The sequence below is a fragment of the uncultured Lutibacter sp. genome, from assembly GCF_937891065.1.
GTDB lineage: Bacteria > Bacteroidota > Bacteroidia > Flavobacteriales > Flavobacteriaceae > Lutibacter.
In genome coordinates this window covers 1-57671 of sequence record NZ_CALAEQ010000049.1, presented here as the reverse complement: position 1 = coordinate 57671, position 57671 = coordinate 1, and the positions used below count along the sequence as shown (strand labels likewise).

47 protein-coding genes and 2 riboswitches (1 of these 49 running past the window's edge) are annotated in these 57671 nt (G+C 30.3%); of the genes, 16 read left to right on the top strand and 31 right to left on the bottom strand.

Annotated elements, in window-relative coordinates; genetic code table 11:
* The 17 genes from Q0352_RS03120 to Q0352_RS03040 form a co-directional block, all read right to left on the bottom strand.
* On the bottom strand, positions 1–447 hold the start of the coding sequence (locus tag Q0352_RS03120) for a DUF58 domain-containing protein (protein ID WP_299523470.1). The gene continues 477 nt to the left of window position 1, outside the view; 447 of the gene's 924 nt are visible here — the first part of the coding sequence; it begins with the start codon at positions 445–447; its stop codon lies beyond the left edge, outside the window.
* Between the two features lie 92 nt (positions 448–539).
* Positions 540–857 carry a thioredoxin gene (trxA, locus tag Q0352_RS03115; RefSeq protein ID WP_299523467.1) on the bottom strand — a complete coding sequence of 106 codons (318 nt, stop codon included), beginning with the start codon at positions 855–857 and terminating at the stop codon, positions 540–542.
* Between the two features lie 119 nt (positions 858–976).
* Entirely contained in the window at positions 977–2329 is a 1353-nt protein-coding gene (locus Q0352_RS03110; protein WP_299523463.1) for a Gfo/Idh/MocA family oxidoreductase, read from the bottom strand.
* 117 nt (positions 2330–2446) lie between these two features.
* Positions 2447–3403, bottom strand: a complete 957-nt coding sequence (gene metF / locus Q0352_RS03105; RefSeq protein WP_299523460.1) for a methylenetetrahydrofolate reductase [NAD(P)H] — start codon at positions 3401–3403, stop codon at positions 2447–2449.
* 204 nt (positions 3404–3607) lie between these two features.
* Complete coding sequence (metH, locus tag Q0352_RS03100; RefSeq protein WP_299523457.1) at positions 3608–6286, bottom strand: methionine synthase; 2679 nt, start codon at positions 6284–6286, stop codon at positions 3608–3610.
* Positions 6287–6351: 65 nt separating this feature from the next.
* A complete protein-coding gene (locus Q0352_RS03095) occupies positions 6352–7353 on the bottom strand; it encodes a homocysteine S-methyltransferase family protein (RefSeq protein WP_299523454.1) in 1002 nt (333 codons plus the stop codon).
* A 57-nt stretch (positions 7354–7410) separates the two neighbouring features.
* Positions 7411–7515, bottom strand: a riboswitch (SAM riboswitch).
* An 80-nt stretch (positions 7516–7595) separates the two neighbouring features.
* Complete coding sequence (locus Q0352_RS03090) at positions 7596–8165, bottom strand: bifunctional precorrin-2 dehydrogenase/sirohydrochlorin ferrochelatase (RefSeq protein WP_299523451.1); 570 nt, start codon at positions 8163–8165, stop codon at positions 7596–7598.
* A 129-nt stretch (positions 8166–8294) separates the two neighbouring features.
* Positions 8295–9068, bottom strand: a complete 774-nt coding sequence (gene cobA, locus Q0352_RS03085; RefSeq protein ID WP_299523448.1) for a uroporphyrinogen-III C-methyltransferase — start codon at positions 9066–9068, stop codon at positions 8295–8297.
* Positions 9058–11148: a HEPN domain-containing protein gene (locus Q0352_RS03080; protein WP_299523445.1), complete on the bottom strand. Its 2091-nt coding sequence runs from the start codon at positions 11146–11148 to the stop codon at positions 9058–9060. Before Q0352_RS03080 ends, cobA begins: the two co-directional genes overlap by 11 nt.
* A gap of 96 nt (positions 11149–11244) precedes the next feature.
* Positions 11245–12492: a GTP-binding protein gene (locus tag Q0352_RS03075; RefSeq protein ID WP_299523442.1), complete on the bottom strand. Its 1248-nt coding sequence runs from the start codon at positions 12490–12492 to the stop codon at positions 11245–11247.
* A gap of 95 nt (positions 12493–12587) precedes the next feature.
* Positions 12588–13487, bottom strand: a complete 900-nt coding sequence (gene cysD / locus Q0352_RS03070) for a sulfate adenylyltransferase subunit CysD (protein ID WP_299523439.1) — start codon at positions 13485–13487, stop codon at positions 12588–12590.
* Positions 13488–13498: 11 nt separating this feature from the next.
* Entirely contained in the window at positions 13499–14116 is a 618-nt protein-coding gene (locus Q0352_RS03065) for a phosphoadenosine phosphosulfate reductase family protein (RefSeq protein ID WP_299523435.1), read from the bottom strand.
* An 11-nt stretch (positions 14117–14127) separates the two neighbouring features.
* A complete protein-coding gene (locus Q0352_RS03060) occupies positions 14128–14397 on the bottom strand; it encodes a DUF2061 domain-containing protein (protein WP_299523432.1) in 270 nt (89 codons plus the stop codon).
* A 124-nt stretch (positions 14398–14521) separates the two neighbouring features.
* Complete coding sequence (locus Q0352_RS03055; RefSeq protein ID WP_299523429.1) at positions 14522–15691, bottom strand: aminotransferase class I/II-fold pyridoxal phosphate-dependent enzyme; 1170 nt, start codon at positions 15689–15691, stop codon at positions 14522–14524.
* A 90-nt stretch (positions 15692–15781) separates the two neighbouring features.
* On the bottom strand, positions 15782–19174 hold the full coding sequence (thrA, locus tag Q0352_RS03050) for a bifunctional aspartate kinase/homoserine dehydrogenase I (RefSeq protein ID WP_299523426.1): 3393 nt from the start codon (positions 19172–19174) through the stop codon (positions 15782–15784).
* 103 nt (positions 19175–19277) lie between these two features.
* Positions 19278–19377: riboswitch (SAM riboswitch) on the bottom strand.
* 131 nt (positions 19378–19508) lie between these two features.
* Entirely contained in the window at positions 19509–20798 is a 1290-nt protein-coding gene (locus Q0352_RS03045; protein WP_299523423.1) for an O-acetylhomoserine aminocarboxypropyltransferase/cysteine synthase family protein, read from the bottom strand.
* Positions 20799–21195: 397 nt separating this feature from the next.
* Complete coding sequence (locus Q0352_RS03040) at positions 21196–21627, bottom strand: DM13 domain-containing protein (protein WP_299523420.1); 432 nt, start codon at positions 21625–21627, stop codon at positions 21196–21198.
* A gap of 251 nt (positions 21628–21878) precedes the next feature.
* On the opposite strand from Q0352_RS03040, the gene metK reads away from it, so the two are divergent.
* Positions 21879–23135: a methionine adenosyltransferase gene (gene metK, locus Q0352_RS03035; protein ID WP_299523417.1), complete on the top strand. Its 1257-nt coding sequence runs from the start codon at positions 21879–21881 to the stop codon at positions 23133–23135.
* A 101-nt stretch (positions 23136–23236) separates the two neighbouring features.
* Here the strand turns inward: metK and gltA are convergent, their stop codons facing one another.
* The 5 genes from gltA to Q0352_RS03010 all read right to left on the bottom strand — a co-directional run bounded on the left by gltA (position 23237) and on the right by Q0352_RS03010 (position 30204).
* Positions 23237–24730, bottom strand: coding sequence for an NADPH-dependent glutamate synthase (gltA, locus tag Q0352_RS03030; protein WP_299523414.1), 1494 nt, complete (start codon positions 24728–24730; stop codon positions 23237–23239).
* A 30-nt stretch (positions 24731–24760) separates the two neighbouring features.
* Positions 24761–25600, bottom strand: a complete 840-nt coding sequence (locus Q0352_RS03025) for a sulfide/dihydroorotate dehydrogenase-like FAD/NAD-binding protein (RefSeq protein WP_299523411.1) — start codon at positions 25598–25600, stop codon at positions 24761–24763.
* Positions 25601–25905: 305 nt separating this feature from the next.
* The gene (locus tag Q0352_RS03020; protein ID WP_299523408.1) at positions 25906–26229 is read right to left on the bottom strand and encodes a TraR/DksA C4-type zinc finger protein; all 324 of its coding nucleotides are present in this window, start codon (positions 26227–26229) and stop codon (positions 25906–25908) included.
* Between the two features lie 247 nt (positions 26230–26476).
* Complete coding sequence (locus Q0352_RS03015) at positions 26477–29146, bottom strand: TonB-dependent receptor (protein ID WP_299523405.1); 2670 nt, start codon at positions 29144–29146, stop codon at positions 26477–26479.
* Between the two features lie 182 nt (positions 29147–29328).
* Positions 29329–30204 carry a GLPGLI family protein gene (locus tag Q0352_RS03010; RefSeq protein ID WP_299523402.1) on the bottom strand — a complete coding sequence of 292 codons (876 nt, stop codon included), beginning with the start codon at positions 30202–30204 and terminating at the stop codon, positions 29329–29331.
* Between the two features lie 124 nt (positions 30205–30328).
* Between Q0352_RS03010 and Q0352_RS03005 the strand changes: the two genes are divergently transcribed.
* The 3 genes from Q0352_RS03005 to Q0352_RS02995 all read left to right on the top strand — a co-directional run bounded on the left by Q0352_RS03005 (position 30329) and on the right by Q0352_RS02995 (position 33162).
* Positions 30329–31798, top strand: coding sequence for a sensor histidine kinase KdpD (locus tag Q0352_RS03005; protein WP_299523399.1), 1470 nt, complete (start codon positions 30329–30331; stop codon positions 31796–31798).
* The gene (locus tag Q0352_RS03000) at positions 31791–32471 is read left to right on the top strand and encodes a response regulator transcription factor (RefSeq protein ID WP_299523396.1); all 681 of its coding nucleotides are present in this window, start codon (positions 31791–31793) and stop codon (positions 32469–32471) included. The genes Q0352_RS03005 and Q0352_RS03000 overlap by 8 nt, the downstream gene beginning before the upstream one ends.
* A gap of 76 nt (positions 32472–32547) precedes the next feature.
* Complete coding sequence (locus Q0352_RS02995) at positions 32548–33162, top strand: deoxynucleoside kinase (RefSeq protein ID WP_299523393.1); 615 nt, start codon at positions 32548–32550, stop codon at positions 33160–33162.
* A gap of 80 nt (positions 33163–33242) precedes the next feature.
* Here the strand turns inward: Q0352_RS02995 and Q0352_RS02990 are convergent, their stop codons facing one another.
* The 5 genes from Q0352_RS02990 to Q0352_RS02970 form a co-directional block, all read right to left on the bottom strand.
* Complete coding sequence (locus Q0352_RS02990) at positions 33243–35684, bottom strand: sodium-translocating pyrophosphatase (protein WP_299523390.1); 2442 nt, start codon at positions 35682–35684, stop codon at positions 33243–33245.
* Positions 35685–35972: 288 nt separating this feature from the next.
* Entirely contained in the window at positions 35973–38396 is a 2424-nt protein-coding gene (locus tag Q0352_RS02985) for a sodium-translocating pyrophosphatase (RefSeq protein WP_299523387.1), read from the bottom strand.
* Positions 38397–38527: 131 nt separating this feature from the next.
* Positions 38528–39061, bottom strand: a complete 534-nt coding sequence (locus tag Q0352_RS02980; protein ID WP_299523384.1) for an inorganic diphosphatase — start codon at positions 39059–39061, stop codon at positions 38528–38530.
* A gap of 68 nt (positions 39062–39129) precedes the next feature.
* On the bottom strand, positions 39130–41625 hold the full coding sequence (locus tag Q0352_RS02975; protein ID WP_299523381.1) for a DUF5686 and carboxypeptidase-like regulatory domain-containing protein: 2496 nt from the start codon (positions 41623–41625) through the stop codon (positions 39130–39132).
* 59 nt (positions 41626–41684) lie between these two features.
* A complete protein-coding gene (locus tag Q0352_RS02970) occupies positions 41685–42665 on the bottom strand; it encodes a pyruvate dehydrogenase complex E1 component subunit beta (protein WP_299523378.1) in 981 nt (326 codons plus the stop codon).
* A gap of 178 nt (positions 42666–42843) precedes the next feature.
* On the opposite strand from Q0352_RS02970, the gene Q0352_RS02965 reads away from it, so the two are divergent.
* From Q0352_RS02965 to Q0352_RS02930, 8 genes are all read left to right on the top strand, one after another.
* Positions 42844–43584: an electron transfer flavoprotein subunit beta/FixA family protein gene (locus tag Q0352_RS02965; protein ID WP_299523375.1), complete on the top strand. Its 741-nt coding sequence runs from the start codon at positions 42844–42846 to the stop codon at positions 43582–43584.
* Positions 43585–43637: 53 nt separating this feature from the next.
* Entirely contained in the window at positions 43638–44600 is a 963-nt protein-coding gene (locus Q0352_RS02960; protein ID WP_299523371.1) for an electron transfer flavoprotein subunit alpha/FixB family protein, read from the top strand.
* 90 nt (positions 44601–44690) lie between these two features.
* Positions 44691–45299, top strand: a complete 609-nt coding sequence (locus Q0352_RS02955; protein ID WP_299523368.1) for a bifunctional nuclease family protein — start codon at positions 44691–44693, stop codon at positions 45297–45299.
* 8 nt (positions 45300–45307) lie between these two features.
* Positions 45308–46702 (top strand): nucleoside transporter C-terminal domain-containing protein, encoded by a 1395-nt coding sequence (locus tag Q0352_RS02950; protein WP_299523365.1) that lies wholly within the window; start codon positions 45308–45310, stop codon positions 46700–46702.
* Positions 46703–46773: 71 nt separating this feature from the next.
* Positions 46774–47598: a thymidylate synthase gene (locus Q0352_RS02945; RefSeq protein WP_299523362.1), complete on the top strand. Its 825-nt coding sequence runs from the start codon at positions 46774–46776 to the stop codon at positions 47596–47598.
* A 120-nt stretch (positions 47599–47718) separates the two neighbouring features.
* Entirely contained in the window at positions 47719–47931 is a 213-nt protein-coding gene (locus Q0352_RS02940; RefSeq protein ID WP_299523359.1) for a hypothetical protein, read from the top strand.
* A gap of 11 nt (positions 47932–47942) precedes the next feature.
* Positions 47943–48344, top strand: coding sequence for a 2TM domain-containing protein (locus Q0352_RS02935; protein WP_299523356.1), 402 nt, complete (start codon positions 47943–47945; stop codon positions 48342–48344).
* Complete coding sequence (locus Q0352_RS02930) at positions 48341–48823, top strand: dihydrofolate reductase (protein WP_299523353.1); 483 nt, start codon at positions 48341–48343, stop codon at positions 48821–48823. The genes Q0352_RS02935 and Q0352_RS02930 overlap by 4 nt, the downstream gene beginning before the upstream one ends.
* Before the next feature lie 54 nt (positions 48824–48877).
* Here Q0352_RS02930 and Q0352_RS02925 read toward each other — a convergent pair whose 3' ends face one another.
* Positions 48878–49480 carry a DUF3244 domain-containing protein gene (locus Q0352_RS02925; protein ID WP_299523350.1) on the bottom strand — a complete coding sequence of 201 codons (603 nt, stop codon included), beginning with the start codon at positions 49478–49480 and terminating at the stop codon, positions 48878–48880.
* A gap of 213 nt (positions 49481–49693) precedes the next feature.
* On the opposite strand from Q0352_RS02925, the gene Q0352_RS02920 reads away from it, so the two are divergent.
* The gene (locus tag Q0352_RS02920; protein ID WP_299523347.1) at positions 49694–50572 is read left to right on the top strand and encodes an AraC family transcriptional regulator; all 879 of its coding nucleotides are present in this window, start codon (positions 49694–49696) and stop codon (positions 50570–50572) included.
* 16 nt (positions 50573–50588) lie between these two features.
* Here Q0352_RS02920 and sppA read toward each other — a convergent pair whose 3' ends face one another.
* A complete protein-coding gene (gene sppA / locus Q0352_RS02915) occupies positions 50589–52355 on the bottom strand; it encodes a signal peptide peptidase SppA (RefSeq protein WP_299523344.1) in 1767 nt (588 codons plus the stop codon).
* A gap of 105 nt (positions 52356–52460) precedes the next feature.
* Here sppA and folK point away from each other — a divergent pair, with 105 nt between their 5' ends.
* On the top strand, positions 52461–53588 hold the full coding sequence (gene folK, locus Q0352_RS02910; protein ID WP_299523341.1) for a 2-amino-4-hydroxy-6-hydroxymethyldihydropteridine diphosphokinase: 1128 nt from the start codon (positions 52461–52463) through the stop codon (positions 53586–53588).
* Between the two features lie 97 nt (positions 53589–53685).
* On the opposite strand, the gene gldC is transcribed toward folK, so the two are convergent.
* Positions 53686–54024 carry a gliding motility protein GldC gene (gene gldC, locus Q0352_RS02905; RefSeq protein WP_299523338.1) on the bottom strand — a complete coding sequence of 113 codons (339 nt, stop codon included), beginning with the start codon at positions 54022–54024 and terminating at the stop codon, positions 53686–53688.
* On the bottom strand, positions 54024–54974 hold the full coding sequence (gene gldB, locus Q0352_RS02900; RefSeq protein ID WP_299523334.1) for a gliding motility lipoprotein GldB: 951 nt from the start codon (positions 54972–54974) through the stop codon (positions 54024–54026). Before gldB ends, gldC begins: the two co-directional genes overlap by 1 nt.
* 60 nt (positions 54975–55034) lie before the next feature.
* Here gldB and nadE point away from each other — a divergent pair, with 60 nt between their 5' ends.
* Both nadE and Q0352_RS02890 read left to right on the top strand, forming a co-directional pair.
* Positions 55035–55829: an NAD(+) synthase gene (nadE, locus tag Q0352_RS02895; protein ID WP_299523331.1), complete on the top strand. Its 795-nt coding sequence runs from the start codon at positions 55035–55037 to the stop codon at positions 55827–55829.
* Positions 55830–55874: 45 nt separating this feature from the next.
* Entirely contained in the window at positions 55875–57524 is a 1650-nt protein-coding gene (locus tag Q0352_RS02890; RefSeq protein WP_299523327.1) for a DNA mismatch repair protein MutS, read from the top strand.
* The last annotated feature ends 147 nt before the right edge of the window (positions 57525–57671 follow it).

Here is a 57671-nt window from a genome sequence, read left to right as displayed (position 1 = left end):
ATGCCTGTCACTTCCTTTTGTTGGCGCATAATAATCATCCTTATCACTGTAAATACTTAGGCCTACAGCGTCTCTCTGACGCTTTAATATTTCCATTAATGCTGCTGAAGCTATTGTTGAGAAAGCAATCTTTGTTAAATTATCTATGGAAGGGTTTTTAACTATTGGATAGTGCATAGATGCTGAATTATCAATAATTAAATGGCATCTTAAATTGGTTTCCTCTTCGTAACGTTTTACAAATAGCTTCTTAGTTTTGGCATATAATTTCCAATCTATATGTCTAGTGCTCTCTCCTTTATTATACAATCTGTGTTCCGCAAATTCAACTGAAAAACCGTGAAAAGGGCTTTTATGCATCCCCGTAATAAATCCTTCAACTACCTGATTTGCTAACAATTCCAGGTTGTTTAATTCAGAAATATTTTTAACTAATAACGGGCTCATTTTTGCTTTTTAACACTCGTAAATATACTATTAAAAAAAAGAAAAGGCTTAACAATATGTTAAGCCTTTAAAATTATCTTGAAAGATATATTTTATAAATGTGCATTTATTTTTTCTTCATAAACAGATTTTGGAGCTACACCTACTTGCTTTTCAACAACCTCACCATTTTTAAATACTAAAACTGTTGGAATATTTCTTACTCCGTATTTTGCCGCAAATTCTTGATTTGCATCAACGTCAACCTTAGTTATTACTGCTTTTCCTTCAAACTCTGTAGTTAATTGATCCATTATTGGAGCAACCATTCTACAAGGTCCACACCATGCTGCCCAAAAATCAACCATAACTGGTTTGTCTGATTTTAAAACTACTTCGTCAAAAGTTGCGTCTGTTACTTCTAATGCCATACTCTATTTTTTTAATTATTAATTTCTATATTTTATATTACAAAAGTAAACAAATAATTTGCCATATCTATTTAAGTACATTACTTTTATTTATGAGTCTATTGGTAAAAGTAATTTTATTAATAGGTGTCTTTCATCCAATTATATGGTTTTCGCTTAATCCAATTTCCTCTCGTAAAATCAGGGAAATTTTGTGGCTCTCCATTATTTTCAATCGATAATTCAGAAAGAGGTGTAACCGCACTCCAAGCAGCAGCATCATAAACATCTAATGGTGGTGCAATATTTAGTTTTGCAGATTCAACAAAAGCATTGATAACAAAATAATCCATTCCTCCATGACCAGCACCTGTTGCCAATTCTCCATATTTTTTCCAAAGAGGGTGGTCATACTTTTTTAACCACTCGTCAGCTTCATCCCATCTATGTGGATCAGATTGCCCTTCTATATATATTCTATTTCCGTCTACTTCCCATAAACCATTTGATCCCTGAACTCTAAACCCTAAAGAATAAGGCCTTGGTAAATTACAATCATGTGTTACAATTATAGTTTCTCCATTGGCTGTTTCAATAGTAGAAGTAATTACATCGCCTTGTTTAAATTTTAGCTTTGCATTCGGATGGTCTGCTCCTCCATTTTTAACGATATAATCATGCAATCCAATTCCCTTGCTTGCATTAGAAGTGATGGACAAAAAACGGTTTCCTCTATTTATATCACACATAGTGGCAATTGGACCTACACCGTGAGTTGGATATACATCTGCATTTCTTAACAATGAATGTTGTGTTCTCCAAACAGATTCTGAGATTCCTTTTTCTCCAAATTCAACTCCTTTTCCGTAAGCCGTTTTTCCATCATTCAATTTTACAAAACGAAGATCGTGTTGGTAACCACATCTAAAATGAACTAACTCTCCAAACACATCTTGTTTCACCATATTTAGTACGGCCAAAATATCTCTTCTGTAATTCACATTTTCTAAAATCATTAAATGTGTTCCGGTTTGTTCGTGCGTATTTACTAAATCCCAACATTCTTCCATAGTATTAGCTGCAGAAACTTCTAGTCCAGTGTATTTCCCAGCTAACATAGCATCTTTTGCCATACGTGTATGCCAAAGCCAAGGTGTAGAAATTATTACGGCATCAACATTTTTAAGCGCTAAAAGATTCCTGTAATCATAGTCATTATTTCCGAAAACTGCTGGTTTATGTTGTCCTGACTTTTCTAATAAATCTAAAGCAATTGAAATTCTTTTGGGATCAATATCACATATTGCAGTGACTAAAACATCGTTTCTATTTAGTACATTATTCAAATGATTTGTACCTCTTAAACCTACGCCAATCATTCCGACTCTTAATTTGTCAGAACTATTTTCCATAGCGAAAGTCATATTTGGCACAACTGCAATTCCTGCTCCAACTATTGCTGATTTCTTAATAAAATTTCTTCTTGAGTTCATACTGAATTTGCTTATTAAGCATTAATATTTATTAATTTAAAGTAAGAGTTAAATTTCGTATTATTTAACTCTATTCAAATATATTAATTTAATTTTTAAGCAAATAGAAAAGTAATTTTAAAAAACTGCTGAAGCTATAGATTTAATATTTTCTGATTTTCCCATAGAATAAAAATGAACTACAGGAGCTCCTTGCGCTATTAATTCTTTAGATTGTTCAATAGCCCATTCTACACCAACTTGTCTTACTTGTTCATTATCTTTACAACTTTCAACTTCCAAAATTAGCGTTTCTGGTAAATCTAATTTAAAAATCTGTGGAAGCACTTGAAGATGTCTCTTTATTGCAATAGGTTTTATTCCTGGAATAATTGGAACTGTAATCCCAATAGCTCTAGCTTTTGTCACAAAATCAAAATATTTATTATTATCAAAAAACATTTGAGTAACCACATAATCAGCACCTGCATCTACCTTTTCTTTTAATCTTCGCAAATCAGCATCCATACTTGGAGCTTCTAAATGTTTTTCAGGATAACCAGCAACTCCAATACAGAAATCAGAATTATAAGGTGTTTCAATTATTTCGTGCAGATATTTCCCGCTATTCAAATTTTTAATTTGAGTAACCAATTCTGATGCGAATTTATGACCATCTTTAGTCGCTGAAAAAAACTGCTCTTGTTTCATAGCATCACCGCGCAAAGCCATCAAATTATCCAAGCCTAAATAATGACAATCAAGCAACACATATTCTGTTTCCTCTTTGGTAAAACCACCACACAATACGTGAGGAATAGCATCTACGTTGTATTTATATTTCAAAGACGCACAAATACCAACAGTTCCCGGGCGCATTCGTGTCATTTTTTGTTCTAAAAGTCCGTTTTCTTTTGAAATATAAACATATTCTTCTCTAGATGTGGTTACATCAATAAAAGGAGGTTTAAACTCCATTAAAGGATCAATATTATTATACAATTCCTGTATATTTTGCCCCTTTTGTGGCGGTATAATTTCAAATGAAAATAATGTTTTTCCGTTGGCCTGTTTTATATGTTCTGTTACTTTCATTTTTTATTTATTGCTTAAAAGTTCATCTCTTAATTCTTGTAATTATTGTTAAAACAATGAACTCTTACTTTACATTTTTAGTTATTGGGCGTTCCCTTTCAGGTCGCGCTTTCCGTTAAATCTTTTTCTCCATTTCACTTCAAAAAAGGATATCACTTCAATCGCTAACGCTTATTCACAGTTAAAATTTCTAATTATTGATTCTTATTCTGCTAAGTTAGGATTTAACCATTTTTTTGCTTCCTCTAAACTCATGTTTTTTCGCTCTGCAAAATCTTTAACTTGTTCCTCTGTAATTTTTCCTAAACCAAAATATTTAGCCTTTTCATTTCCAAAATAATAACCTGAAACAGATGCTGCAGGCCACATAGCTAAGCTATCAGTTAATTCCACTCCAATAGTTTCTTTCACACTTAGTAACTCCCAAATTGTCCGTTTTTCTGTATGATCTGGGCAAGCTGGATAACCCGGTGCGGGTCTAATTCCTTTATAGCTTTCTTTTATTAACTCTTGATTTGAAAGACCTTCTTCAGAATCATATCCCCAATATTCTTTTCTGACTTTTTCATGCAAATATTCAGCAAAAGCTTCCGCCAATCTATCTGCCAATGCTTTAATCATAATAGAATTATAATCATCGTGGTCTTTTTCAAATTCCGCAGCCAATTCAGCTGTTCCAAATCCTGTAGATACACAAAACGAACCTAAATAATCATTAATCCCTGTTTCTTTTGGAGCAATAAAATCGGCTAATGCAATTGAAGGAATTCCTTCTTTCTTTTTTAATTGCTGACGTAAAGTTACAAACTTAACATTTACATCTTTTCTAGTTGAATCTGCGTACACTTCAATATCATCATTCACAGAGTTTGCAGGGAAAATTCCGAAAACAGCTTTTGCAGTTAATAATTTCTCATCAAGTATTCTGGCTAATAATAATTTAGCATCATTAAATAAATTTGTTGCTGCTGAACCTACAACTTCATCTGTTAAAATTGCTGGGTATTTCCCAGCCAATTCCCAAGTTCTAAAAAACGGGCTCCAATCTATATAATCTACTAATTTTGTTAAATCAAAATCTTCAAAAACTTGTGTTCCAATATAATTTGGTGTTGAGATTTTTGTAGCATCCCAATCAATTTTAAATTTATTGTTTCTTGCTTCTGCCAATGATAGGAATTCTTTTCGTTTAGAACGATTTAAAAATCCTTCCCTAACCTTCACATAATCTTCTTTTATAGCTCCTATATATTGCTGATTTGTTCCTTTATTTAATAAATTACTAACTACTGTAACAGCTCTTGAAGCGTCAAGTACATAAACCACTGCATTTTTATATTGTGGATCAATTTTTACCGCAGTATGCGCTTTTGAAGTTGTTGCACCTCCAATTATTAAAGGAACTTCAAAATTTAAACGCTCCATTTCTTTTGCTAAATACACCATTTCATCTAATGACGGTGTAATTAAACCACTTAATCCAATGACATCAACATTTTCAGCTTTGGCAGTCTCAATAATTCTTTGTGGAGAAACCATCACTCCTAAATCAATAATATCGTAATTATTACAAGCTAGAACTACGCTCACAATATTTTTACCAATATCGTGTACATCTCCTTTTACGGTTGCTAAAAGTATTTTACCATTCGCCTGACTTACACCATTTTTTTCAGCTTCAATAAATGGTAACAAATGAGCAACTGCTTTTTTCATTACACGTGCCGATTTTACCACTTGAGGCAAAAACATTTTTCCTGAACCAAATAAATCCCCAACCACATTCATTCCAGTCATTAAATTAATTTCAATAACTTCAATTGGTTGCGAAGCATTTATTCTAGCTTCTTCTATATCTTCCAAAATAAATTCATCTAAACCTTTAACTAACGCATGGGTAATTCTGTCTTGTACTGATTTTTCTCGCCAAGCCAAATCGACTTTATGTTCCTTTACTGAACTTATAACAGTTTCAGCAAAAGTCAATAATCGTTCGGTTGAATCTTCTCTTCTATCTAAAATTACATCTTCAACATGTACTAATAAATCTTTTGGAATTTCATCATAAACTTCTAACATTGATGGATTTACAATTCCAATATTCATCCCTGCTTTTATAGCGTGGTATAAAAAAACAGAATGCATTGCTTCACGCACTGTATTATTTCCTCTAAAAGAAAACGAAACATTACTAACACCACCACTTACACTTACATTTGGTAAGTTTGTTCTTACCCAACGTGTTGCTTCAATAAAATCGATGGCATTTCTTCTGTGCTCATCCATTCCTGTTGCTACTGGAAAAATATTTAAATCGAAAATAATATCTTCTGAAGGAAATTTTACTTTATTCACTAAAACGTCATACGAACGTTTTGCTATTTCTAATCTACGTTCATAATTATCAGCTTGCCCAACCTCATCAAAAGCCATCACTATAACTGCAGCGCCATACATTTTTATTTTTCTTGCGTGCTCAATAAATTGTGCTTCACCTTCTTTTAAAGAAATAGAATTCACAACGCATTTACCTTGTGCAACTTGCAAACCTGCTTCAATAATTTCCCATTTAGAACTATCAATCATAATTGGAACACGTGCAATATCAGGTTCGGCAGCAATTAAGTTCATAAAACGAACCATTGATTCCTTTCCGTCTAACAAACCATCATCCATATTTATATCGATAATTTGCGCACCTCCTTCAACCTGATGACGAGCAATAGCTAAAGCTTCATCAAATTTTTCTTCTTTAATTAATCGTAAAAACTTACGAGAACCTGCTACATTGGTTCGTTCACCAACATTGATAAAATTACTTTCCGGAGTAATTATTAATGGTTCTAAACCTGAAAGTTTTAAATATTTTTTTTCTTTATTCATTATATTCAAATGAGATTCTAAACACTTCAACAAGCTCAGTGTTACATTTTTGAAATTCTTAAAAATTAAATTTCTGACTCAACCAACCTTGGCTTATAATCTTTAACCAAATCAGCAATTGCATTTATATGTGCTGGTGTAGTTCCGCAACAGCCACCAATAATATTTATTAAACTTTTATCTAAATATTCTTTAATTTGATTGGCCATTATTTCTGGAGTTTCATCATATTCACCAAAAGCATTTGGTAATCCTGCATTTGGATGTGCCGAAATTCTTAAATCAGATTTTTGTGCCAATACTTCTAGATGAGGTGTTAACTGACTTGCTCCCAAAGCACAATTAAATCCAACTGTTAACAATGGAATGTGAGAAACTGATATTAAAAATGCTTCTGCCGTTTGACCAGATAAAGTTCTTCCGCTTGCATCAGTAATTGTACCGCTTAACATTATTGGAATATCAATATTTCTTTCAGCTTTAATTTCTTCAATAGCAAATAATGCTGCTTTTGCATTTAACGTGTCAAAAACAGTTTCAACCAATAAAACATCAACTCCACCATCAATTAAAGCTTCGGCTTGCTGCTTGTATGCAACTCTTAAATTATCAAAAGTAACCGCTCTAAAACCAGGATCATTCACATCAGGAGACATACTTGCAGTTCTATTTGTTGGTCCCATTGAACCAGCAACATAACGAGGTTGATCTGGATTTTTTAATGTGAATTCTAGTGCTACTTCTTTTGCTATTTTAGCAGATTCAAAATTCAACTCATATACAAACTCTTCCATTTCATAATCTGCCATTGCAATAGTTGTACTAGAGAAAGTGTTGGTTTCAATAATATCAGCTCCTGCTTCTAAATATTTTCCGTGAATAGTTTTAATAGCTTCAGGCTGAGTTATAGAAAGCATATCATTATTTCCTTTTACAGAAATATGAAAATCTTTAAATTTTTCACCTCTATAATCTTCTTCAGTAAATTTATACTGCTGAATCATAGTTCCCATAGCGCCATCAAGCACTAGGATTTTATTTTTTAATATATTTCTGATGTCTTCCATTTTTAAAATTTAGCATAAACATTTGGAAGTTATTAAGTAGAATTACTTTAAAAGCAGGTGTTATTTTCCCACAAAATTGCGGTAGAACGTAGCACCTTCTTTAGCTTTAAAGGGTTGCTAAGGCTTCAATAGGTCTATTCCCTCTGCCTTTCTTAATAACTAATTAACTATGTTTATGAACTTTGTGCAAAGAAACGGCATATTCTTTTGAATTACAAACAACCATTCATTTTTATAATACACTAAAGTAGTTTTTCGGTTAATTTATTTAACTGTGTTACCTTGTTTGAAAAATCTCCTTTAATTGTATTTCTGAATTTATTTAAATTTTCCGCCAGTTCATCAATGTTATCTGGAATTACTTCCTCAAAAAACTGACGCAATCTTTTTGCTAATGTTGGAGATTTACCATTTGTTGAAATTGCTATTTTTACATTTCCTTTAGTTACTATTCCACCCATATAAAAATCGCAGTAAGGTGGATTATCAGCTACATTTACCAAAATATGCCGATCTTTACAATCTTTATAAACTTGAATATTTACATCAATAATATTAGTAGTTGCAATTACCACATGTTTCCCTTCCAAATAAGAAACTTGATATGATTCTTCTATAATTTCAACAGCGTGTTTTTTAGCCAATTTTATTAACTCGTGATGAAAATCTGGAGCTACAATTGTTACCTTAGCATTTGGACTCGATTTTAACAAAAAAGTTAGTTTCTCGAGTCCTACATTTCCACCTCCAACTATTAACACATTTAACTGCGCAACTTTTAAAAATATTGGATATAATTCGTTTTGATTCATAAATAATTTTAATTTAATTAACCTTTTCGTGACTCTGAACTTGGTTCAGAGTCACACTTTCATAAGTAATCAGAAGGATGAGATGCTGAAACAAGTTCAGCATGACGTTCTTTTCAACTTATTAGTTTACTAAAATTGATTTTCTACCAAATTCAAACTCTCGTAAAATGAACGTAATTTTGAACTTTCTTTTACTACTTCGCCAATTACAATAATAGCAGGTGACGATAATTGTTTTTGAGCAACAACCTCTTCAATAGTACTGATAGTTCCTAAAGCTAATTTCTCGTTTTTAGTAGTTCCGTTTTGAATGATAGCCGTTGGCAATTCATTTTTATTAAACTTTTTGAATATTGAAACAATTTTAGAAAGTTTACTCATTCCCATCAAAATAACAACAGTTGCGGTTGATTGTGCCGCCAAATACACATCTGTAGAAAGTTTCCTTTCTGAAGTTGTCCCTGTAATTACCCAAAAACTTTCAGAAACTCCTCTTTTAGTTAAAGAAATACCTTGGCTTGCAGGCACTGCCATTGATGATGAAATTCCAGAAATAACTTCGGTTTCAATTCCAAAAGATTCAATATAATCTATTTCTTCTGAACCTCTTCCAAATATAAATGGATCACCACCTTTTAAGCGAACCGCATTTCTATATTCAAAAGAACTTTTTACAATCAACTCATTAATTTCATCCTGAGAATAGCTATGTAAACCCTTTTTTTTTCCAACAAAAATTAATTTTGCAGTTGGCGCATATGTTAATAATTCTCTATTAACTAAAGCATCGTACAAAACAACATCTGCATTTTTAAGTGCTTTTACTCCTTTCACAGTAATTAAATCTGGATCACCAGGACCTGCGCCAATTAGCGTTACTTTTGGTTTTATATTATTTTTCATCAGTAATACTATTAGCTCTGTAAGTAGCTACTTTTTTATAAAATAATTGAGCATCAGTCAAATATTTCTGAGCAAACTCTAGAGTAGGTTCATTATTTTTAATTTGATAAATAAAATCAGAAAAAGGAACATCTAATTCAATTTCAGAAGCAAAAACTTCATCAAACTGAGAAATTATTCCAACATGTGTATTTGTTTTCTTCCCTTCAAAAGTTAACAATGCCTTTGCCGTATTTACAATACTTGAATAGGCATAATAAATACTATCTGAAAACTGATTTAATTTTAAAGATTCTGAAGCATTTTCTAATTTTTCTTCACTTTCTAACAACAATGTTGCAATTAAATCGATAACCACACCTGCACATTCTCCAACACCAACTGCTTTTTCATAAGCTTCATCGCTTCCCCAATCAATAAAATCACTTTGCTCTAAATTAGTAGTATCTGACAATGGTTTCAATAAATCATAAAAATATTTCTCTCCTTTACGGTCATAATAATTTATGAATGTTTCACCAGAAACATCATTCGCTTCAAAATCATTTAAAATTGCACGCAATGCCTGAGGCCCTCTTTTACTTGGTATTTTCAATACTTTATCTGCAATTCTTCCAGCACCATTTCCTAAAATACTACCACCCAACAACACTTGTAATGCCGGAGCAACATAATTTCCTGATTTAATTGACATTCCCTGAAAACCAATATGAGCCATAGTATGTTGTCCACAAGAATTCATACAACCACTAATTTTAATAGTAATTTCTTTATTATTGGCATACTGAGGAAACTCACTTTTTAACACTCCCTCTAACTCAGCCGTAACCCCTGTACTACTTGCAATTCCTAAGTTACAAGTATCTGTTCCCGGACAAGAAGTAATATCCAAAGTACTTTCATAACCCACATCAACAAATCCTAATTTTTGTAATTCAACATAAAAAAATGGTAGTAATTCGTTTTTTACATGACGAATTAATATGTTTTGACGTAATGATAAACGAATTTCATTTCCTGCATATTTTTTTACCAAATCAGCTAAAATTCTTGCTTTATCAGTGTAAAAATCTCCCAAGTGTACTTTAATACCAATGGCACTTAAACCTGCTTGTTTTTGTTCAATTACATTGGTAGATTTCCACAGTTCAAATGCTTTAGCATCTTCAATAGTCACTGAAGGGATTTCAACATGAGACACCTCTATTTCTGCATCAAAGGCTGTTGTATCAATTGGAAATGAAGTTACTGACAGTGCTTTTTGTTCTTCTTCAACAAGTTTTACAAAAGCATTAAAACCAATATCTTTTATTAAAAATTTCAATCTGGCTTTTGCTCTTTTTGAACGTTCTCCAAATCTATCGAATACACGCAAAACAGCTTCGGTTATTGGAATAATTTTATCAGCTGCTACAAATTCAAATAACACATCTGCTAATCTTGCTTGTGAACCTAAACCTCCACCAATCATTATTTTAAAACCAACTTCTCCATTTTTAATTTTGGCTATAAAACCTAAATCGTGCATAAAACTAAGTGCTGTATCTTTATCTGAACCTGAAAATGAAATTTTGAATTTCCTTCCTAATTCCTGACAAATAGGGTTTCTTAAAAAGAATTCAAAAACAGCATGTGCATAAGGCGAAACATCAAAAGGTTCTTCTTTATCAATTCCTGCGGTTTCACTTGCAGTTACGTTTCTAACTGCGTTTCCACAAGCTTCACGTAACGTAATATCATCTTTTTCTAATTCAGCCCAAAGTTCAGGAGTTCTATCTAAACTTACATGGTGAATTTGAATATCTTGCCGTGTAGTTATGTGCAATCTTCCTCTAGAATATTCATCGGAAACATTGGCAATTCTATGCAGTTGTTCACTAGTTAATTTACCATAAGGTAATTTAATACGAATCATTTGAACTCCAAATTGACGTTGCCCATAAACTCCACGTGCTAAACGTAAACTTCTGAATCTTGCTTCATCAATTTTGCCTTCGTAAAATAAACTTATCTTTTTTTCTAGGTCAATAATATCCCTTTCGACGATCGGATTTTCGATCTCGCTTCTAAAGCTTTGCATGTTATTTTATTTTTTAGTTAGTAGTAATAGTTTCCCTAGCCCATAAGGAATTATGAGCTGTTTTAAATTATATGTTTTTGATTTTTAGTGTTTTAATTACTCAATAAAACCTACTCCAGCAGTATTATTGGATTGGACATCTATCAAAATAAACGCCCCATTTGTTCTGTTTTCTTTAAATGAATCGAAGAAAATTGGTTTATTTAATTGAAATGAAACGGAAGCTATGTCGTTCATATTTAATGCTGACACATTATTTTCGACACCAGAAAAATCGGTTTCAATTTTATGATTTATAGCAGTTACTTTTGCTAAAACTTTATGAACTCCATGCTGCAATACATATTTTGAACCTGCAACCAATTGCATTGCATCCATCCAAGAAACCGTTGCTGTAAATTGCTTTTCAACTTTAGGCAATTCATTAATTTTCACAATCATATCACCTCTACTTACATTTACATCGTTCTCTAAAATTACAGATATAGATGATCTTCGAGATGCGCTCTCGTATTTTTTATCATTAAAGTAAATCTCTTTAATTTTTGTTTTGGTTTGCGAAGGAAGTACTACAACTTCATCTCCAACTTTTATATCACCTCCATAAACTTTACCTGCATAACCTCTATAATCATGAAATTCTTCAGTTTTTGGACGAATCACAAATTGTACTGGAAAACGCATTTTTCCAGTATTGTAAATATCATTTGTATCTAATTTTTCTAAATGAGAAAGTAAAGTTTCTCCTTTATACCAAGACATACTATCAGATTTTTTCACAACATTATCACCTTTTAAGGCGCTTACTGGAATGAATGCAATATGCTGATCTTCATATTCGCTTTTTTCAACTAATTTCTGAAAATCAGCTTTAATTTCATTGTATCTTTCCTCAGAAAAATCAACTAAATCCATTTTATTTACTGCTACAATTACATTTTTAATCCTCAACAAATTATTGATAAAAAAGTGACGATAGGTCTGCTCAATTACACCATGACGTGCATCAATTAAAATAATTGCCGCTTGCGATGTTGAAGCGCCTGTAACCATGTTTCTGGTATACTCTACATGCCCAGGAGTATCTGCAATAATATAACTTCTTGTAGCTGTTGAAAAATAAATATGAGCTACATCAATAGTAATTCCTTGCTCACGCTCTGCTACTAAACCATCTGTTGCTAAAGAAAAATCTAAATAGTCATACCCTTTTTGTTTGCTACTGCGCTCAATAGCTTTCAATTTATCATCTGTTAATGATTTTGTATCGTATAATAGCCTTCCTATTAAAGTACTTTTACCATCATCTACACTTCCTGCTGTTGCTATTTTTAAAACTTCCATTTCGGTTGTTTGTTTTTTTATTATTAATTTTATGACAAACACTTCGACAAGCTCAGTGTGACATTATTCATTGTTAATTTTTAATCATCAATTTTCTAAAAGTACCCTTGCTGTTTACGTTTTTCCATAGCAGCTTCAGATCGTTTATCATCAATTCTTGCTCCACGTTCTGAAATACTTGAATCTCTAATTTCTGCCACTACTTCACTTATGCTTAAGGCATAAGAATCTACTGCAGCAGTACAACTCATATCTCCAACTGTTCTAAAGCGAACCATTCTTTCTTCAACTAATTCTTCATCATCTTTATATACGTGTTCTGATGCCGACCAAATAAGTCCATCACGAACAAATATGTCTCGTTTATGAGCAAAATAAATGGAAGGAATCTCCAAATCTTCATTTTCAATATATGTCCAAACATCTAATTCTGTCCAATTTGAAATTGGAAAAACTCGTACATTTTGACCTAAATCAATATTTCCATTTAGCATATCAAATAATTCTGGACGTTGGTTTTTTTCATCCCACTGTCCAAAATCATCACGTACAGAAAAAATACGTTCTTTTGCTCTTGCTTTTTCTTCATCTCTACGAGCACCACCAATACAAGCATCAAATTTAAATTCTTCAATAGCATCTAAAAGTGTTGTTGTTTGCAACATATTTCTACTTGAATATCTTCCAGACTCTTCTTTCACTTTTCCTTGATCTATACTATCTTGTACATTTCTAACAATCAATTCAACACCTAATTCTTCAACCAATCGATCACGAAATTCAATTGTTTCAGGGAAATTATGTCCGGTATCAATGTGCATTAATGGAAACGGGATTTTCGCTGGATAAAATGCTTTTTGGGCCAATCTAACCAATGTTATAGAATCCTTTCCTCCAGAAAATAATAGTACTGGTTTTTCGAATTGAGCAGCAACTTCTCTAAAAATATAAATTGCTTCATTCTCCAATGCATTTATGTGTAATTTCTCTGTCATTTTTTATAGTTTTAGGAATGTAAACCACATTCTCTGTTCTCTAATACTTTTGTTGGGTCAAAATAAGTAAACTCATTTGGTAAATTATTTTGGACTAAATATTCATCTAACTGTTCATCAGACCAGTGGTAAAAAGGACTTACTTTTAACAATCCATCTTTACTCATTGAAACAATATCTATGCTACTTCTAAAAGCTGTTTGCCCTTTTCTTAAATTAGTGAACCAAACATCTGGTTTTTGTTCTTGCATTGCTCTATTGAAAGGTTCTAATTTTACCTGATCCGTAAAAATAGCGTGCTTTGGATCTTCAATTTGAGGAATTCCAATAGTAGCATCTCTATGAGCCGCAGTTTGTTTTGGCACATATAAATGAACATTTAGCCCTAAGCGATCTATTAATTCATTTGCATGAGCATATGTTTGTGGTGTATTATAACCCGTATCGCACCAAATTACTTTTAAATTTTCATCAACGTGTGTACAGGCATGTAAAATTGCAACTTCATAAGGTCTGAAATTTGTTGTAACCAATGGATTTTTAGCAATACTAAGAGCCCACTCAATAATTTGCTGAGGTGTTTTATCTTTTAATTCTTTATTTAAATCTTCTATATTTAGATTTTTCATACTCTTTAGGTTTAGTGTTTTCCCCACTTTACTAAATTCCAAATTCTTTCATGGAAAAAGTAAAGTATCATTTTAGTTATAACTTCAATCAAACCAATTGATAATGCCACTGTAATTTCACCCGTTACGAACCAAGAAATTACAATAGTATCAATTGTGCCTAATATTCTCCAGCTTATTGCTTTAACAATACTTCGTGTTGCTTTATCTGAGTTTTTAATTTCTTGAAAACTTTTTTCAGATTTGTTTTTATTTGAAGTAAAAATTTGATCTAATATCATATACTATTAACTCTTTTTTATGATGCCAAAAATACCAATTTTTTATTACCCTACCTATTCAGTAGGCTTTAAAAATTAAAGAAATTTAATTTTTAAATTTAATTTTTAATGAATTTTAAATTAATTAATTAATTAAAGCTTGTTTGATATCTTCAATTATATCAGAAATATGTTCTAAGCCTACAGAAATTCTTACCAAGCCAGGTGTTATTCCTGCTGCTAATTGTTCTTTCATTGACAATTTACTATGCGTTGTAGATGCTGGGTGCGTTACTATTGTTCTTGTATCACCCAAATTAGCTGATAATGAACACATTTTAATTGCATCTAAAAAGTTTTTACCAGCTTCCAATCCTCCTTTTACTTCAATTGCAATAATATTTCCACCTAGCTTCATTTGCTTTTTAGCTATTTCAAACTGTGGATGAGATTTTAAAAATGGATATTTTACTTTTGAGACTTTCGCATGATTTTCTAAAAATTTAGCTAATTTTAGAGCATTTTCACAATGTTTTTCAACTCTAACAGCTAAAGTTTCTAAACTTTTTGACAAAACCCAAGCGTTAAAAGGTGACAATGCCGGACCCGTATTTCGAGAAAACAAATAAATTTCACGTACTAAATCAGATTTACCAACTACTACTCCTCCTAAAACACGCCCTTGTCCATCCATTAATTTTGTAGCAGAATGTATCACCAAATCCGCACCAAACTTAATTGGTTGTTGAATGTAAGGTGTTGCAAAACAATTGTCTATTATTAATAATAAATTGTGCTTCTTAGCAATCTCACCTAACAATTCTAAATCAATAATATCTACACCTGGATTGGTAGGAGATTCTGCATATAAAATTTTTGTTGAAGGTTGAATTAAACTTTCTATTTCTTCAGGTTTATTGATATCAAAATATGAAGTTTCAATATTCCATTTTGGAAAATATTTAGTAAATAGGGTATGCGTTGAACCAAAGACAGAACGTGCTGAAACTATATGATCTCCACTATTTAACAAAGCTGCAAATGTTGAAAAAACTGCAGCCATTCCTGTTGCAAATGCGTACCCATCTTCAGCTCCTTCCATTTGAACCACTTTTTCAATAAATTCAGTGGTGTTCGGATTACTAAAACGAGAATAAATATTTCGCTGATTTTCTTCAGTAAATGCCGCTCTCATTTCTTCAGCATCATCAAATACAAAACTTGAAGTAAGGTATAATGGCGTTGAATGTTCTTGAAACTGTGAGCGTTCTAATTGATTTCTAATTGCGTCTGTTTCAAAATGTTTACTACTCATAATCTTGTTTTTATCTTTATTTTTTATAATTAAACCCTGAATCAATACTTCGACAGGCTCAGTATGACAACTTCAACATAAAGCTCATTCTTAATTTTTATCTGCCAATCTTAAAATATCTCCAAAAACTCCACGAGCAGTTACCGCTGCACCTGCTCCAGCTCCCTGAATTACTAATGGTTTTTCTCCATAAGACTCTGTGTATATTTCAAAAATAGCATCAGCACCTTGTATTTGACCTAATGCACTGTTTTTTGGTACAGAAACTAAATTCACATCTAAATTCCCTTTATCTTCTTGTAAATTTCCAGATAGATCACCAATATACCTTAACACATGATTTTCTTCTTGTTTGTCTTTTATATCTTGAAAATAAGCATCCATTACATCTAATTTATTTAAAAAATCAGTGGTTGAACCTTCTCTCAAATTTTCTGGAATTAAATTTTCAATGTTAACATCTTCAAATTCGTTTTGTAAATCTAATTCACGAGCTAGAATTAATAATTTACGACCTACATCATTTCCACATAAATCTTCACGTGGATCAGGTTCTGTATATCCGTTTTCAATAGCTTCTTGTAAAACTTCTGAAAATGGTCTGTTTTGAACAGAAAAATTATTAAATAAATAGCTTAATGACCCCGAAAAAACACCTCTTATTCTTGTAATATTTTCACCTGAATCATGTAGTAACTTAATGGTATCAACCAATGGTAATCCAGCGCCAACATTGGTTTCGTATAAATATGATTTATTGTTTTCTTTTATTTTTTCACGTAATTCTTTATAAGCATCATAGCGAACCGTATTTGCAATTTTATTAGATGAAATTAAATCGAAACCGTTCTCTATCAACTGAAGATAATTTTCAATAAATTTACTGCTTGCCGTATTATCAATAGCTATTAAATTTTCTAAATGATGTTTTTCTGCAAATTCAATAACGTCATTAATTGTGTAGTTCTTCAATGAATTATCTTCTAAGTCATTTTTCCAATTGGTTGTAATTCCGTTTTTATCTAACAATACATTGGTTGAGTTTGCAACTGCGAAAATGTTTAAATGAATATTTTTTCGTTTTAAAATGTTTTGCTGACTTTTAAAAATTTGCTCTATTAAAGTACCTCCAACCAAACCTTTACCAAAAATGGCAATGTTAATATTTTTTGAAACACCAAATATTTCACCATGTATTACATTTGCCGCTTTCCGTAAATCGGATTTTTTAACCACCAAACAAACATTCTCACCAGTTACCGTATTATTAATTAAAATTGGTGTAATCCTATTTTTTATTAACGCACTATAAGGTTGATTAAATGACTGTAAACTTTGTCCAATAACGGATATCACAGAAACATCTTCCGTAATATAAATTTGACTTACATCTTTACTTTGAAACTCATTTTTAAACTCGTTTTCCAACACAATTTTAGCCTTGTACCCATCTTTTGCATCAACAATAAAACCAATACCACGTTCTGAGGATCCTTGAGAAATTATACTAACACTTATATTTTCTTTACCTAATGAGCCAAAAATTCGTCCGTCAACACCAACTTTACCTAATAAACCTCGACCAATAAAATTCACCAAACATACATTTTCTTGAACCGACAAAGATTTAATTCCCCCTCTTTCAGTTTCAGAACCTATTAAAGTTCCTTCATTTTCTGGATCAAAAGTATTTAGGATTCTTAATGGAATATTTTTTTCAATTAATGGGATAATGGTTTTTGCATGTAAAATATCTGTTCCAAAATTTGCCATTTCGTTGGCTTCTTGATATGAAAGCTTTTCAATCTTTTTTGAGGTGGAAACCAAATCAGGGTTTGCTGTATATATTCCGTTTAAATGTGTGTAATTTTGAAACTCTTCAGCATTTAAAAAGTTTGCAATTAAAGCAGCTGTATAATTACTTCCGTTTCTACCCAAAGTTGTTGTTTCTCCATTTAAATTAGAGCCAATAAAACCTGTGATTATTTGAGTAGTATCTCCATTATGTTGCTTAAAATGTGCTATTACATTATCTTCTGAAATACCTTCAAATGGTTGAGCTTCTCCAAATTGTTCATTTGTTTTTATTAAGGTTCTAGCATCAACAAAATTAGCCTTAACACCTTGTTTATTCAGTAAATATGCAATTGATTTTCCCGACAATATTTCCCCTTGTGAAAGTACCTGATCTTTCACTTTTTCACTATAATCACCCAACAAATTAACACCTCTAAAAATTTCATCTAACAATTTAAACTCTTCATTAAAATTGATAGTTTCATCAATTGCTGTTTGATAATTTTTAAGCATTTCAAACTCTTCTAGATAAGGTAAGTTATTTTTAGATTTCATTAAAATTGACTCTAAATGATCAGTCGTTTTACCTCTTGCTGAAACAACAACTGCAATCTTTTCACCTTGGTTTATTTTATTTTTAATAATAGCTAGCGTGCTCTCTAAGCCTTTACCATTTGCTAATGATTTTCCTCCAAACTTTACTACCTTCATGTTGTTATTCTTAAAATTTTTATTAAATATTGGCGCTATTATTTTTTTCAATTGCTCATATTCTATTAAAAAAGCATCGTGTCCGTGAACAGAATTAATTTCGTTATAAGTAACATTTGGGTTTAATAACGCTAATTGCTTTTGTGTTTCTTTGTTCTCTTCAGCAGAAAAAAACAAATCTGAGTTTACTCCTATAATATGAATATTTGCTTTAATTGCATCCAATACATTTTCTGCTCTTCCTATAGTAACATCAATAGTTTTTAACAATTGATTCATTAATTTATAAGCTGATAATTGAAAACGCTCCTGCAATTTATTTCCATGATGCAACAACCAACTCTCAACATTAAAAATTTCTAAATCTTCATTTTTCGAACGTTGAAAACGCTCTTTAAACGATTCTGGAGTTCTATAACACAACATAGCGTGCATACGAGCATCGTGTACTGGATTACATGAATTTGATAAAAACTGTTCTTGAATCTGACAATTTGCTATCAACCAATCAGTCGATTTCCAATCTGTTGCAACAACAATTAAATGTTTTGCAATCACAGGGTTTAAAACTGCCATTTCCCAAGCAATACCACCCCCCAAAGAACCTCCTACAATTGCAAATAATTCGTTAACTTTTAGTTGTTTTAAACCAATTAAAAACAGATTTGCAATATCTCGAGCAACAAAATCTTTATAATTTTCGATTACAAATCCATCATAACCATTTCCCGGTATATTAAATGCTAAAATGGTATATTTTCCGGTGTCTATTACTTTGTCCTCACCTACTACATCTTTCCACCAACCATTTTCACCAGCTACATCTGAGTTTCCCGTTAATGCATGATTTATTAAAACAATAGGTGCAGAAAATAATTCTTTACCAAATAGTTGGTACGACAAATTTATTTCTTGCCCTTCAGTTCTTTTCTCAGGAATGAAATTAGATATTCTTATGTTTTTTAATTGACTCATTAATTATATTATAAATTGATTCATACTCAATTAATTTGAGTTGATATTGCTTAAAAAATAATGTTATGAAAAATTGCAGAAAACTACACGAAGTAATTTTATTGAGTTATCTATCCAAATGGGTAGAATTTAGCACCTTCTTTATAAATAAAGGGTTGCTAAGGCTTCATAGGGTCTATTCCCTCTGCCTTTCTTGATAACAATAGTCAATAAGTATATGAACTAAGCAGCAAATTAACGCACTATTTTTTTTCTAAACAATTGTTTTCTATTTAAATAACTTTTTTTTGAATTTTGTTAATTATAGACTCCTGCCTTCACAGGAATGACAAATCTATATTGCCAATTCAGAAATTGCTGCAAAAGCCTCTTGTAAATCTTGCTTTAAATCATCAATATCTTCAATTCCTACTGACAATCTTATTAAATCTTGTGTTACTCCAGCTGCAGATTGTTGCTCAACCGTTAATTGTTGATGAGTGGTACTTGCTGGGTGAATTATTAATGATTTTGTATCTCCAATATTTGCCAATAACGAAAATATTTTAGTAGCATCTGTCACTATTTTAGCAGCTTCAAAACCTCCTTTAACACCAAAAGTAACTAGTCCGCTTTGACCCTTTGGTAAATATTTTTTAGCTAAAGTATTGTATTTACTACTTTCTAATCCTGGGTAATTTACCCAAGCCACTTCTTCTCTACTTTCTAACCATTGTGCTAATTCTAAGGCATTTGCACTGTGTTGTTTGATACGCACCGGTAATGTTTCTAATCCTTGAATAATTTGGAAAGCATTAAACGGACTTAAAGCACCTCCAAAATCACGCAATCCTTCTAAAATCAATTTAAATGTAAAAGCCGCCGCTCCTAAAGCTTCGCTATAAACCAACCCGTGATATCCAGCTGAAGGCTCTGTAAATTCTGGAAATTTTCCATTTCTCCAATCAAAAGTACCTGCATCAATAATTGCACCTCCTAAAGAGTTTCCTTGTCCGCCAATATATTTAGTTAATGAATGAATTACTAAATTTGCTCCGTGTTTTATAGGATTCAATAAAGCTGGACTTGCGACAGTATTATCAACAATAAATGGTACTCCAGCCGGTTTAGAATGTTCAGCAATTGCTTCTAAATCTAACACATCTAATTTTGGATTCCCTAAAGATTCCACAAAAAAGGCTCTTGTATTATCTTGAACAGCATTTTTAAAATTTTCAGGATTTGATGCATCTACAAACGTAGTTGTAATTCCTAATCTTGGTAAGGTAACATTTAACAGTGTAAACGTTCCGCCATACAAACTACTAGAAGCTACAATATGATCTCCTGCTTTTAATAAAGTTAATAATCCTGTAGAAATTGCTGAAGTTCCTGAAGCAAAAACAACTGCTCCTATTCCTCCTTCAATTGCTGCCAAACGTTGTTGTAAAATATCGTTAGTTGGATTGTTTAATCGTGTATAAATAAATCCTAATTCTTTTAACGAAAACAAATTTGCTGCGTGTTCTGTATCATTAAATACATACGATGATGTTTGATAAATTGGCACAGCTCTTGTTCCTCCTGTTTTAGTTGTGTCGTGTCCTGCGTGTAATGCTTGTGTTGATATTTTTTGAGTACTCATAATTATATTTTTAATATTTTTCTTCTAGTTTTTGAAATAAAAAAAGTCCCTTTGGTATTTTGATATTACCAAAGGGACTTAAATCTTTTCGATTTTATTTTTCCATTTATTTTAGGCAATACCGTTTCATTGTGCTACACATCATTTGCATACACATTGTCATTAGGTTGCACATATTTTTTTGGAAATTTAAATTCATTTTAGTTATTTTTTTAAAATAAAAAACCTCTGATAATTCAGAGGTTTTTTATTGTTATATATTATTAGATTTTAAACAATAGTAGCCTCAGCGTAATTTTTACACATCATACCACACATATTGTTCAATTTAATTGTCATTTTTTATCTTTTTGTTGCTGCAAATGTAATTACATTTTTTAAATATGCAACAAAAAAATTATTTTTTTAATTCAGCAGTACCAAAACTTACTGAGAAATCTACACACCAAACGTTCACTATTTTAAATTTTTCCAAATCGGTATTTGTTGGAATTGTATAAGTGAAATCACCTGAAATACCTTTTAAATCTCCAAGATTAATGTACTCAGTAGAACTAGCATCTGTAGATAAATAAACTAACAACTTTGGTCCATTATCTGTTTTAAAATTTGTAAAAGTCAATATTGTTTCATCAGAATTTACTGATGTTTTTCCTGAAGTTGGGTGCGCTCTGGCAATAAAATCACCCATGAAAAATGTGTTAGAATTCATATCATCAATCACAACATCTCCCTCCATTTGTTCAATTACAATTTGCATATCATCACTTTTAGAACAACTCATAATCAACACTAAACTAAATAAAAATATTACTATTTTTTTCATCATAAATATCGTTTTTAATTTTCTTCGTCGGAATTCATATCAACACCTTACAAACATTTTTATGAATTATTTATGACTAATTTGCTATTTAGGCTTTAATTTTTTATAACTTTGCACCCGAAAATAACTCGAGGAAAAATTTGAACTGATTGCAACCTCTTTAAAAAATGCTAAAGCAGTAATAATTTACTTCTTATAGCGACCAAAGCAATCACCATAATTTTCCGTTAATTTAAATTTAATAAATTATAATTATGTCATATTTATTTACATCCGAATCTGTTTCAGAAGGACATCCAGATAAAGTTGCTGATCAAATTTCAGATGCTTTAGTTGATAATTTTTTAGCCTTTGATGAAAATTCAAAAGTTGCTTGTGAAACCTTAGTAACAACTGGTCAAGTTGTATTAGCTGGAGAAGTAAAGTCTAATACTTATTTAGATGTTCAAAAGATAGCTAGAGACGTTATTAATAAAATTGGGTATACCAAAAGTGAATATATGTTTGATGGAAATTCTTGCGGTGTTTTTTCTGCAATTCATGAACAATCACAAGATATTAATCAAGGTGTTGATAGAGATTCTAAAGAACAACAAGGTGCCGGTGATCAAGGAATGATGTTTGGTTACGCAACCAAAGAAACTGAAAATTTTATGCCATTAGCATTGGATTTAAGTCATAAAATATTAGTTGAACTTGCTGAATTGCGTAGAGAAAATAAGGATATTACTTATTTACGTCCAGATTCTAAAAGTCAGGTTACTATTGAATATACTGATGATAATGTACCTTTTAGAATTAAAGACATTGTAGTTTCAACACAACACGATGATTTTGGACCTAATGATGAAGCCATGTTAGCTAAAATTAAAAGTGATGTTATTTCAATTTTAATTCCTCGTGTAATTGCAAAATTACCTACAGCAACAAAAGTATTATTTAATAACAATATTGTGTACCATGTAAATCCAACAGGGAAATTTGTTATTGGAGGACCACACGGTGATACAGGCTTAACTGGAAGAAAAATTATTGTTGATACTTACGGTGGTAAAGGAGCTCACGGTGGTGGTGCATTTTCAGGAAAAGATCCAAGTAAAGTAGATAGAAGTGCTGCATATGCAACGCGTCATATTGCTAAAAATTTAGTTGCCGCAGGTGTTGCTGATGAAGTTTTAATTCAGGTTTCTTACGCTATTGGTGTTGTTGAACCTATGGGAATTTATGTAAATACAAACGGTACTTCAAATATTGAAAAAGCAGATGGAGAAATTGCTGAAATTATAGGAACTATTTTTGACATGCGTCCTTTTGCAATTGAAGAACGCTTAAAATTACGCCAACCAATGTATTTAGAAACTGCAGCTTACGGGCATATGGGCCGTAAAAACGAAACTGTTTCAAAAACTTTTGAAAATGTTGATGGAACTAAAAAGACAATTGATGTTGAGCTATTTACTTGGGAAAAATTAGATTATGTAGATAAAGTAAAAGAAGCTTTTGGATTATAATAAGCCTTTTTATAAATAACTAAAAACCCTCAAAAATTATTGAATTTTGAGGGTTTTTAGTTATTTATAATATTTCGACAAGCTCAATATGACATGAAATTTTAAACCTCAGCCAAAATAGTTGATTGTATATATTTATGCATTCCTTGAGCTGCATCTCTTCCATCTCCCATCGCAAGTATAACAGTTGCACCACCTCTAACAATATCTCCTCCGGCAAACAAACCTGGAACAGAAGTCATCATATTATCATCTACTTTTATAGTATTCCATTTTGTTGTTTCCAATTCTGGCATACTTTGTTGAATTATTGGATTTGGAGAAACACCTACAGCAATAACAACACTATCTACATCAATATCGTGCTCAGAACCTTCAATAACTTCGGGTCTTCTTCTTCCAGAAGCATCTGGTTCTCCTAACTGCATTTTTTGAGCTCTCATCTTATTCACCATACCATTTTCATCTGCAAAGTATTCAATTGGTGAAGTAAGGTTCATAAATTCAATTCCTTCTTCAATAGCATGTTTAATTTCTTCAGCTCTAGCAGGCATTTCTTCTTGAGAACGACGATAAACAATAATTGCTCTTTCAGCCCCCATACGTTTTGCAGTTCTTACAGAATCCATTGCTGTGTTTCCACCTCCAACAATTACAACATTTTTTCCTGTATGAACAGGAGTGTCAAAATTGGCATCATCTCCATTCATTAAATTAACACGCGTAAGAAATTCATTAGCACTTTGAATACCATTAAAATTTTCACCAGGAATATTCATAAAATTAGGCAATCCAGCTCCTGAAGCAATAAAAAATGCTTTAAAACCTTCTTCTTTCAAATCTTCAATTGTAGCTGTTTTTCCAACAATAAAATTAGTAATAAACTTTACGCCCATTTGTTTAATGGTGTTTATTTCAAAATCTACAATTTTTTTTGGAAGACGAAATTCAGGAATTCCATATTTTAAAACGCCTCCTAAATCATGTAATGCTTCAAAAACAGTTACATCATATCCAAATTTTGCTAACTCACCAGCTACTGTTAATCCTGCCGGTCCAGAACCTATCACTGCCATTTTAATTCCGTTAGATTCCGCTAATTCAGGGATGGATGAATTACCGCTTTCGCGTTCATAATCGGCAGCAAATCTTTCAAGATAACCAATTGCTGATCCTTCTTTACTTAATTTTTTAACATATACACATTCTATTTCACACTGAATTTCTTGAGGGCAAACTCTTCCACAAATTGCCGGTAAAGAATTATTTTCTTTTAACACTTTTGCTGCACCTAAGATATCTCCCTTTTCTATATACTTTACAAACTTTGGAATATTTGTACCTACCGGACAACCTGACACACAAGTTGGTACTGCACAATCTAAACAACGAGAAGATTCACTCATTGCCATTTCTAAAGTTAACCCTTTATTTACTTCAATATTGCTTTTATTTCTAACATTTGGGTCTGCTTCAGGCATATGTACTCGAACACCTTCTGTACGATCTTTGCTCTTTATTTCTTTACGTAATTTATCTCGCCAATCGGCTTTACGTTCTTTTTTATAATATTCTTTATCGAATTCTGTTCCCATTTTATGTGCTATATAATTATAAAAATAAACTTAGTTTAATACTGGCTTTAAAGATTTTAAATAATCACTATAACCACTTGATTCCTTCGTTTTATAGGCATTTAATCTGCTTAACATTTCATCAAAATTTACTTGATGCGCGTCAAACTCAGGACCACTAACACAAACAAATTCAGTTTTTCCACCAACAGAAACCCTACAAGCTCCACACATTCCTGTTCCATCAACCATGATAGTATTTAAACTTGCAACTGTAGGTATATCATATTTTTTAGTTGTTAAAGCTGCAAACTTCATCATTATAGCTGGACCAATAACAACTGCTTCATTTACCTTTTCTCGTTGAATTACTTTTTCCATTCCTAGAGTTACTAATCCTTTTTCACCTAAAGAACCATCATCTGTCATAATAATTAATTCATCTGAGTATTCCCTCATTTCATTCTCTAAAATAACAAGTTCTTTTGTTCTTGCTGCAATTACTGTTATTACTCTATTGCCCGCTAATTTCATTGCTTGTACAATTGGGAAAAGTGGTGCAACACCAACACCTCCTCCAGCACATAAAACTGTGCCAACATTTGCAATATGAGTTGCTGTACCTAGTGGACCTACAACATCTAAAATAGTATCTCCAACATTCATATCACACAATTTATGAGACGAAACTCCAACTCTTTGAACTATTACATAAATTGTTCCTTTTTCAGTATTTGCATCGGCAATTGTTAAAGGAATTCTTTCTCCTTTTTCATCAATTCTTAAAATGATAAAATTTCCTGCTTTTCTACTTTTAGCAATATATGGAGCTTCTATACTTAATCTGGCAACATTTTCAGATAGAAATTCCTTTTCAATTATTTTAAACATATTTTGATAATTTACAATAGGAATTAACAATAATTAAAAATGCTGTATACCTATTTTTTATATACGTAAAATTAAAGCAAAGCAAATTGTAAAAACTTGAGTAATGTCAGTTTTTGCGATAATTAATACGATTTATCTTAAAATCAAAAAAGGATCTATAAAAAAGAGAAAAACGTATTTTTTATATTGAAAAAAAAGCAAATAATTAAAATTGAATTGATAAATATCTAATTCTCTTAATTCGTTTGCAGGTAAGGCGAAAAACAACTTAAAAATAACCATTAAAATCTAACATAAAACTAATACTATTGTGCACAATTGACACAAAATAGGCTCTCAGGTCTAATTAAAATTCTTCCTAATGGAATTGGTTTTTTACATTTTAAGCAAATCCCAAATTCTTCACTTCCTACTTGAGAAGAAACACGTTGTAAGTTTCTCAATTTACTTTCGGCTTGTCTTAATGCTGCTTCCGAAATACTTTTATTATTAATAGCATCCATACGCGAAACACGACCGATAGCACAATCTGGAGCGATTGGTTTTGTTAGTTCTTTATATTCTTCAATTGATTTTTCAGTTAAAGATATTTGTTCAAGAAGTTTTTGTTTTATATCATCACTATCCATAAATCTAATATAGCCATTAATTCAGGAAAATTTGAAAATATTCGCACAAAAAAAGTTCGTAATTTTCAGGATTACAAAATTCATAACTTACAGTATGGTTACAATAGCTATAAAGTTAATCTGGATAAATTGGCTTAACTAATTCTTATATTCTTTGAAAAATTGTTCAGCTACATATTTGTTTAAATTAAAAACCCTATCAAATTAGATAAGGTTTTCATTAGTAAACTTATAGTATCTTAATTCTTTATAAATTAAACTTTACAGAAAACATATAAAGCCTTGGTTGAATAAAATATAATGATGTTGTATTACTATCAGAAATCTCGTTGTAACTGTCAGTATTCATGGAAGTATTATTTGTTAAATTAGTTGCTGAAAGTTTAAATTCCCATTTGCTGTCTTTTTGCTGATAATATAAATTAGCATTTAAAAATGAGTACGTGTTTTTTACGGTATTCTCATCATTTTTATAGTTGTAATAACTATAATCTGCAGTTAAAATAAAATTCTTTAAAAATGCTATTTCCATATTGGCAAATGGGCGATCAGTTGTTGAACCCGTATTTGAATATTCAGAAAACGATTTTTGATAACCTACCTCAAAATTAGGAGCATCTTTAAATTTACTAGCAATACTCGCTTGGTAATTGTGTGAAAGTGTTTTTGAGTTTATTTGCGTTCCGTTTACAATATTATTAAAAATTGAATTGTTAACACTCGCTCTAAAATTCGTTTTAAGCTTACTATATGTTTTACCGTATCTAAAAGAAGCTGACATTGTTTCGTCGGCTAAATTAGAATTTACAGGTATTGAAATTCTATCTACGCCTAATAATACGGTACTATTTTTTATACCATCAACTTTTTTAGTATAGTTAATAGATGCATGAATATTGGTAAACGAAAACATACTAAAACTAAAATAACTTAATGAATACTTATGGTATAACGCATTCTCTAATTCTCTATTTCCTCGCTTTAAAGAATTGTAATTAGATAAAAGATAGCCTTCAGCAATATTATTGATATCTGAAAATTCAGTAGAAATTGAATAATTGAAACGTAAACTTTCAGACGATTTAAACTGTAAACGCGCATACAAATCCGGTAATAATTTTGTTTTATTTTCTTTAATAATGGCTCCTAATTGTGAATCTTTTGTAATATACTGGTGAACACTTACTCCTGGATTAAATGTTAAAATACCTGAAACCATTTTATAGTTTAATCTTAAAAAAAGATCGGAGAAATTGTAATCAACATCGTTATTTAAAACAGGTTCATTAAAATTAAAAACACTGCCATCTTCTAAAGTTTGTGAAATTCCAGAAGTTAACGTTTGCTTGCTTAAAGTTGTTCCTAAAGTTAGGTTAATATTGCTTTTTGGCGTTAATAAATAAAAGTAGTCAAATTTAGCATCTAACTTATTAGTGCTTGTTTTTTTATCTTGAATTAACTCTATAAAATCCTCCGTATTGTCTGTTGGAATTATTAAAAAAGGCTGAGTTGCTGCTGTTGAATTGTATAACGGTTCATCTTTTTCATAGTTATGTTGAATTTCAGCCGAGAAGATATTTTTCTCATCAATCGTATAATACAAATTAAAATTTTGATTTAAAGAAAATGGTTTTTCCTCTTTGTAAGTATCCACAGCTCCTCTCTCAGTAGAAGAAACATCTAACAATTCTGTTTGTTTAGACATTTTACCAAAAATATCATAATCTATATGCACATTCGTATTTGGTTTATAAGTTGTACTAAATTTTAACATTCCTAATTGACTTCCTTGTATTGCTGAAGTTTCATTTTCTTCAGTTAAATTTAAGTTGTTATAAACTGTATTTGATTGCGTAAACATATCAGTTTCCGAATCATTTACAATAGCAAAACCATTAAAATCTAATGTTTTTTTAGGAGCCATACTAAAGTTTAAAGCTCCAAATTTTGAAGTTATTTCTTGTGCTCTATTATTTTGAACAGTCATAAAACCTAAACCGCCAGACGACACATTAAAATTAGTTCCGCTACCACTCATTCCACCTCGTAAACCTCCTGTAAATCTGAAATAATCTCGCATTGTAAAAGGTGCTTCTCCAATATTATTAATATCAGCTAGTACATTTACACTTTTTTCAGGGCTATAATAAAATAGTTTTGGCTTCACTAAATGCTTTTCATTATCTCCAACGCCTGCATTTACTTCTCCAAACCAAAATCGTTTTTTACCTTGTTTTAATTTAATATTAATAGCGATGTTATCTTCGTTATTTGTAACGCCACGCATTCCTGAAACTTCATTGTAATTTTTTAGAACCTGAATTTTATCAATTGCAGAAGCTGGGATATTTTGAGTTGCCAGTTTAGAATCACCATCAAAAAACTCTTTTCCTTCAACCAATACTTTTTGAACTTTTTTACCTTCTACTTCCACTTCTCCATTATCATCAATATCTACACCTGGTAATTTTTTAAGTACATCTTCTAACTTTTTTTCTTTTCCTGAAGTAAATGAATCTGCATTATAGCTAATAGTGTCACCAACAATTTTAATTGGCATTTCATAGGTGATTTCAACTTCATTTAAGGATTGATTTGATTCACTTAAAATAATATCTTGTACCAAATCTGTTAAAGAATTATCTACAGATATTTCCACATTTTTTGTGTCAAATCCCAAATAACTTACTTTTAAAGTGTATTCCTGACTATCTTCTAAACTTAATTTATAATTTCCTTGTGAATCTGTTATTGAATAAGATTTTAAAAATTTTGTTCCTTTTTTAAAGGCTATTACATTTGCCATTTCTAAAGGAGTTCCCGCTTCATCTTTAACAGTTCCTTCTAATTTAATATTTTGAGAAAAGACAATAAATGGAAATATTGTTACTAAGAGTAAACTTGCTATTTTTTTCATTTAAACTATATTTTTTTGAAGCTATTTTATTGTTTTTTAATAGATATTAAATTTATGAGTCTGATTAATTACACTTCGATAAGTTCAGTGTTACATTTCGAAAACTTGCTTTTATAGCATGTAAAAAACCTTTCGACTTTAATCGAGTTAACTTTTTTAGACTGTAAATTGATAATTGATTTTTATCCTCCAATTCTAATATGTCTTCCACTTCCGCCACTTTTCTCACGTTCATTACTCATTCTTTCTCTCATTTCTTTGGTCTTTTCTTCAAAAATTTCATCGTACTCTTTTTGTGTAACCACTTTTCCTTTTGTTGGCTCAGTTATCTCTGATTTCTCTTTTGGATTCATTACAATTTTTGTGCATAAAATTTGAGTATTGTCATCACTTACTTCTAAAATTAAGCCTGGCAAACCCCAATAATCACTTGGCCCATGACTTACAGGAATATCAAGTGTATACCAAGCCGTAACAATCACAAGTTCCATAACATCTTCTTTTGGTTCTTCTTTAGCTTCTTCTTTTTCTGAGTTATTATTCCCTCTTCCAAATCTGAAATTATTTTCACGCACCGGTTTTTCAACAACTGTTGTTGCTTTAAAGCATAAGTTTTCACCAATCATTTTAGTTTCTTGTTCCATTTTCCAATCGTAAGTAATTAAATCATCTTTAATTAAGAAGTTTTTACCACTAAACTCATTTTCTTTGGCTGAAATTTTAGTTTGTGTATTTTTAAAATGTTTTCCTGAAACACCACCACCCATCATCATAAATCTCATACCTCCATGACCACCTGAAGTTTGGTCTAATTTAGCTTCTTCTTTATAAATTGAAGCTGTTTTATCGAACGATAAAGTATATGTTTTTTCAAGTCTACTTTTCATCATTTCTTCAATACGTTTTACTCTATCAGCCGGAATTCCTGAACCTGCTAAATCCATTTCCATGGCGGTTTTGGTTTGATAAACCGCTTGACCTTGAAAATCTTGAGCACTTATTGTAGTTATTACTAATAAAAATGTGGCAGTTATACTTTTTAAAAGAATGTTTTTCATTTTATGGTATTTTTAATTAATTTCTGAACAAATATATGCGCTTATTAAATTTATTACAGTTAATTAGTGTTAACGATTGTTAAGCAATTGTGATAATACAATTTATGTACTTAACTTTGAAACTATGAATAAGTCAAACTACAAATGGGTTGTTTATTTTATTGGTATTACGGTAATTACAACAATTGCCGTACAAGTTTATTGGAACTTTAGAGAATATCAAATAAACAAACAAAATTTAATTAGTAAAGTACAACTGAGTTTAGATAATTCGGTTGAAGCTTATTTTATAAATTTAACCAAATCAGGTATTATTACATACACCTCATTAGATTCTGTTAATCTTAAAGAAAAAACTGACACCATTATTGTGAGTACAAATTATAGAAGAAATTTTAGAAAAAAAATGGACAGTACTTTAAATAATATGGCTAGACAAGATGGAGAAAAACCTATTTTAATTAAATCGCCGAGACATAATTTTTATCCATTTTTTACAGCAAATAATATACTTCCAAAACATATTGACAGTTTAATATCTAAAGTTATTATTTCAATTTCAAGAGACACTCTTGATTTAAAAAAATTAGACACTTATATTATTGATGAGTTTAATCGTAATAAAATTGATGTTACTTATGCTTTAAAATACAACTACACCTCTTCTCACTTTGAAGATAAATCTGTTACAAAAACAATAGATTATAATCTTGAAAATTTTCCTAAAAAACATTTAACCACCGTTTCAAATTCAAATTTTTTACCACATAGAAGCAAATTAGAATTGTATTTCACAAATGAAACCGCTATTTTATTACGAAACTCATTTATTAGTATTTTGCTCTCATTATTATTGTCAATTAGTATTATCGCAAGCTTATTGTATTTGCTAAATACTATTTACAAACAAAAACAATTGGCTGAAGTAAAAAGCGATTTAATAAACAATATTACACACGAATTTAAAACACCAATCGCAACTATTTCTACTGCTTTAGAAGCTATGAAAAATTTTAATGCGCTAAATGATAAAGTTAAATCTGAAAAATACATTGCAATTGCAAACACACAAGTTTCTAAATTAGACTTAATGGTTGAGAAAATTTTAGAAACCGCAGCATTAAATCACGAAGAATTAGCCATCAATAAACAGCCATTTAATCTGGTTGAAGTAGTTGAAGAAGTAGTTGAAAAGTATAAAATTATTAATACTGATAAAACTTTTAAGTTTAGCAATTCTATTGAAACTACACTTTTAAATTTAGATAAATTTCATTTTGAAAATGCTTTAGGAAATATCATAGATAATGCTATAAAATATGGTGGGAATATTATTAATATTGAGCTAACTTCAATAAAAAATAAAATTATTATTGTAATCAAAGACAATGGAAATGGAATTTCTAAAGCCCATAAAGAAAAGGTTTTTGATCAATTTTATAGAATTCCAATGGGGAATACTCACAATGTAAAAGGCTTTGGTATTGGTTTGTATTACACCAAAAAAATTATTGAAAAACATGGTGGAAACGTAACTATTATTTACGACAAAAATAATAGTACCTTGTTTAAAATTGAATTACCAAATGAATAGTCCTATAAAAATATTATTAGCCGAAGATGAACCTTCTTTAGGACAAATTATTAAAGAAAGTTTAGAAACTCGTAATTTTGAAGTATTACTCTGTGCTAATGGAGAAGAAGCTTATAAAGTTTACAAAGCTGAAAATCCACTTTTATTAGTATTGGATGTAATGATGCCAAAAAAAGATGGATTTACACTTGCCAAAGAAATTAGGGAAGAAAACTCAGATATTCCAATTATTTTTTTAACAGCAAAATCGCAAACTGATGACGTAGTAGAAGGTTTTAATTTAGGTGGTAATGATTATTTAAAGAAACCCTTTAGTATGGAAGAGCTTATTGTTAGAATAAATGCGCTTTTAAAAAGAGGAAAAGGTGAATTAAATGATGGCCCAATAAAAATTGGGAGCTACATTTTCAACTTAAAAAAACAAACACTTCAAACTGCAACTTCTATTGAAAATTTAACACATCGTGAAGCTCATTTATTATACTATTTAATAAAAAATAAAAACCAAGTTTTAGAACGTTCGTTCATTTTAAAAAAATTATGGGGAGATGATGACTTCTTTAATGCAAGAAGTATGGATGTTTTTATTACAAAACTTAGAAAAAAATTAAAAGAGGATTCTGCTATTCAAATAATTAACGTTCGTGGTTACGGCTATAAATTAATTTATTAACAGTTTGTATTTGAGGACCAAAAACACGAAAAATTTAATTAACTTTAACGTTTTAAATTTCACTTAAAGATTAATTATGCACGTAGCTATTGCGGGAAATATTGGAGCCGGAAAAACCACTTTAACAAAACTTTTAGCAAAACATTATAAATGGGATCCTCATTTTGAATCTGTAGATGAAAATCCTTACTTGGATGATTTTTATGGTGAAATGGAACGTTGGTCGTTTAATTTACAAGTTTACTTTTTAAACAGTAGATTTCGCCAAGTACTAGAAATTAGAGAAAGCGGAAGAAGCATTATTCAAGATCGAACTATTTATGAAGATGCTCGTATTTTTGCACCAAACTTACATGCAATGGGTTTAATGACAAATAGAGATTTTAAAAATTACTCATCACTATTTGAACTTATGGAACGCTTAGTAACACCGCCCGATTTATTAATTTATTTAAGAGCCTCAATTCCTACATTGGTTGGACAAATTCATAAAAGAGGTCGGGATTACGAAAACTCAATAAGCATAGATTATTTAAGTAGATTAAATGAACGTTACGAAGGTTGGATTACAAAATACACCAAAGGGAAATTACTAATAGTTGATGTTGATAATTTAAATTTTGTAGATAACCAAGAAGATTTAGGAACTGTTATTGATAAAATAGATGCCCAAATAAACGGGTTATTTTAAGAAAATAATTACACCAACAATCATAAACAAAAAAACGGGTTACTTAATTTAAGTAACCCGTTTTTTTTATTTCAATGCGATTAACTATTAATACGCATTTTATAAAATGATCTATACACAAAATACAAAGCTATCACAAAGAAAACTACACCAAAATAAGGAGCAATCTCTCTAAATGAAGGAGAAATAGCTATTTCCATAGCTAATAAACCAAACAATGTTGTGAATTTAATTATTGGATTAAGAGCCACTGAAGATGTATCTTTAAAAGGATCACCTACCGTATCTCCAACAACAGAAGCTGCGTGTAAATCAGTTCCCTTTTCTTTCATATCCACTTCAATTACTTTTTTAGCATTATCCCAAGCTCCACCTGCATTTGCCATAAAAATAGCTTGGTATAACCCAAAAAACGCAATTGAAATAAGATAACTTATAAATAACGAAACAGGAGCTGCAGCAATTATTATATCAGCTTCACTCATACCAGGAACTATACCTGTTGGTGCAGAAAAGAATGCAAAAGCCAGTGCAAATGCAAAGACAGCAATAAAAATATTTAACATCCCTTTTTGAGCATACTGAGTACAGATTTTCACAACCGCTTTCGATTTTTCTACATCTGCTCTTTTAGGTGCATCAGGGTCAAGGTTAATATTATCTTTAATATAAGCAACCGCCTGGCTTGCCCCTGTAGTTACAGCCTGAATACTAGCTCCAGAGAACCAATAAATAACAGCACCACCCAATAAAAAACCAAAAATTGTATAAGGATTTAATAAATTTAAAACTAGTTCAGGTTTAATACCTAAAGAATGCTCTATTACTAAAATAAGTGCAAAAATCATGGTAGTTGCACCTACAACAGCTGTACCAATTAATACCGGTTTTGCAGTTGCTTTAAAAGTATTTCCAGCACCATCATTTGCTTCTAAATAATATTTTGATTTTTCAAAATCTGGAGTAAAACCAAAATCTCTTTCAATTTCAGGAGTAATAGCAGCAATATCTTCTTCTATTAGCGATAACTCATAAATAGATTGAGCATTATCAGTTACTGGTCCATAACTATCTACAGCAATGGTAACTGGCCCCATACCTAACATACCAAAAGCAACTAAACCAAAGGCAAATATTGATGGGTAAATCATAATTTCACCTAAACCATAATTTGAAGCATAATAAGCAATAAACATTAATAAGAAAAATACCATTCCTAACCAAAATGCACTAAAATTACCTGATACTAATCCAGAAAGAATATTAAGAGATGCTCCCCCTTCTTTTGAAGCTTCAACAACTTCTTCTACATGAATAGATTTAGGGCTTGTAAATAATTTTGTGAATTCCGGGATAAGCGCAGCTCCAAGAGTTCCAGCACTTATGATTACTGAAAGTGTAATCCATAAATTATTTCCGAGATTTCCAATCAAAAAATAACTTGCAACAAAAGTAACAACCATTGATAATATAGATGTTATCCAAACCAATGATGTTAATGGTTTTTCAAAATCCAATTCATCAACATCACTATATTTAGCTGTTGTAATCGCTCCATTTATCCAGTAAGAAACTATAGAAGTGATAATCATTAATATCCGCATTACAAAAATCCAAACCAATAATTGAGTTTGCAAAGCTGTATCTGTAATAGCTAATAAAATAAAAGAAATTAAAGCAACTCCAGTAACTCCATAAGTTTCAAAACCATCAGCAGTTGGGCCAACAGAATCTCCTGCATTATCTCCAACACAGTCGGCAATAGTACCTGGGTTACGTGGATCATCTTCACCAATTTTAAATATCACTTTCATTAAATCAGAACCAATATCTGCAATCTTAGTAAAAATACCACCAGCAATACGCAAAGCCGAAGCTCCTAAAGATTCACCAATAGCAAAACCAATAAAACTAGCTCCTGCATATTCTCCAGGAACAAACAAAAGAATAATAAGCATCAATAATAATTCCAAAGAAATTAATACTACTCCAATACTCATTCCTGCATTCAACGGAATATTTAATAATTTAATTGGTTTTCTTTCAAGAGAAGCAAAAGCCATACGAGAGTTTGCTAAAGTATTCATTCTTATTCCAAACCAAGCAACAGAATAGGATCCTAAAATTCCAAGAATCATCCAGCCAAGAATCATTAATACACCACCTATACCAAATAAATTTTCACCAGTAACTGGGTCTTTTGATAAAAACCCAAAATAAAGTGCAACTGCAGTACCTATAAAAGCAAATAAAATAAAAATAAATTTCCCTTGCTGAATTAAATACGTTTTAGAGGTTTCAAAAATTACTTGAGCAACATCTAACATAGATTTATGAGCCCTTATTTTTTTAACTTGTACAAATTGGTAAAACCCAAAAAGCAAACCGGCTAACGTAATCAAAAAGCCCCAATATAAAATACTTTGTTCTTTAATTGCATCTGGGATTACTAGATCTGCTTCACTTGCTATACTGCGTATTGGAAACATTAATACAACTAAAATTGCGATAATTTTTTTCATTTGTTATATAGATAAAGATTAGTGATTGATTTTAAAGGCAGGTAGACGTTGGAATTAAAAATATTAAAATAAGTATTTGTATTTTCTCTAGTTAAAATTAGATTACTAAAATACTCCATTTTAAATAATACCATTTAGTCGTTAATATTGTATAAATATAAAAATTTAATATTAAACAACTAATTATTTTTCACAAAGCTATTTGTAATAAATATAACATTTCTCTTTTTTAACAAAAATGCTCGCAAACAGCGAGCATTTTATATTGAAAATAGATGAATTCCTATTTTAAGAATTCTTATCTATAATTTTTTCTTTATTAATTTTTTCAATTTTAACAATAGTTTCCTTTAATGTTCCTAGTTGAGTTTTTACTTCTTCTTCAGTTCCTTCAATGATTTTCACATCTATTAAAACTTCGCCATTTTCAGTTGTGGTAGTTGTTACAGTTGCTTTCACAGTTCCATCATCATTTTTCGTCATTTCAACTTTTACATCTTTAAAGATTTCTTTAGCAACAACTTCAATAGCTGCCTTTTCATTTGAATAATTAGCAACCTCAACAGCATCTAATGCAATACTAGGTGCAATAACCAATGCAACAACAGACATTAATTTTAATAATATGTTTAATGATGGTCCTGAAGTATCTTTAAAAGGGTCTCCAACTGTATCTCCTACAACAGCTGCTTTGTGTGCTTCTGTTCCTTTTTTACCTTGTTCTTCAATCATTTTTTTGGCATTATCCCAAGCACCTCCTGCATTAGATTGAAAAATTGCCATTACAACACCTGTTGTTGTTACACCGGCTAATAAACCTCCTAACATTTCAGCTCCTCCAATAAACCCAACAGCAACTGGTACAACTAAAGCTAATAATCCCGGTAATACCATTTCTTTAATTGAAGCTTCTGTAGATATTTCAACACATTTTTCATATTCAACATATCCATCAGCTTCATCAAAAATAGCTAGTTCTTCTTTAGAAAAATTAGATTTATCTGAATCATGTTTTCTCATTACTTCAAGTGCGGCATGAAGTTGTGGAATATCTCTAAACTGACGACGAACTTCTTCAATCATTGCCATTGCAGCTCTACCAACTGCTTTCATTGATAAGGCTGAAAAAACAAATGGCAACATTCCTCCCACTAATAAACCAGCCATAATTTTTGGTTGAGAAACATCAATTGAAGTTACATTTGCCGTTTTCATAAAAGCTGCAAATAAGGCAAGTGCAGTTAATGCTGCAGATGCAATTGCAAATCCTTTACCTATTGCAGCGGTTGTATTACCAACAGCATCTAATTTATCTGTTCGTTCACGAACTTCACTTGGCAAGTCAGCCATTTGAGCAATCCCACCAGCATTATCAGATATTGGTCCATACGCATCTACAGCTAATTGAATACCCGTATTTGCTAACATACCAACAGCAGCAATAGCAATACCATATAAACCTGCAAAGTGATGTGACACTATAATTGCAATAGCGATTAAAAGTACTGGAAACATTGTTGACATCATTCCTACACCTAAACCAGCAATAATATTAGTGGCTGAGCCTGTTTCAGATTGTTTTACAATTGACAGTACTGGCTTGGTTCCTGTTCCTGTATAATATTCCGTTGCTTTACCAACACAAAAACCTGCAATTAAACCTGTTAATGTTGCATAAAAAACACCCATTGCTCCAAACGGCAAACCTTCTATAGATTCTGGTAACATTTCATTTATTATAAAATAGGAAGCTACAATCATTAAAGCGCCTGACCCAAATTCTCCTAAATTTAATGCTTTATGCGGTGAACCTCCTTCTTTTACTTTTACAAAAAAAGTACCTATAATTGACATTATAATACCTACAGCTGCAAGAACCAAAGGTAAATAAACAGCTCCTAAACCATTAAAATTTGGAGTGAATATAAAAGCTCCTAAAACCATAGTACCAATAATTGAACCAACATATGATTCAAATAAATCAGCCCCCATACCCGCAACATCTCCAACATTATCTCCAACATTATCCGCAATTGTTGCAGGGTTTAATGGATGATCTTCAGGGATACCGGCTTCAACTTTACCAACTAAATCTGCTCCAACATCAGCAGCTTTTGTATAAATACCTCCACCCACACGTGCAAATAAAGCGATTGATGAAGCTCCTAATGAAAAACCTGAAAGCACATTTAATACCATTGGTATATTCTCAGTCCCTGGCCACATATATTGGTAAACCATAAACAATCCACTCAAACCTAAAACACCTAAACCAACAACACCCATACCCATAACTGAGCCTCCCGCAAAAGCAACTTCTAAGGCTTTTTCTAATGATGTTCTTGCTGCTTGTGTAGTTCTTACATTTGCTTTTGTAGCTGCTCTCATTCCGATGAAACCTGCTAAACCAGAACAGATTGCACCAACAATAAAAGAAAAAGCAACCATCCCATGAGAAATATGAACACTATTTTCGTCTCCATATTCATCAACTCCTTTAAAAAATAATAAGATTGCAACTCCAACTATAAATATAAAAAGTATTTTATACTCAGCTTTTAAAAAAGACATTGCTCCGTCAGCAATGTGTTTTGCGATTTTTGACATTTTCTCATTTCCCTTGTCTTGTTTTGTAACCCATGTATTTTTCACATATACAAACAAAAGACCCAATACTCCAAACAAGGGTAAATAATTCACGATTATCTCCATTTTTAATTTTAATTAGTTAGTTAGTTTTTTTTAACGGAGCTAAAAATAGTTATTTCAAACGTTTTCGCAAGATTTTTATCCAAAAAAAAACCTTTCATTTCTGAAAGGTTTTTTTTAAAAAATTGTAATTGTTATATTGTAAACGTTCTTTTCTTCTTGTGATCGCTATTTTCATATCTTTCAACACACTCATGATAAATTTTAACTGCTTCTTCTGCATTTCCCCAACCACCAACATCAACTTTCTTTTCTTCCAAATCTTTATAAACTTGAAAAAAGTGTTCAATTTCTTTTAACCTGTGTGGATTTAAATCTGTAATATCTTTTCTATTATTCCAAATAGGATCTGAAACTGGTACACAAATAATTTTTTCATCAGGCCCTTTTTCATCTGTCATATGAAAAACACCAATTGGTCTAACCTCCATAACTACCATTGGAAAAGTAGGTTCAGAACCTAATACCAACACATCTAATGGATCTTGATCTAACGCAAGAGTTTCAGGTATAAATCCATAATCTCCTGGATACATCATAGAAGAAAATAACATTCTATCAAATCTAATTTTATGTAATGTAAAATCATATTCATACTTGTTTCTACTTCCTTTTGGTATTTCTATTAATACATCAAATGTTAATAATTTTTTATTCTTAGCAGTCATTCTTTTTAGTTTTTCTTAAAGCAAAAGTACAAAATTCATTAAGTAAAGCTTATAAATATCATGGAATTTTAAAAATGAAACCCGAAAGCTCCTTTTATAGCAAAATTAGTTGCGTTTGATGTATCTCTATAATTACCTCTCCAGCTAAAATCTATTCTAAAAACTTTAAAAATATTTCCTATTCCAACATTGTATTCATAATATCCTTTAGTTGGCGCAATATAATTTATGTTTGATGCATTTAAAGCTATGTTTTTATCTGAAATATCTCCCCATAAAACTTTAACACCCACTATTTCACGCAAATTCAATTTTCTTAATAATGGTATTCTCGATAAAAATCTTCCATTAAAATTATGCTCAATATGAAGTGATGCATAAGTATCAGTTACAAACTCGTAGTAATCTAATAATGAATAAGTGTTTTCAATGGTGAAATACGATTGATTTCCTGGTACAACACTTAACAATCCTAAAGGTACTTCTCCAAATGTTTTCCCTACTTCAAAAGTGGTAAACATTCTACCAAAACCTCCAATTAATATTGGCTGGCGATAAAAAAACTGAACCTTTTCATACTCAAAATCACTATTAAATACATCTTTTATTCCTCTTGAATAGTTTAAAAACAATGTAGAATATGTATCTGTAACTTCATTTCGTTCAACACCATACCCAATTGTTTTTCTATTTGGCCTATATCTTATAGAAAAATCAATTTCAGATTGAATTACATCCGATTTTTTAATGTTACTATCTTTATCTATCCAATAATCTAAATTAAATGTTTCAGGAGAAGCAGATTCTAGCGTTCTAAAAGACGCTCCTATTCTAAAATCTAAATTCTTTTTAGGTTCAATAGACATAAATACATTCGACAAATTTATGGAAGTAAGCTTACTATTATCTCCACTTGAAAACAAGGATGATGATGCGAAACTTCTTCCTAAAACATCATTTGTAGTTGTTAAACTTACTCCTATTTGTTCTACATCTCTTCTATTCCCTCCACCAATTATAAATCTGCTCTTTGGATCTAACATCCATTTACCTGATAAGCCATATTTAAACTTATCGTCTTTAAAACCATAAGCTGTATATCCTTGCAAACGCCAAGGTTCATTTCCTCCTAAAAATGTTCTACCTCCAACTCGTAACCTCCATCCTTCAACATCATTTTTTCCGAAAGTTGAAAAAACATCACCAAAATCGAACTTATTAAACTCAATATAACCAGAACCTAAAATAGAAACTAAATTATAAATTTGCTTAAATTTTGGAACTGTTTTTAAAGTATCTAACATCTTATAAATACCTTCTTCATTTTTGTTTAATTGTTCTTGCCTATTTACACCCCAATAATCATCTGTTTTATTATAAATTTCTTTATCATAAACATTTATATCTTTTGTGTAAAATTTAGATTCTTTCTCTTTGTTAAAATCATAATTTTTGTACATAGTAGTTCTTCTACCGTACATTCCTTTTGCTTTTTCTTTCTTTTTAAAGCTAAAATCTGACAACATATAATCTCGCTTCAATAAAAACACTGAATCATTTAATACATCAAATTCTTGTTCAATATAAATATCTTTTACCCAGTTAATATTGGCACTCCGATTGGCTTGCATATTAATTTCTTTCACTGCAAACGTGGTATCATTCACCCAAAAATCACCTTTAAAAGTTAATTCATTTTTTCTGCGAGGATAATATAAAATATTGTAACACCATTTATTATCAATAAAGGCACTATCTCTTAATATATAGTTATAGGTTGAAATTCCTGCTGCTTTTGAAATTGGGCTTACAAAACTTTTATCGAAAATTTTAATATAACTATCATAAATATTATAGTCTACATATAAATCTTTTATAAATGCAATTACATTTTGATTGGATTCAAAACCAGAATTTTTATTGGCAATTAAATCTTCTCGAAAGCTTTTTCCATCTTTATTTTTACCATACGATTTATAAACAGATTCATTTATAAAAATTGGCAAAAAAGCTTTTCCTGTAATTCGAGATGTATCAATACCCTCAAAAACAAACTCCATTCCTTTAAAGAATTTGCTTTTTTTCATAGCACTATCTACATTATTTAGATCGAACTCTAATTTTTCGTATTTCTCGTATTGATATTGATCGAATAAATAAATACCGTTTTCACGCTTCTTTTCCCAAATCTTTTTTAGAATTGCTATTGCTGGATTTCCTTTTTTCTTAACTTTCCCACTATAAATAAACACTTCATCTAATTTAGAAGCTTCTTCAATTAGGGTAATTACTAAATTAAAATCTCTGCTTTTTATAGGAATAATTTTAGTTTCGTAACCTAAAAATGAAACTTCAACTTGCGTAAAAGTATTATCTGATTCTAAGTAGAATTTTCCGTATTCATCTGAAACTGTTCCTATTGTTGAATTAACAAAAATGATATTCGCAAATGGAATAGTTTCATTTGCTTCATCTTTAACAACACCACTAATTTTTACCTGCGAAAAACTTGCAGATATTATAAACAATAACAGTAAAGTGACTAATTTATTTTTTCTTTTCATAATAAAAAATCCTTCCAAGGTTTATCTTGAAAGGAGTTTATAACGCAAATATTATGCCTTTATTTTTTATACAGTACGTCTTTAACAGCTTTTACAACATCGTTAAAGTTTGGTAACCATTCTTCTAATAATACTGGTGAATATGGTGCTGGTGTATCAGCTGTAGTAATTCTTCTAATTGGAGCGTCTAAATAATCAAATACATTTTCTTGCACTTGAAATGTAATTTCAGAAGAAACACTAGCAAATGGCCAAGCTTCTTCTAAAATAACCAATCTGTTGGTTTTTTTAACCGATTTAAAAATCGCTTCAAAATCCATTGGTCTAACCGTTCGCATATCCAATATTTCAACAGAAATTCCTTCTTCTTCTAAAATTTCAGCAGCTTTGTATGCTTCTTTTATTATTTTTCCAAATGATACAATAGTTACATCTGTTCCTTCTCTTTTAATATCAGCAACACCAATAGGGATTATGTATTCTCCTTCAGGAATTTCCATTTTATCACCATACATTTGTTCCGATTCCATAAAAATTACTGGATCATCATCTCTAATTGCGGCTTTTAATAATCCTTTTGCATCGTACGGATTTGAAGGAACTACTACTTTTAATCCAGGTGTATTAGCAAACCAGTTTTCAAAAGCTTGTGAATGTGTTGCTCCTAATTGACCTGCAGATCCTGTTGGTCCTCTAAAAACAATTGGACAGTTTAATTGCCCACCAGACATTTGTCTGATTTTTGCTGCATTATTAATAATTTGATCAATACCTACTAATGCAAAGTTAAATGTCATAAACTCAACAATTGGTCTATTTCCATTCATAGCTGATCCAATTGCAATTCCCGTAAAACCTAATTCGGCAATTGGAGAATCAATTACACGTTTTGCTCCAAACTCATCTAACATTCCTTTAGAAGCCTTGTATGCACCATTGTATTCAGCAACTTCTTCTCCTATTAAGAAAATAGTTTCATCCCTACGCATTTCTTCACTCATTGCTTCACAAATAGCTTCTCTAAATTGTATTGTCTTCATCTTGTCTAATTTTAAGATTTGCAAAAGTAAGCATTTCTAAAATTAGAATCAAAATAATAATGTGATATAAAAAATACTATGCGCGCATAACATATTAAAAAAAAACAGTATATTCGTCTTATTAATTAAAAAAGCTGTTTAATTTTATACCAAAATTATTTAATAAATACATAATAAAATGAAAATATTAGTTTGTATTAGTCACGTACCAGACACTACTTCAAAAATCAATTTCACTGAAAATGACACTAAATTTGATAATAATGGCGTGCAATTTGTGATAAACCCATTTGATGAATTTGCCCTTACAAGAGCTATGTGGTTTAAAGAGAAACAAGGTGCTACTGTAACGGTAGTGAATGTTGGTACTGTTGCTACAGAACCTACTTTAAGAAAAGCATTGGCTATTGGCGCTGATAATGCCATTAGAGTAAATACAGAAGCAATTGATGGTTTTTCAGTTGCTAGAGAATTAGCTGAAGTTGTTAAAAATGGAGGTTATGACTTAGTATTAGCAGGTAGAGAGTCTATAGATTATAATGGAGAAATGGTTCCAGGAATGCTTGCTGCATTATTAGATTTTAGTTTTGTAAATGCTTGTATTGGCCTTGAAATTGAAGGAGATACGGCAACTATTTCACGTGAGATTGATGGAGGAAAAGAAACACTCACCTCTAATCTACCTTTAATTATAGCTGGTCAAAAAGGATTGGTACAAGAAAAAGATTTACGTATACCAAATATGAGAGGTATTATGATGGCTCGCCAAAAACCTTTAACTATTGTTGAACCAATAAATAGCAATCCAACAACTTCAATCACTTCATTTGAAAAACAAGCGGCTAAATCTGCTTGCAAATTAGTTGATAATGTAGATGAACTTATTAGTTTATTACATACCGAAGCTAAAGTAATATAGTTATTAATACATTGAATCAACTTAACAAATAAACGATTTAACAAAAAAAATATATGTCAGTATTAGTTTTTGCCGAAACATCGGAAGGAAAATTTAAGAAATCTGCTTTTGAAGTAACATCTTATGGAAAAAAAGTTGCTGAGCAGTTAGGAACAACTATTGTTGTATTAACAATAAATTCAAACGACCCTACATTATTATACACCTATGGTGCAGAGAAAGTTTTAAATGTTTCAAATGACGCATTAAAAACTTTCAATGTTAAAATATACGCTAACATTATTAAGCAAGCTGCTGAAAAAGAAGGCTCACAAGTTGTAATATTAGATTCAGCTTCAAATAGTTTATACATGGGTCCAAATGTTGCAGTTAATTTAGATGCCGGTTACGCAACAAATGTTGTAGCATTACCAAGTGCAACTTCGCCATTCACTGTAAAAAGAAAAACCTTTTCAAATAAAGCATTTAATAACACCGTATTAAAAACCCCTGTTAAAGTTATTTCATTAGCAAAAAATTCATACGGATTAATTGAAAATGAAGTTTCAGGAAGCATTGAAGAATATTCTCCTGCTATAATTGAAAGTAAACTTAGTTCTACAGCTATTGAACAAACCACTGGAAAAGTAACTATTGCTGATGCAGATATTGTAGTTTCAGGCGGTAGAGGTTTAAAAGGGCCTGAAAATTGGGGAATGGTTGAAGAATTAGCTGAAGTTTTAGGCGCAGCCACTGCCTGCTCTAAACCTGTTTCTGATTTAGGATGGAGACCTCATAGTGAACACGTTGGACAAACTGGTAAGCCTGTGGCTTCAAATTTATACGTTGCAATAGGGATTTCTGGTGCAATTCAACATTTAGCAGGTGTTAACTCATCAAAAGTAAAAGTTGTTATCAATACAGACCCTGAAGCACCATTCTTTAAAGCTGCAGATTATGGAATTGTTGGTGATGCTTTTGAAGTAGTTCCAAAATTAATTGAAAAGTTAAAGGAATTTAAAGCAAATAACGCATAATTTTATTAAATTGTGCCTCTTAAATAGGCTGTCTGATTATTGGACATCAAAGTCCTTTGATTAGACAGTCTTTTTTGTTAATTTTAACTTATGAGTTTAGTTCGTCTAGATATTAAAGGCATATCATACAGTCAAACACAAAGTGGTGCTTATGCATTAGTGCTTAGTGAGGTTGGTGGTAACAGAACGTTACCAATTGTTATTGGAGCTTTTGAAGCACAATCAATAGCAATTGCTTTAGAAAAGGAAATTAAGCCACCTCGTCCTCTTACTCACGACCTTTTTAAAACTTTTGCTGATCGATTTCACATTATCATAAAACAAGTTATCATACACAAACTAGTTGATGGCGTCTTTTATTCAAGTTTAATTTGTGAACGCGATAAAATTGAAGAAATTATTGATACCCGAACTTCTGATGCCATTGCATTAGCAACACGATTTAATGCTCCAATTTTTACTTACGAGAATATCCTAGACAAAGCTGGAATCTATTTAAAAATAAAAGAGGAATCAATAACAGATGAAGATCCTTTAAGTCTTGAAAATTTAATAGATGAACCTGTTAAAAAAGAAACTTCTTTTTCTAAAGACACACTTAATCAATTAAATAAAAAATTAAACGAGGCTATTCAAAAAGAAAATTATGAATTAGCTGCTACTCTTCGTGACGAAATAAATAAACGCACTTCCAAATAAATTAAAATATGATTAAAAAATTAAGTTTATTCACCCTATTCTTTTTCTGTTTAATTTCAACAAATGCACAAGATACAATTCAAACATCACTAATAGAAAATCAAGGGTTTTCTATAACAACATTATGGCGTGGTGTTTTAGGAATGGTCTCACTATTGTTAATTGCTTACTTATTTAGCAGCAACAGAAAAGCTATCAATTGGAAAACGGTTGGTGCAGGTTTAACAGCTCAGTTAATTATTGCTTTTGGGGTTATAAAAGTACCTTTTATACAAAGTGGTTTTGAATTTGTTGGAGGAATATTTACTAATATTCTAGATTATACAATGGCTGGAAGCGAATTTTTATTTGGAGGTTTAATGAATATTGAATCTTATGGATTCATATTTGTTTTTCAAATTTTACCAACAATTATCTTTTTTTCAGCATTAACATCTTTATTATTTTATTTAGGAGTTATCCAAATTGTTGTAAAAGGAATGGCATTAGTTTTAACTAAATTATTGAAAATATCTGGTGCTGAAGGTTTATCTGTTGCAGGAAATATATTTTTAGGACAAACAGAAGCTCCTTTAATGATTAAAGCTTATTTAGAACGCATGAATCGTTCAGAAATATTATTAGTAATGATTGGTGGGATGGCAACTGTTGCTGGTGGTGTTTTAGCTGCGTATATTGGTTTTTTAGGTGGAAATGATCCTGTTTTACGTTTACATTATGCAAAACATTTATTAGCCGCATCTGTAATGGCTGCCCCTGGAGCTATTGTGGTTGCTAAAATGTTGTACCCACAAACCGAAAAAATTAATACAGATGTGAAAGTTTCACAAGATAAAATTGGATCAAATATTTTAGATGCAATTGCAAACGGAACAACTGAAGGCTTAAAATTAGCTGCTAATGTTGCCGCTATGCTATTAGTTTTTGTTGCTATTATTGCCATGTTAAATGGTATCTTAGGTTGGGTTGGTGATATTACGAACCTTAATGATTTGGTGGCAACTTATACACCTTATCAAAAATTCTCATTAGAATCTATTTTAGGAACCATATTTGCTCCGCTTATGTGGTTAATTGGAGTTGCTAAAGAAGATATGATGTTAATGGGACAATTATTAGGAGTTAAATTAGCTGCGAGCGAATTTGTAGGATATATTCAACTTGCTGAATTAAAAAATGTAGCAAACTTAACTCACTTTACCTATAGTAAATCTGTAATCATGGCAACTTATATGCTATGTGGTTTTGCGAATTTCGCTTCAATTGGTATACAAATTGGAGGTATTGGTTCTTTAGCCCCAGGGCAACGTAAAACATTATCAGAGTTTGGTATAAAAGCACTAATTGGTGGTTCCTTAGCTTCATTATTATCAGCTACAATTGCGGGGATGATTATAGGGTAATTAAGGTGTAATTGTTTAATTGTTGAATCGTGTAAATTAACATTATAACAATTAAACTTATAAACAACAACATGAAACAATATTTAGACTTAATAAAACACGTTCGTGATAACGGAATTGTAAAAGAAGATAGAACTGGTACTGGAACTAAAAGTGTTTTTGGATATCAAATGCGTTTTGATTTAAGTGAAGGATTTCCAATGTTAACTACTAAAAAACTACATTTAAAATCTATTATTTATGAGTTGCTATGGTTTTTAAAAGGCGATACCAATATTGAATATTTAAAAGAAAATAATGTAAAAATTTGGGATGCTTGGGCTGATGAAAATGGTGATTTAGGACCTGTTTACGGACACCAATGGCGAAATTGGAATAGTGAAGGAATAGATCAAATTACAGAAGTAATAGAAACTATTAAAACAAATCCAGATAGTAGAAGAATGTTAATTTCCGCTTGGAATCCAAGTGTTTTACCAGATACATCTTTATCATTTTCAGAAAATGTTGCAAATGGAAAAGCAGCTTTACCTCCTTGTCACGCTTTTTTTCAATTCTATGTAACTGATGGAAAGTTATCATGTCAATTATACCAACGTAGTGCCGATATTTTTTTAGGAGTTCCTTTTAATATTGCATCTTACGCTTTATTTACTATGATGATGGCTCAAGTTTGTGATTTAAAGCCTGGTGATTTTATTCATACGTTTGGTGATGCACACATTTACAACAACCACAGTGAACAAATTGATTTACAATTATCTAGAGAACCTAAAGAATTACCAAAAATTGAAATAAATCCTTCCATAAAAAATATATTTGATTTTACATTTGAAGATTTCACATTAACAAGTTACAATCCACATCCGCATATTAAAGGTCGCGTTTCCGTTTAATAATTCATAATAATTATATACTGAAAGCTAAAATAGCTCGTTTACTAAAATATTAAGATATTTTTAATGCATTAATCGAAAATCATTTAATAATTTTATAGCTATCAAAAAGAATTAATAATGGACACACTACAATTAAAAAATAAAATAATAAAACGAATCATTGAAATTGATGACGTTAACTTATTAAAATCTCTTGAACTTATTTTCAACACTTCTGATGAAAATATTTTAAAATTTTTGAATTTTGCTCATGAAAATTTACAAAATCAAGAAATGAATGAAACCGAAGATTTTAGTGGTTACATTAAAGAATGGGTTAAAAGTATGTAATAATTAATGCTATGAATGAACAACATGAATTATATGAAAATGCACGATATCGTGTAAAACAAAAAAAACGTTTGTATTTTCATTTTATCGTATTTGTAGTTGGCTCTATCTATTTAATTTTCCTTAACAAGTATTTAAAAATTGACGAGTCTCTTTTTACTAATTGGTTTATTTGGGCAATCCTTTTATGGTTGTTCTTTTTTATATTACATTTTATCAACGTTTTTATTACCAATCGTTTTATGGGAAGAGATTGGGAACGTAAACAAACTGATAGATTAGTATTAAAACAAGAAGTTAAAATAGCTCAATTAGAAAAAGAAATAATCCAAGAAGCAAAACTAAAAACCGAAAGTGAACAATATGCTTCCGAATTAAAAAAAAACTCCCAAAACAATTCAACAAAAAAATGATAACAATTATAGCTGCGATAGCTGAAAAAAATGCACTAGGAAAAGACAATCAATTAATTTGGTATTTACCAGTAGATTTAAAACGGTTTAAAAAAGTAACTTCTAATCACCATGTGATTATGGGCCGAAAAACGTTTGAATCATTAGGAAAACCATTACCAAACAGAACCAATATTATTATTACACGCAATAGTAATTTTAAAGCAGAAGGCTGTATTATTGTAAACTCTTTACAGCAAGCTATAGAAGCTTCAAAAGATGACGAAAATCCTTATATTTTAGGTGGAGCAGAAATTTACACCCAAGCCATTGAAATTGCAGATAAATTAGACTTAACTTTTGTGCATCATCAATTTGAAGCAGATGCTTTTTTTCCAAAAATAGATACAACCGTTTGGAAAGAAATTTTAAGAGAAGATTTTAAAGCAGATGAAAAAAACAAATATGATTATAGTTTTGTAACATATATTAGAAACTAAAAAAAGGAGGCTTTGTGAATAAAACCTCCTTTTAAACTTAACTTAATTAAAATATTACTTTCTCTTTTTCACTTTTTGTTCAAATTTTCTCTTTTCACTGTTCATCACTAATTTGTATTCACCAACCATAAGTTTTGAAATATTAAGACCTCTTTGTAATTGAATATCACCTACTAATTCTTCAGTGTATAACAAATTTAAATCTTCATCATAAAGCTCTAAATTTAATTTTTCATTATTTAAAGTTATTTTTGAAATCAAAATAGTATTGTCTTGCATTCTAACAATCGGTTTAAAGAAAACTGACTCTTCATCTTTTAGAAAATCAACATTGGTTGAATTTACATTAAAAGGAATCCTACTAATTCTTGTTTGCCCTTCAATTTCAAAATAATAACTTCCATTCGGTAAAGATGTTAAATCAAATTTTCTAGTAAAACTTGCTCCTTTATAAATATCATTATACAAAACATACCCAAAACTATCATTAATGTTAATCTTTAAATCTCCATCATTATATTTTAACGTTATATCAACTAACTTACCATTTACAACAATAAGATTATTGCTCGGGTTATTATCATTGCTCATTGCATTACTTCCTAGCAATGTAAATAAGACTACTACTTGTAAACTTCTTTTAAATAAATTTTTCATAATTTTCTATTTTAATAATTAGACAAGACAAAATTAGACACAATCTTTCAAGAAAATAGTTTCTAATTTTTCATATTTATATGTTATATTAACATAAAAAATAGTTTAAAAATAAACAATGTTGTAATTAAGGTTAAAATAGCACATAAAGAAGCGAAATAAACATCTAAAATCTGAAATTTTAATACCTACTTTTGGATAAACAAATTTGACATGAAAAACACAAAGCCTTCATTTGAAAAGATAATTCCAGAGTTTGGAACTTCTATGCGAGTAAAGCAACATACTAAAATGGTTGAAAACAAATTACCTACTTGGCATTTTCATCCTGAGCTTGAATTAGTTTATATAAATAATGCAAAAGGGAAAAGGCATATTGGTAGTCATTTGTCATATTTTGACAATAGTCAGTTAATTTTAATTGGTGCAAGTTTGCCTCATAGTGGTTTTACTGATAGATTTACCACTAACGGATCAGAAACCATTATCCAATTTAAAGAAGATTTTTTAGGAAATGATTTTTTAAAAATTCCTGAAGCAAAATTAATTAAAACCTTATTTGAAAGAGCAAAAAAAGGGATTCTTTTCGAAAGAGATACAAAAGATATAGTTGGACATAAAATTGAAAACTTACTAAATAAGGAAGGATTAGAACGGGTTATTTATTTTCTAGAAATACTAAAAGATTTAGCGTCATCTAAAAATTATTCTTTACTTAATGTTGATGGTTTTGCCTTTGAAATAGAACCACAGGACAATAAAAAGATAGATATTATTTTTGGACATGTGAATAAAAACTTTAAACAACCAATACCTTTAAATGAAATTGCAGATAAAGTAAGCATGACAGTTCCTGCATTTTGTAGGTATTTTAAAAAATCAACAGGAAAAACATTTACTCAATTTGTGAATGAGTTTAGAATAGTACACGCAACAAAATTATTAGCTGAAAACCCAACCAGTATTACTGATATTTGTTTTGAAAGTGGTTTTAATAATTTTTCTCACTTCAATAAATTATTCAAAAAGTTTACAGGAAAAAGTCCTTTAAAATATAGAAACGAAATGAAACAATTGGTTGAACAAAAATAACCAACATTCAAATTAGTTACTGAATATCTATCAAATAAGGCATTCTAGCTTGAACTCCTTTTAATTTAGAAAATTGTTTTATGGTTTGATATATTTTGTAGTTTGCTTCACCTAGCTCTTCTATTAAAACTTTTTCTTTCGTTTTCATAAAAGGAAAATTGTTAAATCTATCTTCTAATTCTACTTTATAACTTGGGTAATTACGTACTTTAAAATCTGTTATTTCAGCCAATTCTGCAGCATATAAAATAGCGTCATCTAAATTTCCTAATTCATCAACTAATCCATTGTTTAAAGCATCTACTCCACTCCAAACTCTACCTTGAGCAATACTATCAACAGCCTGAATTGACATATTTCTACCTTTAGAAACCCTTTCTAAAAATGTAGTATAAACTGCTTCAACACCTTCAGTTGTAACAGATCTAAATTCATCTGTCATTGGTTCAAAAACACTGTAATTAGCTCCTGTATTTGTACTTACCTGTTCTGCATTAATTCCTATTGTTTTTGCCAAGTTGCTTAAATTAGGAATCACTCCAAAAACACCAATAGAGCCAGTAATTGTAGTAGGTTCAGCAAAAATTCTATCTGCATTACACGACAAATAATAACCACCTGATGCTGCAACATTTCCCATTGATACAACCAATGGTAAGGTTTCTTTTGTTAATTCTAATTCTCTCCAAATTAATTCTGAAGCTAAAGCACTTCCTCCTGGTGAGTTCACCCTTAAAACTATCGCTTTTACATTTTTATCTTTTCTAGCTTTTTTTAGAGCTTTTATAATTAAATCCTGACCTATTAAATTTTCATCACCTTTGCCATAAATAATTTCGCCTTGTGCATAAATAACAGCTATTTTATCAGAAGCAGTTGATATTATTCTTCCTTTTCCGATAGAAATATAATCTGAAATTGAAATTTTATTTAAATCTTCATCTATAGAAATCCCAGAGGCAATTTTCAATTTATTAGTATACTCATCAACATAAATTGCGCCATCAATTATTTTATTTTCAATAGCTAAGTTTGCATTTCTTGCTAACAAATTATCAGCAACCAAATTTAATTCTTCAACAGTTAAATTTCTACTATTAGAAATTTCAGCAAGCATTTCATCCCAAATAGACTTTAAAAATATTGTAATTTGATTTCTGTTATCATCACTCATTTCATTGTATAAAAATGGTTCAACAGCACTTTTATATTTCCCGTGTCTAATTACTTCCATTTTTACACCCGATTTATCTTCTAAATCTTTATAAAATAATATTTCCGAAGACAAACCTTTAAAATCAATTGCGCCAACAGGATTCAAAAAAATAGAATCTGCTACCGAACTAAAATAATACGATTTTTGATCATAAATATCCGCATATGCTTTTATAAATTTTCCTGATTCTTTAAATTCTAATAATTTATTTCTAATAGCTTGTGTTTGTGCAATCCCAGCATTTACACCTAAAGTTGTGATACTTATTCCTTTTATGTTTTCATCATCTTTCGCATTTTCAATGGCGTTTAAAATTGCATTTAAGCCAATTTTATCGTCCTCAAAACCGAAAATTTTATCAAATGGGTCATCACTTTTTGGAGCATAGTCTTTAACTAAAGCCTCCAATTTTAACTCTAAAACTGAATTACTTTTTAAATCTACCGCCTTAAGGTCTCCAACTGATGAAGCCATTACTGAAATAATTGCAAAGAATAAGATTAAAATTATCCCAAAAACTATAAATGTTCCTAAAATTGATGCTAATAAATTTCTTAAAAAGTTCATAATTAAAAAGTTGAATTTATAATTTAAAAAATTACAAAATGTTTATAAGTTGAGTCACAAATATATGTATTTAAATGATACTTTTCTTTTCTTTGTATTTACTTTATGCATATAGCGAGAACTACATATTTATCATTAGGAAGCAACCTAGGAAACAAGCTTGAAAATTTACAACAAGCCATTGATTTAATTGATGAAAAAATTGGCTCAGTTGCTAAAATTTCTTCGATTTACAAAACGGCTTCTTGGGGTTTTGACAGTGAAGATTTTTATAATATTTGCGTGCAAGTTTCAACAGGTTTGAATCCTGAAAATTTAATAAAAGAAATTCATAAAATTGAACTTTTTTTAGGAAGAAAGAGAACTTCAGAAAAGCAATATAAAGCCCGAACCATAGATATTGATGTGTTACTTTTTGAAAATGAAATAATTTTTTCAAAAGAATTAATTGTTCCTCATAAAGAGATGCTAAACCGAAAATTTGTAATGGTTCCTTTAGCTGAAATTGCTCCAAATTTAATTCATCCCATTGAAAAACAACGCTTACAGGTTTGTCTTACAAATTGTATTGACAAAAGCGAAATTGAAAACACGAATTTAAAGTTAAAAAGACCTATTTGCTTGTCTGAAAAGTTCAATTATATTGCTATTGAAGGAAATATTGGCGCTGGGAAAACAACGTTAACTAATATGATTGCTGAGGATTTTAATGCAAAAGTTATTTTAGAGCGTTTTGCTGACAATCCGTTTTTACCTAAGTTTTATGAAGATAATGAACGCTATGCATTTCCTTTAGAAATGAGTTTTTTAGCAGACAGATATCAACAACTTTCAGATGATTTAGCACAATTTGATTTATTTAAAAATTTTATCGTTTCTGATTATTACATTTTTAAATCATTAATTTTCGCTCAAGTTACTTTACAAAAAGAAGAATATTTTTTATATCGGAAAATGTTTGACATTATGTATAAAGAAATTTCAAAACCCGATTTGTACATTTACCTGTATCAAGAAACTCCTCGTTTATTAGAAAATATAAAGAAACGTGGTAGAAATTACGAACAAAATATTGCTCCAGAATATTTAGATAAAATTCACCGTGGTTATTCAACTTTTATTAAAACTGAAGAAAATTTAAAAACTTTAATCATTGATGTTTCTAACAAAGATTTTTTAAACAATCCTGAAGATTACAAAGAAATTATTGACCTTATTAAGAATGTAGAATAGATTCTTTTATTGTCTGTCTGAGCTTATCGAAGACCTTTTATAGTAATTACTATTTAAAAAACACTTCGACACACTCAGTGTGACAGTTTGAAAACAATTACTTCTTTTTCAACTCTAATTTTTCAGCAAAATAATCACAAAAATCTTTCATAGTTGCGGTCATTTTAGTATCGTTAGTTGCACGCTCAAAAGTATTTGCCATAGACACTAATGTTTGATGAAAAAACTGTTTCATTTCATCAATTTGCATCTCTTTTGTCCACAAATCCATACGAAGTGTATCATTTGTTTTTTCATCCCAAACAGCCAGTATTACAGCTTTAGCCTCTTGGTTAATAATATCACTATCTTGAGCTGTCCAATGTAATTTTTCAGGAATTTTATTTTCATCTAATCCTACAGTAATTTCAATTTTTGATGTGTTTTTTATTGCCATTATTTCTTTGGTTTATATTTTGACTTTTTAAAAATTTCTTCCGTATTTGTTTGTAAAAGTTGCTGCAAAGTTACATCATTATTATTCATATAAGAACGTACAATTTGCCAACCAATATAAACGCCAACGCTACCTGGCGACTCCTTATCTATATCAATATAAAATTTTGAAAAGGGAGCATTTGCTATAAAACGAGTGTATAAATTTGAATTTGTACTATACAGCAATTTATTTTCAATAAAGTATTTCCACAATTGAGATTCGTTGGCCTCAACCCAATCTAATTTTTCAACAGCATAACCCATTTTTTGAGCATCAGAAACTGAAGGTAAATAACTATCAATTAGATACATCTTCTTTCCCTCATTAATCATTAAATCAATAAACTGACGGCTTTTATTGGTAATAAAATAACGTTCACTAATACTTTTAGCAATATCCACCACTAAATGTGATTTATCAAAATTCTGAGCTATATACAACGGAAAATCTTGATAAACGTCACTGTCTTTGCCCAAATACATATCTAAAGAAACAAATAACAAACTATCCGCATAAACCACTTTATTTTCGTAATCTAAATTTGTTATTAACGTTACAATTTTAGGCGATTCAAAATTGGCATGATAATATTTTACATGTTTAAACAAATCTTCTATTTGCAATTTTTCTGATTCAAAATCCTTAAAAACTTCTTGAGATTTTTGAAATAATTCAGCCTCATTTATAATTTTATTCAACCAAATGCTATCATTTTGAGGTGGAAATAAATAAGGATATTGATTTTTAACAGCTGGAAGCGTTTTCTCATTCGCTTTATAAAATTTTTGCTCAAACCTATCAATAGAAAAAGTGACTTTAATACCAGAAACATCCACTTTTTTCGCAGCTTTATTTTTACAGGAAACTATCACTAATAAAATAATTACCAGAACAACTAATCTCTTCATTAATTTCTATATTTACAATTCTATTTTTTAAAACGCTAAAATTACTAAAAAAGTTTAAGTATGAATACAGAAAAAGTTGTTGATTATATTGTTGATTGGTTAAAAAATTATGCTACGACTGCAAAAGTGAATGGTTTTGTAATTGGAATTTCAGGCGGAATTGATTCTGCAGTTACCTCAGCATTGTGTGCAAAAACAGGATTTCCTGTGTTATGCGTAGAAATGCCTATTCATCAAGGTGAAAATCAAGTTTCTAGAGCCAAAGAGCATATTGAACAACTTAAAAATCGTTTTAATCATATTAGCTCTATTGAAGTAAATTTAACTTCCTCTTTTGAAGAGTTTAAATCTGTAATTCCTGAAGTTGAAGAATCAGCAACAGTAAATTTATCATTAGCAAATACACGAGCTCGTTTAAGAATGACAACCTTATACTATTTTGCAGGTTTAAACGGCTACTTAGTTGCTGGAACCGGTAATAAAGTAGAAGATTTTGGTGTTGGTTTTTTTACAAAATATGGTGATGGCGGTGTAGATTTAAGTCCGATTGCTGATTTAATGAAATCTGAAGTCTATGAAATAGCGAAATATTTAAATATTTCAACTGCAATACAAATTGCGCAACCTACCGATGGTTTATTTGGAGATAGCCGTACTGATGAAGATCAAATTGGTGCAAGTTATGATGAATTAGAATGGGCAATGGAACAAGACGAATTAGGAAAAACTACTACTGATTTTGAAGATAGAGAGCAAGAAGTATTTACCATTTATAAACAAAGAAACCGAGCTAATAAACACAAAATGGATCCTATTCCTATTTGTAAAATTCCAAATAAGTGGAAGATTCGTTAATTCAATTTATATTTCATTGAAAAGTTAGACTAAAATAAAAAAGCTATGAATTGGATTTTAGGATTCCTATTTGTTTTAATAATTGTATTTCTATATAGTAACTATGCTAACAAAAAAAAATTAGCCAAGTTAAAAAAAAGGTTCATTGAGAATTGGGGAAACCCTAAAAGTAATGATTATTTTAATTTTTATGTTATTGGAGCATATTTTGAAAATAATGAACATAAAAATAAAGCTTTCCATGTACTCTCTGAAAAAATTAAAATTGATTTAGATATAGATGAACTATTTAAATTTATTGATAGAACCTCTTCCAAAATTGGTCAACAATATTTATATTTTAAATTGAGAACTATTGGTAGTATTGAGCGTTTATTAAAGTTTGATTTATTAAGTAATTTGTTTTTAAACAATGATACATTACGACTTAAAAGTCAATTAAGTTTATCTAAAATAAATTCTAATAATTCTTATGACTTAGAAAAGCTTATCACCGATAAACCTATTGAAAAACCTGCCTATTTAAAATTTATTTATGCTTCATCGTTTACTTCAGTTTTATTGGTAGTTCTAACTTTTTTCAATCCTGTCTTTTCACTTTTTTTACTTCCTATTTTTATTATAAATACCATTTTTCATTATAAAAACAAAGAAAACGTAACATACTACACAAATGCTGTTTATCAACTTTCTAGAGCTTTAAAAGTAAGCAAAGAACTTTCATCATTTGATGAAATTAAACAACATTTTTCTGATTTATCTTTTATTAAAAAAGTAAGTACTATTCAAACAAAAACCGAGTTTATTGGGTTTGAAAAGCAATTAAGCAATGAATATGCATTATTTTTTTGGTTGATAATTGAATTGATAAAAATTCAATTTATGGTTGAATATATTCTCTTTTTTAGTTTCATTGATTCCATCACTAAAGAAAAAAATAGCATTGAAAAAATGTTCTGCTTTATCGGTGAAATTGATTCTGCAATCTCAACGGCATCCTTAAAAGCAGGTGAAAATAAAATTTGTATGCCTAATTTCACTAAAGAAAAACAACTCATTTCAACAGAAATTTATCATCCTTTAATTGAAAACTGTATTACAAATAACATAAACTTAATTGATAATAGTCTTTTATTAACTGGCTCAAATATGTCTGGTAAAACCACATTTATTAGAACCATTGCTATTAACAGTATTTTGGCTCAAACTTTAAATGTGTGTTTTGCAAAAGAATATACCGCTCCCTTTTTAAAAGTTTATTCATCAATTAGAATCACTGATGATTTATTGGATAACACAAGCTATTATTTAGAAGAAGTTTTAACTATAAAAGAATTAGTAGACGCTGCAAAAAATGATGAAAATTGTTTATTTGTGTTAGATGAAATTTTTAAAGGAACGAACACTATTGAACGAATTTCTGGTGGAAAAGCCATTTTATCATACCTTAATAAAAAAAATCATCTAGTTTTAGTTTCAACCCATGATATTGAATTAACAGATTTATTAGTAAAGGAAAATTACGAATTATATCATTTTAGTGAACAAATAGAAAGTGAAAAACTATTTTTTGATCATAAATTAAAAAGTGGAAAATTGAAAACCAGAAATGCTATAAAAATTTTAGAATTGTACAAATACCCGCCCGAAATAATTATTGATGCAAGAAAAACAGAAGAAAACAATTTTAGTTAGAACTTGAACCACGCAATTTTAAACTCGCATTTATAAGACTTTATGGAACTTGTGGATAAAATAATCAAGTTCCTTCACCGATACCATAAAACTAAAATAAATTACTAATTGAATACTCTTTTGTCTTATTTTAGAGGAATGAAAAAT

Excerpts from the sequence above, each read along its gene's own strand:
- trxA (WP_299523467.1), bottom strand. The coding sequence starts at position 857 with ATGGCATTAGAAGTAACAGACGCAACTTTTGACGAAGTAGTTTTAAAA.
- Q0352_RS03110 (WP_299523463.1), bottom strand. The coding sequence starts at position 2,329 with ATGAACTCAAGAAGAAATTTTATTAAGAAATCAGCAATAGTTGGAGCA.
- metF (WP_299523460.1), bottom strand. The coding sequence starts at position 3,403 with ATGAAAGTAACAGAACATATAAAACAGGCCAACGGAAAAACATTATTT.
- metH (WP_299523457.1), bottom strand. The coding sequence starts at position 6,286 with ATGAATAAAGAAAAAAAATATTTAAAACTTTCAGGTTTAGAACCATTA.
- Q0352_RS03095 (WP_299523454.1), bottom strand. The coding sequence starts at position 7,353 with ATGGAAGACATCAGAAATATATTAAAAAATAAAATCCTAGTGCTTGAT.
- Q0352_RS03090 (WP_299523451.1), bottom strand. The coding sequence starts at position 8,165 with ATGAATCAAAACGAATTATATCCAATATTTTTAAAAGTTGCGCAGTTA.
- cobA (WP_299523448.1), bottom strand. The coding sequence starts at position 9,068 with ATGAAAAATAATATAAAACCAAAAGTAACGCTAATTGGCGCAGGTCCT.
- Q0352_RS03080 (WP_299523445.1), bottom strand. The coding sequence starts at position 11,148 with ATGCAAAGCTTTAGAAGCGAGATCGAAAATCCGATCGTCGAAAGGGAT.
- Q0352_RS03075 (WP_299523442.1), bottom strand. The coding sequence starts at position 12,492 with ATGGAAGTTTTAAAAATAGCAACAGCAGGAAGTGTAGATGATGGTAAA.
- cysD (WP_299523439.1), bottom strand. The coding sequence starts at position 13,487 with ATGACAGAGAAATTACACATAAATGCATTGGAGAATGAAGCAATTTAT.
- Q0352_RS03065 (WP_299523435.1), bottom strand. The coding sequence starts at position 14,116 with ATGAAAAATCTAAATATAGAAGATTTAAATAAAGAATTAAAAGATAAA.
- Q0352_RS03060 (WP_299523432.1), bottom strand. The coding sequence starts at position 14,397 with ATGATATTAGATCAAATTTTTACTTCAAATAAAAACAAATCTGAAAAA.
- Q0352_RS03055 (WP_299523429.1), bottom strand. The coding sequence starts at position 15,691 with ATGAGTAGTAAACATTTTGAAACAGACGCAATTAGAAATCAATTAGAA.
- thrA (WP_299523426.1), bottom strand. The coding sequence starts at position 19,174 with ATGAGTCAATTAAAAAACATAAGAATATCTAATTTCATTCCTGAGAAA.
- Q0352_RS03045 (WP_299523423.1), bottom strand. The coding sequence starts at position 20,798 with ATGAGTACTCAAAAAATATCAACACAAGCATTACACGCAGGACACGAC.
- Q0352_RS03040 (WP_299523420.1), bottom strand. The coding sequence starts at position 21,627 with ATGATGAAAAAAATAGTAATATTTTTATTTAGTTTAGTGTTGATTATG.
- metK (WP_299523417.1), top strand. The coding sequence starts at position 21,879 with ATGTCATATTTATTTACATCCGAATCTGTTTCAGAAGGACATCCAGAT.
- gltA (WP_299523414.1), bottom strand. The coding sequence starts at position 24,730 with ATGGGAACAGAATTCGATAAAGAATATTATAAAAAAGAACGTAAAGCC.
- Q0352_RS03025 (WP_299523411.1), bottom strand. The coding sequence starts at position 25,600 with ATGTTTAAAATAATTGAAAAGGAATTTCTATCTGAAAATGTTGCCAGA.
- Q0352_RS03020 (WP_299523408.1), bottom strand. The coding sequence starts at position 26,229 with ATGGATAGTGATGATATAAAACAAAAACTTCTTGAACAAATATCTTTA.
- Q0352_RS03015 (WP_299523405.1), bottom strand. The coding sequence starts at position 29,146 with ATGAAAAAAATAGCAAGTTTACTCTTAGTAACAATATTTCCATTTATT.
- Q0352_RS03010 (WP_299523402.1), bottom strand. The coding sequence starts at position 30,204 with ATGAAAAACATTCTTTTAAAAAGTATAACTGCCACATTTTTATTAGTA.
- Q0352_RS03005 (WP_299523399.1), top strand. The coding sequence starts at position 30,329 with ATGAATAAGTCAAACTACAAATGGGTTGTTTATTTTATTGGTATTACG.
- Q0352_RS03000 (WP_299523396.1), top strand. The coding sequence starts at position 31,791 with ATGAATAGTCCTATAAAAATATTATTAGCCGAAGATGAACCTTCTTTA.
- Q0352_RS02995 (WP_299523393.1), top strand. The coding sequence starts at position 32,548 with ATGCACGTAGCTATTGCGGGAAATATTGGAGCCGGAAAAACCACTTTA.
- Q0352_RS02990 (WP_299523390.1), bottom strand. The coding sequence starts at position 35,684 with ATGAAAAAAATTATCGCAATTTTAGTTGTATTAATGTTTCCAATACGC.
- Q0352_RS02985 (WP_299523387.1), bottom strand. The coding sequence starts at position 38,396 with ATGGAGATAATCGTGAATTATTTACCCTTGTTTGGAGTATTGGGTCTT.
- Q0352_RS02980 (WP_299523384.1), bottom strand. The coding sequence starts at position 39,061 with ATGACTGCTAAGAATAAAAAATTATTAACATTTGATGTATTAATAGAA.
- Q0352_RS02975 (WP_299523381.1), bottom strand. The coding sequence starts at position 41,625 with ATGAAAAGAAAAAATAAATTAGTCACTTTACTGTTATTGTTTATAATA.
- Q0352_RS02970 (WP_299523378.1), bottom strand. The coding sequence starts at position 42,665 with ATGAAGACAATACAATTTAGAGAAGCTATTTGTGAAGCAATGAGTGAA.
- Q0352_RS02965 (WP_299523375.1), top strand. The coding sequence starts at position 42,844 with ATGAAAATATTAGTTTGTATTAGTCACGTACCAGACACTACTTCAAAA.
- Q0352_RS02960 (WP_299523371.1), top strand. The coding sequence starts at position 43,638 with ATGTCAGTATTAGTTTTTGCCGAAACATCGGAAGGAAAATTTAAGAAA.
- Q0352_RS02955 (WP_299523368.1), top strand. The coding sequence starts at position 44,691 with ATGAGTTTAGTTCGTCTAGATATTAAAGGCATATCATACAGTCAAACA.
- Q0352_RS02950 (WP_299523365.1), top strand. The coding sequence starts at position 45,308 with ATGATTAAAAAATTAAGTTTATTCACCCTATTCTTTTTCTGTTTAATT.
- Q0352_RS02945 (WP_299523362.1), top strand. The coding sequence starts at position 46,774 with ATGAAACAATATTTAGACTTAATAAAACACGTTCGTGATAACGGAATT.
- Q0352_RS02940 (WP_299523359.1), top strand. The coding sequence starts at position 47,719 with ATGGACACACTACAATTAAAAAATAAAATAATAAAACGAATCATTGAA.
- Q0352_RS02935 (WP_299523356.1), top strand. The coding sequence starts at position 47,943 with ATGAATGAACAACATGAATTATATGAAAATGCACGATATCGTGTAAAA.
- Q0352_RS02930 (WP_299523353.1), top strand. The coding sequence starts at position 48,341 with ATGATAACAATTATAGCTGCGATAGCTGAAAAAAATGCACTAGGAAAA.
- Q0352_RS02925 (WP_299523350.1), bottom strand. The coding sequence starts at position 49,480 with ATGAAAAATTTATTTAAAAGAAGTTTACAAGTAGTAGTCTTATTTACA.
- Q0352_RS02920 (WP_299523347.1), top strand. The coding sequence starts at position 49,694 with ATGAAAAACACAAAGCCTTCATTTGAAAAGATAATTCCAGAGTTTGGA.
- sppA (WP_299523344.1), bottom strand. The coding sequence starts at position 52,355 with ATGAACTTTTTAAGAAATTTATTAGCATCAATTTTAGGAACATTTATA.
- folK (WP_299523341.1), top strand. The coding sequence starts at position 52,461 with ATGCATATAGCGAGAACTACATATTTATCATTAGGAAGCAACCTAGGA.
- gldC (WP_299523338.1), bottom strand. The coding sequence starts at position 54,024 with ATGGCAATAAAAAACACATCAAAAATTGAAATTACTGTAGGATTAGAT.
- gldB (WP_299523334.1), bottom strand. The coding sequence starts at position 54,974 with ATGAAGAGATTAGTTGTTCTGGTAATTATTTTATTAGTGATAGTTTCC.
- nadE (WP_299523331.1), top strand. The coding sequence starts at position 55,035 with ATGAATACAGAAAAAGTTGTTGATTATATTGTTGATTGGTTAAAAAAT.
- Q0352_RS02890 (WP_299523327.1), top strand. The coding sequence starts at position 55,875 with ATGAATTGGATTTTAGGATTCCTATTTGTTTTAATAATTGTATTTCTA.